The 55,529-nt window shown below is 49.4% G+C and carries 68 protein-coding genes (2 of these 68 cut by a window edge); 1 reads left to right on the plus strand and 67 read right to left on the minus strand.

Going from position 1 to position 55,529, the window contains the following annotated elements; translation table 11 throughout:
• The 5 genes in view from AC8GFK_RS05560 to AC8GFK_RS05580 are tightly spaced (at most 45 nt apart) and all read right to left on the minus strand, a layout consistent with a single transcriptional unit that may run on beyond the window.
• Positions 1 to 612, minus strand: the 5' portion of a protein-coding gene (locus AC8GFK_RS05560; RefSeq protein ID WP_506624986.1) for a peptidylprolyl isomerase. 72 nt of this gene lie to the left of the window's left edge; the window shows 612 of its 684 coding nt (coding positions 1–612); its start codon is at positions 610 to 612; the stop codon falls past the left edge of the window.
• Positions 613 to 622: 10 nt separating this feature from the next.
• Complete coding sequence (guaA, locus tag AC8GFK_RS05565; RefSeq protein WP_506624987.1) at positions 623 to 2,173, minus strand: glutamine-hydrolyzing GMP synthase; 1,551 nt, start codon at positions 2,171 to 2,173, stop codon at positions 623 to 625.
• On the minus strand, positions 2,163 to 3,275 hold the full coding sequence (locus AC8GFK_RS05570) for a GuaB3 family IMP dehydrogenase-related protein (protein WP_095673893.1): 1,113 nt from the start codon (positions 3,273 to 3,275) through the stop codon (positions 2,163 to 2,165). Before AC8GFK_RS05570 ends, guaA begins: the two co-directional genes overlap by 11 nt.
• 2 nt (positions 3,276 to 3,277) lie before the next feature.
• On the minus strand, positions 3,278 to 4,390 hold the full coding sequence (guaB, locus tag AC8GFK_RS05575) for an IMP dehydrogenase (RefSeq protein ID WP_506624988.1): 1,113 nt from the start codon (positions 4,388 to 4,390) through the stop codon (positions 3,278 to 3,280).
• A gap of 45 nt (positions 4,391 to 4,435) precedes the next feature.
• On the minus strand, positions 4,436 to 5,335 hold the full coding sequence (locus tag AC8GFK_RS05580; protein WP_506624989.1) for a MerR family transcriptional regulator: 900 nt from the start codon (positions 5,333 to 5,335) through the stop codon (positions 4,436 to 4,438).
• Positions 5,336 to 5,478: 143 nt separating this feature from the next.
• Between AC8GFK_RS05580 and AC8GFK_RS05585 the strand changes: the two genes are divergently transcribed.
• On the plus strand, positions 5,479 to 5,781 hold the full coding sequence (locus tag AC8GFK_RS05585) for a WhiB family transcriptional regulator (RefSeq protein WP_506624990.1): 303 nt from the start codon (positions 5,479 to 5,481) through the stop codon (positions 5,779 to 5,781).
• Positions 5,782 to 5,853: 72 nt separating this feature from the next.
• Here AC8GFK_RS05585 and groL read toward each other — a convergent pair whose 3' ends face one another.
• From groL to rplJ, 62 genes are all read right to left on the minus strand, one after another.
• Positions 5,854 to 7,488, minus strand: coding sequence for a chaperonin GroEL (gene groL, locus AC8GFK_RS05590; RefSeq protein WP_506624991.1), 1,635 nt, complete (start codon positions 7,486 to 7,488; stop codon positions 5,854 to 5,856).
• Positions 7,489 to 7,491: 3 nt separating this feature from the next.
• Positions 7,492 to 7,785: a co-chaperone GroES gene (groES, locus tag AC8GFK_RS05595; RefSeq protein ID WP_095673898.1), complete on the minus strand. Its 294-nt coding sequence runs from the start codon at positions 7,783 to 7,785 to the stop codon at positions 7,492 to 7,494.
• 131 nt (positions 7,786 to 7,916) lie between these two features.
• On the minus strand, positions 7,917 to 8,945 hold the full coding sequence (gene tsaD, locus AC8GFK_RS05600; RefSeq protein ID WP_506624992.1) for a tRNA (adenosine(37)-N6)-threonylcarbamoyltransferase complex transferase subunit TsaD: 1,029 nt from the start codon (positions 8,943 to 8,945) through the stop codon (positions 7,917 to 7,919).
• Positions 8,945 to 9,397, minus strand: coding sequence for a ribosomal protein S18-alanine N-acetyltransferase (rimI, locus tag AC8GFK_RS05605; RefSeq protein ID WP_223298423.1), 453 nt, complete (start codon positions 9,395 to 9,397; stop codon positions 8,945 to 8,947). The genes tsaD and rimI overlap by 1 nt, the downstream gene beginning before the upstream one ends.
• Entirely contained in the window at positions 9,394 to 9,927 is a 534-nt protein-coding gene (gene tsaB, locus AC8GFK_RS05610) for a tRNA (adenosine(37)-N6)-threonylcarbamoyltransferase complex dimerization subunit type 1 TsaB (protein WP_506624993.1), read from the minus strand. Before tsaB ends, rimI begins: the two co-directional genes overlap by 4 nt.
• Entirely contained in the window at positions 9,924 to 10,361 is a 438-nt protein-coding gene (gene tsaE / locus AC8GFK_RS05615) for a tRNA (adenosine(37)-N6)-threonylcarbamoyltransferase complex ATPase subunit type 1 TsaE (RefSeq protein WP_506624994.1), read from the minus strand. The genes tsaB and tsaE overlap by 4 nt, the downstream gene beginning before the upstream one ends.
• A 68-nt stretch (positions 10,362 to 10,429) precedes the next feature.
• Complete coding sequence (locus AC8GFK_RS05620; protein ID WP_506624995.1) at positions 10,430 to 12,082, minus strand: hypothetical protein; 1,653 nt, start codon at positions 12,080 to 12,082, stop codon at positions 10,430 to 10,432.
• Positions 12,082 to 13,371 carry an ABC transporter substrate-binding protein gene (locus AC8GFK_RS05625; protein ID WP_506624996.1) on the minus strand — a complete coding sequence of 430 codons (1,290 nt, stop codon included), beginning with the start codon at positions 13,369 to 13,371 and terminating at the stop codon, positions 12,082 to 12,084. The genes AC8GFK_RS05620 and AC8GFK_RS05625 overlap by 1 nt, the downstream gene beginning before the upstream one ends.
• Before the next feature lie 45 nt (positions 13,372 to 13,416).
• Positions 13,417 to 14,403, minus strand: coding sequence for a branched-chain amino acid ABC transporter permease (locus tag AC8GFK_RS05630; protein ID WP_506624997.1), 987 nt, complete (start codon positions 14,401 to 14,403; stop codon positions 13,417 to 13,419).
• The gene (locus tag AC8GFK_RS05635) at positions 14,396 to 15,304 is read right to left on the minus strand and encodes a branched-chain amino acid ABC transporter permease (RefSeq protein ID WP_506624998.1); all 909 of its coding nucleotides are present in this window, start codon (positions 15,302 to 15,304) and stop codon (positions 14,396 to 14,398) included. The genes AC8GFK_RS05630 and AC8GFK_RS05635 overlap by 8 nt, the downstream gene beginning before the upstream one ends.
• Positions 15,304 to 16,014: an ABC transporter ATP-binding protein gene (locus tag AC8GFK_RS05640; protein ID WP_506624999.1), complete on the minus strand. Its 711-nt coding sequence runs from the start codon at positions 16,012 to 16,014 to the stop codon at positions 15,304 to 15,306. Before AC8GFK_RS05640 ends, AC8GFK_RS05635 begins: the two co-directional genes overlap by 1 nt.
• Complete coding sequence (locus AC8GFK_RS05645) at positions 16,015 to 16,779, minus strand: ABC transporter ATP-binding protein (protein ID WP_095673907.1); 765 nt, start codon at positions 16,777 to 16,779, stop codon at positions 16,015 to 16,017.
• Positions 16,769 to 17,872 (minus strand): alanine racemase, encoded by a 1,104-nt coding sequence (gene alr, locus AC8GFK_RS05650; RefSeq protein ID WP_506625000.1) that lies wholly within the window; start codon positions 17,870 to 17,872, stop codon positions 16,769 to 16,771. The genes AC8GFK_RS05645 and alr overlap by 11 nt, the downstream gene beginning before the upstream one ends.
• Positions 17,869 to 18,210 carry a holo-ACP synthase gene (locus AC8GFK_RS05655; RefSeq protein ID WP_506625001.1) on the minus strand — a complete coding sequence of 114 codons (342 nt, stop codon included), beginning with the start codon at positions 18,208 to 18,210 and terminating at the stop codon, positions 17,869 to 17,871. The genes alr and AC8GFK_RS05655 overlap by 4 nt, the downstream gene beginning before the upstream one ends.
• Positions 18,211 to 18,230: 20 nt before the next feature.
• Entirely contained in the window at positions 18,231 to 18,899 is a 669-nt protein-coding gene (locus tag AC8GFK_RS05660; protein ID WP_506625002.1) for a phosphatase PAP2 family protein, read from the minus strand.
• Positions 18,900 to 18,902: 3 nt separating this feature from the next.
• Positions 18,903 to 20,741 carry a glutamine--fructose-6-phosphate transaminase (isomerizing) gene (glmS, locus tag AC8GFK_RS05665; protein ID WP_506625003.1) on the minus strand — a complete coding sequence of 613 codons (1,839 nt, stop codon included), beginning with the start codon at positions 20,739 to 20,741 and terminating at the stop codon, positions 18,903 to 18,905.
• A 3-nt stretch (positions 20,742 to 20,744) separates the two neighbouring features.
• Complete coding sequence (gene glmM, locus AC8GFK_RS05670; protein ID WP_506625004.1) at positions 20,745 to 22,091, minus strand: phosphoglucosamine mutase; 1,347 nt, start codon at positions 22,089 to 22,091, stop codon at positions 20,745 to 20,747.
• A gap of 49 nt (positions 22,092 to 22,140) precedes the next feature.
• The gene (rpsI, locus tag AC8GFK_RS05675) at positions 22,141 to 22,626 is read right to left on the minus strand and encodes a 30S ribosomal protein S9 (RefSeq protein ID WP_095531057.1); all 486 of its coding nucleotides are present in this window, start codon (positions 22,624 to 22,626) and stop codon (positions 22,141 to 22,143) included.
• 14 nt (positions 22,627 to 22,640) lie between these two features.
• Positions 22,641 to 23,093 (minus strand): 50S ribosomal protein L13, encoded by a 453-nt coding sequence (rplM, locus tag AC8GFK_RS05680; RefSeq protein ID WP_095673912.1) that lies wholly within the window; start codon positions 23,091 to 23,093, stop codon positions 22,641 to 22,643.
• Between the two features lie 140 nt (positions 23,094 to 23,233).
• Entirely contained in the window at positions 23,234 to 24,835 is a 1,602-nt protein-coding gene (locus AC8GFK_RS05685) for an ABC-F family ATP-binding cassette domain-containing protein (RefSeq protein WP_506625005.1), read from the minus strand.
• Positions 24,835 to 25,683: a tRNA pseudouridine(38-40) synthase TruA gene (truA, locus tag AC8GFK_RS05690; RefSeq protein WP_506625006.1), complete on the minus strand. Its 849-nt coding sequence runs from the start codon at positions 25,681 to 25,683 to the stop codon at positions 24,835 to 24,837. Before truA ends, AC8GFK_RS05685 begins: the two co-directional genes overlap by 1 nt.
• 18 nt (positions 25,684 to 25,701) lie before the next feature.
• A complete protein-coding gene (gene rplQ / locus AC8GFK_RS05695) occupies positions 25,702 to 26,061 on the minus strand; it encodes a 50S ribosomal protein L17 (RefSeq protein WP_095531053.1) in 360 nt (119 codons plus the stop codon).
• 11 nt (positions 26,062 to 26,072) lie between these two features.
• Positions 26,073 to 27,083: a DNA-directed RNA polymerase subunit alpha gene (locus AC8GFK_RS05700; RefSeq protein WP_017955271.1), complete on the minus strand. Its 1,011-nt coding sequence runs from the start codon at positions 27,081 to 27,083 to the stop codon at positions 26,073 to 26,075.
• Between the two features lie 64 nt (positions 27,084 to 27,147).
• The gene (gene rpsD / locus AC8GFK_RS05705; protein ID WP_095531052.1) at positions 27,148 to 27,774 is read right to left on the minus strand and encodes a 30S ribosomal protein S4; all 627 of its coding nucleotides are present in this window, start codon (positions 27,772 to 27,774) and stop codon (positions 27,148 to 27,150) included.
• A 16-nt stretch (positions 27,775 to 27,790) separates the two neighbouring features.
• The gene (rpsK, locus tag AC8GFK_RS05710; RefSeq protein ID WP_095673915.1) at positions 27,791 to 28,210 is read right to left on the minus strand and encodes a 30S ribosomal protein S11; all 420 of its coding nucleotides are present in this window, start codon (positions 28,208 to 28,210) and stop codon (positions 27,791 to 27,793) included.
• A complete protein-coding gene (rpsM, locus tag AC8GFK_RS05715) occupies positions 28,210 to 28,587 on the minus strand; it encodes a 30S ribosomal protein S13 (protein ID WP_029166716.1) in 378 nt (125 codons plus the stop codon). Before rpsM ends, rpsK begins: the two co-directional genes overlap by 1 nt.
• A 131-nt stretch (positions 28,588 to 28,718) precedes the next feature.
• The gene (gene rpmJ, locus AC8GFK_RS05720; protein WP_017955275.1) at positions 28,719 to 28,832 is read right to left on the minus strand and encodes a 50S ribosomal protein L36; all 114 of its coding nucleotides are present in this window, start codon (positions 28,830 to 28,832) and stop codon (positions 28,719 to 28,721) included.
• Between the two features lie 30 nt (positions 28,833 to 28,862).
• Positions 28,863 to 29,084, minus strand: a complete 222-nt coding sequence (infA, locus tag AC8GFK_RS05725) for a translation initiation factor IF-1 (protein ID WP_017955276.1) — start codon at positions 29,082 to 29,084, stop codon at positions 28,863 to 28,865.
• Between the two features lie 117 nt (positions 29,085 to 29,201).
• Positions 29,202 to 30,014, minus strand: coding sequence for a type I methionyl aminopeptidase (map, locus tag AC8GFK_RS05730; RefSeq protein WP_506625007.1), 813 nt, complete (start codon positions 30,012 to 30,014; stop codon positions 29,202 to 29,204).
• 8 nt (positions 30,015 to 30,022) lie between these two features.
• Positions 30,023 to 30,658: an adenylate kinase gene (locus tag AC8GFK_RS05735; RefSeq protein ID WP_506625008.1), complete on the minus strand. Its 636-nt coding sequence runs from the start codon at positions 30,656 to 30,658 to the stop codon at positions 30,023 to 30,025.
• Complete coding sequence (gene secY, locus AC8GFK_RS05740; protein ID WP_095673918.1) at positions 30,658 to 31,953, minus strand: preprotein translocase subunit SecY; 1,296 nt, start codon at positions 31,951 to 31,953, stop codon at positions 30,658 to 30,660. Before secY ends, AC8GFK_RS05735 begins: the two co-directional genes overlap by 1 nt.
• 37 nt (positions 31,954 to 31,990) lie before the next feature.
• A complete protein-coding gene (rplO, locus tag AC8GFK_RS05745) occupies positions 31,991 to 32,431 on the minus strand; it encodes a 50S ribosomal protein L15 (protein ID WP_506625009.1) in 441 nt (146 codons plus the stop codon).
• A 2-nt stretch (positions 32,432 to 32,433) separates the two neighbouring features.
• Positions 32,434 to 32,616: a 50S ribosomal protein L30 gene (gene rpmD, locus AC8GFK_RS05750; RefSeq protein ID WP_017955281.1), complete on the minus strand. Its 183-nt coding sequence runs from the start codon at positions 32,614 to 32,616 to the stop codon at positions 32,434 to 32,436.
• Complete coding sequence (rpsE, locus tag AC8GFK_RS05755; protein ID WP_095531042.1) at positions 32,616 to 33,239, minus strand: 30S ribosomal protein S5; 624 nt, start codon at positions 33,237 to 33,239, stop codon at positions 32,616 to 32,618. Before rpsE ends, rpmD begins: the two co-directional genes overlap by 1 nt.
• On the minus strand, positions 33,239 to 33,616 hold the full coding sequence (rplR, locus tag AC8GFK_RS05760) for a 50S ribosomal protein L18 (protein WP_095531041.1): 378 nt from the start codon (positions 33,614 to 33,616) through the stop codon (positions 33,239 to 33,241). The genes rpsE and rplR overlap by 1 nt, the downstream gene beginning before the upstream one ends.
• The gene (gene rplF / locus AC8GFK_RS05765; RefSeq protein ID WP_506625010.1) at positions 33,616 to 34,155 is read right to left on the minus strand and encodes a 50S ribosomal protein L6; all 540 of its coding nucleotides are present in this window, start codon (positions 34,153 to 34,155) and stop codon (positions 33,616 to 33,618) included. Before rplF ends, rplR begins: the two co-directional genes overlap by 1 nt.
• 7 nt (positions 34,156 to 34,162) lie before the next feature.
• Positions 34,163 to 34,567, minus strand: a complete 405-nt coding sequence (gene rpsH / locus AC8GFK_RS05770; RefSeq protein ID WP_506625011.1) for a 30S ribosomal protein S8 — start codon at positions 34,565 to 34,567, stop codon at positions 34,163 to 34,165.
• Between the two features lie 68 nt (positions 34,568 to 34,635).
• Positions 34,636 to 34,821, minus strand: a complete 186-nt coding sequence (locus AC8GFK_RS05775; protein ID WP_017955286.1) for a type Z 30S ribosomal protein S14 — start codon at positions 34,819 to 34,821, stop codon at positions 34,636 to 34,638.
• A gap of 2 nt (positions 34,822 to 34,823) precedes the next feature.
• On the minus strand, positions 34,824 to 35,381 hold the full coding sequence (gene rplE, locus AC8GFK_RS05780; protein ID WP_095673922.1) for a 50S ribosomal protein L5: 558 nt from the start codon (positions 35,379 to 35,381) through the stop codon (positions 34,824 to 34,826).
• Complete coding sequence (gene rplX / locus AC8GFK_RS05785; protein ID WP_095531037.1) at positions 35,381 to 35,692, minus strand: 50S ribosomal protein L24; 312 nt, start codon at positions 35,690 to 35,692, stop codon at positions 35,381 to 35,383. The genes rplE and rplX overlap by 1 nt, the downstream gene beginning before the upstream one ends.
• A gap of 2 nt (positions 35,693 to 35,694) precedes the next feature.
• Positions 35,695 to 36,063: a 50S ribosomal protein L14 gene (gene rplN, locus AC8GFK_RS05790; protein WP_017955289.1), complete on the minus strand. Its 369-nt coding sequence runs from the start codon at positions 36,061 to 36,063 to the stop codon at positions 35,695 to 35,697.
• Between the two features lie 14 nt (positions 36,064 to 36,077).
• Positions 36,078 to 36,347, minus strand: a complete 270-nt coding sequence (gene rpsQ / locus AC8GFK_RS05795) for a 30S ribosomal protein S17 (protein WP_017955290.1) — start codon at positions 36,345 to 36,347, stop codon at positions 36,078 to 36,080.
• Complete coding sequence (rpmC, locus tag AC8GFK_RS05800; RefSeq protein ID WP_095531036.1) at positions 36,347 to 36,559, minus strand: 50S ribosomal protein L29; 213 nt, start codon at positions 36,557 to 36,559, stop codon at positions 36,347 to 36,349. The genes rpsQ and rpmC overlap by 1 nt, the downstream gene beginning before the upstream one ends.
• A gap of 2 nt (positions 36,560 to 36,561) precedes the next feature.
• Positions 36,562 to 36,975: a 50S ribosomal protein L16 gene (rplP, locus tag AC8GFK_RS05805; RefSeq protein WP_095531035.1), complete on the minus strand. Its 414-nt coding sequence runs from the start codon at positions 36,973 to 36,975 to the stop codon at positions 36,562 to 36,564.
• Positions 36,975 to 37,763, minus strand: coding sequence for a 30S ribosomal protein S3 (gene rpsC / locus AC8GFK_RS05810; RefSeq protein ID WP_506625012.1), 789 nt, complete (start codon positions 37,761 to 37,763; stop codon positions 36,975 to 36,977). Before rpsC ends, rplP begins: the two co-directional genes overlap by 1 nt.
• Positions 37,763 to 38,233 (minus strand): 50S ribosomal protein L22, encoded by a 471-nt coding sequence (gene rplV / locus AC8GFK_RS05815; protein WP_506625013.1) that lies wholly within the window; start codon positions 38,231 to 38,233, stop codon positions 37,763 to 37,765. Before rplV ends, rpsC begins: the two co-directional genes overlap by 1 nt.
• Entirely contained in the window at positions 38,226 to 38,507 is a 282-nt protein-coding gene (rpsS, locus tag AC8GFK_RS05820; protein ID WP_095531032.1) for a 30S ribosomal protein S19, read from the minus strand. The genes rplV and rpsS overlap by 8 nt, the downstream gene beginning before the upstream one ends.
• A gap of 9 nt (positions 38,508 to 38,516) precedes the next feature.
• Positions 38,517 to 39,350 (minus strand): 50S ribosomal protein L2, encoded by an 834-nt coding sequence (rplB, locus tag AC8GFK_RS05825; protein WP_095673926.1) that lies wholly within the window; start codon positions 39,348 to 39,350, stop codon positions 38,517 to 38,519.
• A 31-nt stretch (positions 39,351 to 39,381) separates the two neighbouring features.
• Positions 39,382 to 39,675 carry a 50S ribosomal protein L23 gene (gene rplW, locus AC8GFK_RS05830; protein WP_095531030.1) on the minus strand — a complete coding sequence of 98 codons (294 nt, stop codon included), beginning with the start codon at positions 39,673 to 39,675 and terminating at the stop codon, positions 39,382 to 39,384.
• Complete coding sequence (rplD, locus tag AC8GFK_RS05835; protein ID WP_095531029.1) at positions 39,675 to 40,346, minus strand: 50S ribosomal protein L4; 672 nt, start codon at positions 40,344 to 40,346, stop codon at positions 39,675 to 39,677. Before rplD ends, rplW begins: the two co-directional genes overlap by 1 nt.
• 2 nt (positions 40,347 to 40,348) lie before the next feature.
• Positions 40,349 to 41,047: a 50S ribosomal protein L3 gene (gene rplC, locus AC8GFK_RS05840; protein WP_095673927.1), complete on the minus strand. Its 699-nt coding sequence runs from the start codon at positions 41,045 to 41,047 to the stop codon at positions 40,349 to 40,351.
• A 16-nt stretch (positions 41,048 to 41,063) separates the two neighbouring features.
• Entirely contained in the window at positions 41,064 to 41,372 is a 309-nt protein-coding gene (gene rpsJ, locus AC8GFK_RS05845; protein WP_017955300.1) for a 30S ribosomal protein S10, read from the minus strand.
• A gap of 115 nt (positions 41,373 to 41,487) precedes the next feature.
• A complete protein-coding gene (gene tuf, locus AC8GFK_RS05850) occupies positions 41,488 to 42,681 on the minus strand; it encodes an elongation factor Tu (RefSeq protein WP_095673928.1) in 1,194 nt (397 codons plus the stop codon).
• 64 nt (positions 42,682 to 42,745) lie between these two features.
• Positions 42,746 to 44,851 carry an elongation factor G gene (fusA, locus tag AC8GFK_RS05855; RefSeq protein WP_095673929.1) on the minus strand — a complete coding sequence of 702 codons (2,106 nt, stop codon included), beginning with the start codon at positions 44,849 to 44,851 and terminating at the stop codon, positions 42,746 to 42,748.
• Positions 44,852 to 44,954: 103 nt separating this feature from the next.
• Entirely contained in the window at positions 44,955 to 45,425 is a 471-nt protein-coding gene (gene rpsG / locus AC8GFK_RS05860) for a 30S ribosomal protein S7 (RefSeq protein ID WP_095531025.1), read from the minus strand.
• A complete protein-coding gene (gene rpsL, locus AC8GFK_RS05865) occupies positions 45,425 to 45,805 on the minus strand; it encodes a 30S ribosomal protein S12 (RefSeq protein ID WP_095526877.1) in 381 nt (126 codons plus the stop codon). Before rpsL ends, rpsG begins: the two co-directional genes overlap by 1 nt.
• A gap of 186 nt (positions 45,806 to 45,991) precedes the next feature.
• Positions 45,992 to 46,336 carry a hypothetical protein gene (locus tag AC8GFK_RS05870; RefSeq protein ID WP_506625014.1) on the minus strand — a complete coding sequence of 115 codons (345 nt, stop codon included), beginning with the start codon at positions 46,334 to 46,336 and terminating at the stop codon, positions 45,992 to 45,994.
• On the minus strand, positions 46,336 to 46,977 hold the full coding sequence (locus AC8GFK_RS05875; RefSeq protein ID WP_506625015.1) for a pyridoxamine 5'-phosphate oxidase family protein: 642 nt from the start codon (positions 46,975 to 46,977) through the stop codon (positions 46,336 to 46,338). Before AC8GFK_RS05875 ends, AC8GFK_RS05870 begins: the two co-directional genes overlap by 1 nt.
• A 60-nt stretch (positions 46,978 to 47,037) precedes the next feature.
• On the minus strand, positions 47,038 to 50,844 hold the full coding sequence (locus AC8GFK_RS05880; protein ID WP_506625016.1) for a DNA-directed RNA polymerase subunit beta': 3,807 nt from the start codon (positions 50,842 to 50,844) through the stop codon (positions 47,038 to 47,040).
• 14 nt (positions 50,845 to 50,858) lie between these two features.
• Positions 50,859 to 54,311 (minus strand): DNA-directed RNA polymerase subunit beta, encoded by a 3,453-nt coding sequence (gene rpoB, locus AC8GFK_RS05885; RefSeq protein WP_223298426.1) that lies wholly within the window; start codon positions 54,309 to 54,311, stop codon positions 50,859 to 50,861.
• A gap of 227 nt (positions 54,312 to 54,538) precedes the next feature.
• Positions 54,539 to 54,919 (minus strand): 50S ribosomal protein L7/L12, encoded by a 381-nt coding sequence (gene rplL, locus AC8GFK_RS05890; protein WP_095673934.1) that lies wholly within the window; start codon positions 54,917 to 54,919, stop codon positions 54,539 to 54,541.
• A 17-nt stretch (positions 54,920 to 54,936) separates the two neighbouring features.
• Positions 54,937 to 55,529, minus strand: the 3' portion of a protein-coding gene (gene rplJ, locus AC8GFK_RS05895; protein WP_095673935.1) for a 50S ribosomal protein L10. It continues 46 nt past the right edge of the window; 593 of the gene's 639 nt are visible here — the last part of the coding sequence; its start codon lies off the right edge, out of view; the stop codon is at positions 54,937 to 54,939.

A 55,529-nucleotide genomic window follows, 5' to 3' on the forward strand; every position in this document is an offset into this window, starting at 1 on the left:
TCCACTCATTTGATAGGCACCTACAGCGCCAATTTTCTGAACGAGATCTAAGCCTTTGGTGATCTTTCCCCAGATTGTGTAATCCGGCCCAAGCTGAGTGTCTTGGTAGACCAAGAAGAACTGTGAACCATTGGTCTTTGGCCCTGAATTCGCCATTGCCACTGTGCCTGCTGGGTAATTCTTTGCGCCAACTTTTGGAAGGTTCTCATCGATGTAACCCTTCCATCCTGTTGGTGAACCACTTCCGCTTGCAGTTGGGTCGCCACATTGCAGGACGAAGATTCCTTCAGTTGTAAGGCGATGGCAGAGTGATTTGTTGTAGTAACCCGCATTTGCAAGAGCAGCAATTGATGTCACTGTAATCGGAGCCTTAGAACCCAAGAGCGAGATCACAATCGGTCCGCAATTAGTCGTTAAGGTCAAAGTCTTAGCTGGGCTCTTTGCAGCAACAGTTGGTTGTTTCACCTTTGCAGGTACATGGCCCTTTGCAGTGCTCTTTGCGCATCCTGGAACTGAGACAGGGCGCTCTGCAGATTGTGCAGGTGCAGAAATAATTGATGTCGATACCACTAGCGCAAATGCAAGTGTTACTACCTTCGCGTTTTTTAACATTATCGAGTTCCTATTCCCATTCAATTGTGCCAGGTGGCTTACTTGTAACGTCGAGGACTACGCGATTAACTTCGCGGACCTCGTTGGTAATTCGTGTTGAAATCTTTTCAAGTACCTCGTATGGAACGCGCGACCAATCTGCAGTCATCGCATCTTCACTCGATACTGGGCGCAAGACAATTGGGTGACCGTAGGTACGACCATCGCCCTGAACGCCAACGCTACGAACATCGGCAAGCAAAACAACCGGGCATTGCCAGATATCGCGATCGAGGCCGGCAGCCTTGAGTTCGTTACGCGCAATCAAATCTGCTTCGCGCAAGATATCGAGACGTTCAGCTGTTACTTCACCGATGATACGAATGCCAAGACCAGGACCAGGAAATGGTTGGCGCCAAACTATTTCTTCAGGAAGCCCAAGTTCGATACCAACCTGACGAACTTCATCCTTAAAGAGAGTGCGCAGCGGTTCAACCAATTTAAACTTTAAATCATCAGGCAAGCCACCCACATTGTGGTGAGACTTGATATTGGCAGTTCCTGTTCCGCCACCGGATTCAACAACGTCTGGATACAGGGTGCCCTGAACTAAGAATTCAACATCTCCCCCAGCGGCAATATCGCGCGCTGCCATTTCGAAGGAGCGAATGAATTCGCGACCAATAATCTTGCGCTTCTCTTCTGGGTCTGTAACCCCCGCCAGTGCGTTAAGGAATTGATCAACAGCATCAACGACAACGAGTTCGACGCCAGTGGAAGCTACGAAGTCACGTTGCACTTGTTCTGATTCACCGCTGCGAAGCAGACCGTGGTCTACAAATACACATGTCAGCTGCTTACCTACTGCGCGCTGCACGATTGCTGCAGCTACTGCAGAATCAACGCCGCCCGAAAGACCGCAGATAACGCGCTTGTCTCCGATAACTGCCTTCGCCTTTGCAACTTCATCTTCAGCGATGTTCTGTGTTGTCCAAGAAGGTTTACATCCTGCAATGTTGAGAAGCCAATTCTTCAAGATTGCTTGGCCATGTTCTGAATGAAGAACTTCTGGGTGGAATTGAACTCCAGCTAACTTTCCTGAAGCATCTTCAAAAGCTGCAATCGGTGTATCTGAAGTAGACGCTGTGATGCTAAATCCACAAGGGACTTCAGAGACTGCGTCGCCATGCGACATCCAGACAGACTGCGATGCAGGAAGGCCTGCAAACATCTTTGATCCTGCTTTTACTTCTAGAGGTGTGCGACCGAATTCTGATTTACCGGTTTGTGCGACAACGCCGGCAAGGGCTGCGGCCATTGTCTGGAATCCGTAACAGATACCAAAGACAGGGATACCGAGAGCAAAGATTGCAGGATCTACTTTTGGTGCATGGTCTGCATAAACTGATGAAGGTCCACCAGACAAGATAATTGCTTCGGGGTTCTTTGCACTTACTTCAGCAGCAGTAATTGAGGATGGAACAATTTCCGAGAAGACATTGGCTTCGCGAACGCGACGTGCAATGAGCTGTGCATACTGTGCGCCGAAATCGACGACGAGAACGCCGTGCTTATCGGCCATGCTGCATAATGATTTCTACGCGCTGGAATGACTTCACATCTGAGTATCCGCAGGTAGCCATTGCACGACGTAGTGCGCCAAATAAGTTCATTGAGCCATCAGATGTATGTGATGGGCCGTTGAGAACTTCTTCAAGAGTGCCCACAGTTCCCACATTCACGCGCTGACCACGTGGAACATCTTGGTGATAGGCCTCTGAACCCCAGTGCCATCCGAGTCCTGGGGATTCAACTGCCTTTGCAAGAGCTGATCCCATCATGACAGCGTCGGCACCACATGCAATCGCCTTTGCGATATCGCCAGACTTTCCGATGGATCCATCTGCAATCACATGAACATAACGTCCACCAGATTCATCGAGGTATTCACGGCGAGCTGCTGCAACATCTGCAACTGCTGTTGCCATTGGCACCTGAATTCCAAGAACTGTCTGCGTTGTGTGCGCTGCTCCGCCACCGAATCCGACAAGAACGCCCGCAGCACCTGCGCGCATCAAGTGAAGTGCACCAGTTGTTGTAGCTACCCCACCAACGATGACAGGAACATCGAGTTCGTAGATAAATTTCTTTAGATTGAGAGCTTCATTTTCTGCTGCAACATGTTCAGCTGAAACAGTTGTTCCGCGAATAACGAAAATATCTACACCTGCATCAATAACAGCTTTGTGAAGCTGAGCGGTGCGCTGTGGTGAAAGTGATGCTGCAACTGTGACGCCAGAATCGCGAATCTGCTTGATGCGCTCTTTAATAAGTTCTGGACGAATTGGCGCTGCATAAATCTCTTGCATACGACGAGTTGCATGCTTATCTGGCATCGATGCGATTTCACCCAGCGGAATACGAGGATCGTCATAGCGAGTCCATAGACCTTCGAGGTTAAGTACTCCGAGTCCGCCGAGCTTTCCAATAGCGATTGCTGTTTCAGGAGAAACGACTGAGTCCATAGGAGCTGCTAGAAGCGGTAAATCAAACTTGTATGCATCGATCTGCCATGCGGTGCTTACATCTTCAGGTGTGCGAGTACGGCGGCTTGGGACGATAGCGATATCGTCGAATGAGTAAGCCTGGCGGGCGCGTTTTCCGGGAGCGATTTCGTAATCCATAGTTATTTCTTCTTGCTGTAGTTAGGGGCATCGGCCACATGCAGAACATCATGTGGGTGGCTCTCCTGTAAGCCAGCGGCAGTAATTTGAATTAAGCGACCTTCGTGGCGCAGAGTTTCGATATCAGGTGCTCCGGCATATCCCATTCCGCTGCGAAGTCCGCCAACCAGTTGGTGAACAACATCAGCAACAGGTCCGCGGTATGCAACCTTGCCTTCAATTCCTTCGGGAACAAGTTTGTCTTCAGAAAGAACGTCATCTTGCATGTAACGATCCTTGGAATATGACTTCTTCTCTCCGCGAGATTGCATCGCACCGAGTGAACCCATTCCGCGATATGCCTTGTACTTACGGCCATCGATTTCAACAAGTTCGCCAGGTGATTCTTCACAACCAGCAAGAAGTGAACCGAGCATTACTGAATGTGCACCAGCAACAATTGCTTTAACGATGTCGCCTGAATATTGAAGTCCACCATCTGCGATAAGTGGAATGCCTGCCTTGTTACATGCCTTAGCAGCTTCCATGATTGCCGTTACTTGTGGGACACCTACACCTGCAACAACACGAGTTGTGCAGATGGATCCTGGACCAACGCCAACCTTTACCGCGTCCGCTCCTGCGTTGATGAGCGCCTGTGCACCTGCGCGAGTTGCAACGTTTCCACCAATGATTTCGATGGTGGAAGAAAACTTCTTAATGCGCTCGATAGCTTCAAGAACTGCACGGTGATGTCCGTGGGCAGTATCTACGACAACAACATCGACGCCTGCTTCAATCAACTTCTGTGCGCGAGCAAAACCATCTTCGCCCACACCCACTGCTGCTCCTGCAAGGCCAACGTTCTTCACAAGCTTGACGTGAGTTACTTGCTCATCGACCGGCAAGTTGCGGTGGATGATTCCGATTCCGCCAGCCTTTGCCATAGCGATAGCCATCGTTGATTCAGTGACAGTATCCATTGCAGAAGAAACGACCGGAACGGCCAAAGTGATATTGCGTGTGAGGCGAGTAGATGTGTCGACCTCGGAAGGGACTACATCGGATGCATCAGGAAGAAGGAGGACATCGTCATATGTCAGGCCAAGGAGCGCGACCTTCTCAGAATCGATCATGGCGGCTCCCTTGTATAGCTACGAGAGCGCAGTCTACCTGCTCAATTAAGCGCCTAAAGCCTGCGCGATTTCCTCGCATGCATGCTCAAGGCCCTCGGCTTTAGTGACATCGTCGCAGTTAATGGAGTCCCAACCAGGTCCCCCAATGACAACACGTGGGGCAGGGCGGATTGCCGGTAACTCATTCCAATATTTTTGTTCAGCATTCTTTGGCAATTGTGCCCATAGGAAGATTGCAGGTGGCGCACATCGCGTGACCATCGCAGATAAAGCTTCAAGTGGTGTGCGAGCGCCAAGGACAGATGCCTGGATATTGCGTTCGCAGAGAGCTGCGGCAAGTGCGTATAAAGGGATTGAATGAAGCTCTTCGCCAACAGCTGCGATTAAAACTGGGCGCGGATTAATTGGCTTCTTTAGCTCAACAACTCGGTTATGCATTGTTCGTGTGAGAATTTCAGAGAAGAGATGTTCGACCTCGATGCCTTTTTGATTGTTCTCCCACTCTTCGCCAATCAAAAAGAGGGTTGGAACAATGACATCAGACCATGCGCCTTCAACGCCATACGTTTCAATCTCATGAACCAACGTGGTTTCAACAAAGGCGCGATCAAACCCCTGTAGGGCTTTATAGAGTGCATCGACTACTTCTTCACGGACTTCAAATTCTTTAACGATCTTCTTGAGCGGGACCGCTGTCTTGCAAGCCTTGGCTTGCTCTGCAGCATCGGCAGGAGTAACGCCGGCAACGATCAGTCGGCGCATCATGGTGAGTTTGGCTAAATCATTAGGGCAGTAACGGCGGTGTTCGCCTTCTTCATGTTCTGATGGTCCAAGGCCGTAGCGGCGATCCCAGGTGCGCAAAGTGGCAGGAGCTACGCCAATGCGGCGGGCAACAGCTGCCACCGTCAGTTTCTCTTCAGTGTCTCCTGAAGCGCTCTTTGCCATGTTCCTATCGTGGCGTGAAGTGGGGTAACTCACCACTCCAAAATCGGACATTTCGCCCATTGAACAACATGTGGCGCGATAGGTACTTGAACAACCTATGAAACGATTGTATTGTGCGGTTATCTAGAACAAAGGAGAACCACATGGCTGAACTATCACGTCTACCGCAACCCATTGCTGAGCAATGGGAATGGCAGTACGAAGGATCATGCCGCACGATGGATTCAGAGATGTTCTTCCACCCTGACGGAGAACGTGGTCCTCGTCGTCGCAATCGCGAGAACGCTGCGAAGGCTGTCTGCGCTTCATGCCCAGTCATTCAAGCTTGCCGCACACATGCACTTGCAGTTCAGGAGCCTTACGGCATCTGGGGAGGTCTTTCAGAAGATGACCGCGCAGTGATCTTAGAACGTCGCGGAATTCCACTTATTTCGCACGCATCATAATTTTTCCTCCTAAGGGAAATAAAAAATCCCCCGCACTCAGATGAGTACGGGGGATTTTTCTTTACTAATTACTTAGTGGCTATGTCCTCCAGGACCATGTGAATGTCCATGACCACTTGATGCTGGCTCTTCATTTGCTGGACGCTCGAATACAACAGCTTCTGTTGTAATGAACATTGCAGCAATTGATGCAGCGTTAGCAAGTGCTGAACGAGTCACCTTTACTGGGTCGATGACGCCATCTTTTGCAAGATCGCCATAGACATCAGTTGCAGCGTTGAAGCCTTCGTTGTGCTTCATCGCGCGGACCTTTGCAACTACTACGTAGCCTTCGAGTCCAGCGTTCTCTGCAATCCAGCGAAGTGGTTCATCACATGCCTTGCGGACAAGTGCAACACCGACAGCCTTATCGCCTGTGAAGCCAAGGTTGTCATTAAGTGCATCTGCAGCATGCACGAGTGCAGCGCCTCCGCCGATAACGATTCCTTCTTCAACAGCTGCGCGAGTTGCAGAGATAGCATCTTCTAGACGGTGCTTCTTCTCTTTCAACTCAACTTCAGTGTGTGCGCCGACCTTGATTACGCAAACTCCACCAGAGAGCTTTGCAACTCGCTCCTGAAGCTTTTCGCGATCCCAGTCTGAATCAGATTGTGAAATTTCTGCACGAAGTTCGCCAATGCGTCCTGATACTGCTGACTTGTCGCCAGCGCCATCTACGATTGTGGTTGTCTCTTTTGTGACCACGATGCGACGAGCGCGACCGAGATCTTCAAGAGTTGCAGCCTCGAGCTTCATACCAACTTCTTCTGAGATAACAGTTGCACCGGTAAGGATTGCAATGTCCTGCAAGATTGACTTGCGACGATCTCCGAATGCAGGTGCCTTAACAGCTACTGATGTAAATACTCCGCGCATGCGGTTTACAACGAGAGTTGAAAGCGCTTCGCCTTCAACGTCTTCAGCGATGATAAGAAGTGGCTTTCCTGCCTGAGAAACCTTCTCAAGAAGTGGAAGAAGTTCAGCTAGAGCTGAGACCTTGTTGCTGACGAGAAGGATGTAAGCATCTTCAAGTACAGATTCCATGCGATCTTGATCGGTGACGAAGTATGGAGAGATGTAGCCCTTATCGAACTGCATACCTTCTGTGAATTCGAGTTCGAGAGCTGTTGTTGATGCTTCTTCAACAGTGATGACGCCATCTTTACCGACCTTATCCATCGCCTCTGCGATGAGGTCTCCGATTGCACGATCCTGTGCTGAAATCGTTGCAACATCTGCGATCTGCGCCTTGTCTTTTACGACAGTTGCGTTCTCGCGAAGACGTGCTGAGATTGCCTCAACAGCTGCTTCGATTCCCTGCTTGAGATCCATTGGCTGTGCGCCGGCAGCAAGGTTACGAAGACCTTCCTTAACCATTGCCTGAGCAAGCACTGTTGCAGTTGTTGTTCCATCACCAGCGACATCGTTGGTCTTTGTAGCAACTTCCTTAACGAGCTGTGCGCCCATGTTTTCTACTGGATCTGAAAGTTCGATCTCCTTAGCAATTGTCACACCATCGTTTGTGATTGTTGGTGCGCCAAATGACTTAGCGATGACGACGTTACGGCCCTTAGGTCCGAGTGTTACCTTGACGGTATCCGCGAGTTGGTTAACTCCACGTTCCATTGCGCGACGAGCATGCTCGTCGAATTCCAACATTTTGCCCATGGATTACTTCTCGATTACTGCGAGGATGTCGCGAGCAGAAAGAACGAGGTATTCCTCGTTGTTGTAGCGAACTTCTGTTCCGCCGTACTTGCTGTAGAGAACGACATCGCCGACCTTTACATCCATCGGTACGCGAACGCCATCATCGAAGCGGCCTGGGCCGACTGCAACAACTGTGCCTTCCTGTGGCTTCTCTTTCGCTGTATCTGGGATAACGAGACCTGATGCAGTTGTTGTCTCAGCTTCAGTTGCCTTAACAACGATGCGATCTTCGAGCGGCTTAATGGCTACTGCCATGGTTGTACTCCTTTTTATCGAGGTTTAACTTCGAGATATTCACTATCTTCGGGGCTCACCTGCTTTAGCAGTGTCGACCCTAGAGTGCTAACGCCAAGCCTATGGGCGTGTATTCCCGCGAGCAAATCGGATTAGAGGCTGACTTGCTCGACCTTCAGGCTCGAATCAGCGTCAAAGGCGCCCTGGGTGGCCGGTCTGCCGGCGCTGACCATGAGGCTGCCCAGGGAAGCAACCATCGCCCCGTTATCTGTGCACAGGGCCGGGCTGGGAATACGGAGCTGGATGCCCGCCTTCTCGCAGCGTTCGGCAGCAACGGCGCGAAGACGTGAGTTGGCCGCGACTCCACCTGCGATCACCAGTGAATCAATCCCTGACGATTTACAGGCAGCCAGGGCTTTCAGAAGTAGAACGTCGACAACTGCTTCTTGGAATGAAGCTGCAACATCTGCGCGAACATAAGACGGCGTACTTTCAAGGTAACGAGCCACTGCTGTCTTAAGTCCTGAGAATGAGAAATCGTATGGACGAGTGGCCCAGTCATTAGTTGTCGTGAGTCCGCGCGGGAAATCAATGGCGCTCGCAGATCCGTTTACCGCTTCGCGATCGATTGCAGGTCCACCAGGAAAACCTAATTCGAGAATTCGAGCAATCTTGTCGAATGCTTCACCAGCTGCGTCATCCATTGTTGCGCCAAGTTTTGTAATCGAACCAGTGATGTCATCAACTTGGAGAAGAGAAGAGTGTCCACCACTAACAAGAAGTGCGATTGTCGGAGCAGTTGGTTGATCATGGGTTAAGTAATCAACAGATACGTGAGCAGCTAAGTGGTTGACCCCATAAAGCGGACGACCAAGTCCTTGTGCCAGCCCGCTAGCCGAAGCTACTCCCACAAGAAGTGCACCGACTAAACCAGGACCAGCAGTTACGGCAACTGCATCAATATCTGAAAGTGAAACTTGAGATTCTTTCAGTGCGCGTTCGATGCTTGGCAGCATTGCTTCCAAGTGCGCGCGCGATGCGATTTCAGGAACTACTCCCCCGAAGCGTGCATGTTCATCAACGCTTGAAGCAATGACATTGGCAAGCAAGGTGCGCCCGCGAACAATGCCGATGGCCGTTTCATCACACGAAGTTTCAATACCAAGGACTATGGGCTGCATTAGGCAAAGTCCTTTCGCATCACAAAAGCATCTTTACCTGGGCCGTAGTAATCCATGCGTACAGAGATCTTCATGTAACCCAGTGATTTGTAGAGCTCGATTGCGGATTCATTGGTCTGCTCTACCTCAAGCATCATGGCGCTTGCTCCGCGCTCCTTCGACCACTCTTCGATCTGGCGCATAAACTCTTTAGCGATGCCCTGCCTGCGATATTCAGGCAGCACAGCTACAGTCAGAATGTCTGCCTCAACGCCAGGGGCTGGAACAAATACTCCGCAATATCCAATAATTTTATTGTCAGCTTCTGCGACTGACATGTAACGGGTAGTTGGAATGCCCGCGAACTCTTCTTTAAATTGCGCTGTATTCCAAGGCGAGTAAGGGAAGAGCTGCTTCTCATAAGAAGCAAGAACTGGAATATCTAAAGCAATAGGTTGGCGATAGGTAATCATGGCCGCTCCGCCGTCGGAACTGCATCTGGTCGTCGCAAGTACATCGGTTCGGTCACGTTCTGTGAACTGCTCAGGGCAACGAGCTTCTTCATATCCGGATACTTATCGATGATGAATCCATCAACTTCGGCAGGCTTACTCACCGAAGGACCTTCGATGCGCACGCCATCTTTATAGCGAGCCCAGTAAATCTCTTTACGTCGCGCATCAATCGCAACCGTGTATTCACTTTCTTCAATTGCAATTGCATCTAATGAACAGACACCAATCACAGGAATATTGCGCGCCAAGCCAAAAGCATGAGCAAATGAAATTCCAACCCGCAAACCAGTGAACGGACCTGGACCCATTCCCACGACCACTTGCTTAGGCGGATGCGAGACCTTAAGAGCCTCTGCTACTAATTGAGAAAGGGCGCGACCATGGTCGGTTGCACCCTCATGAAATTTTTCAAAGAGAACATTGTCGCCATCAATGATTCCGACGATGGTTCGAGAAGTAGAAGTATCTATCGCGAGAGTTAGAGTCATACGCTAAACCCCTGCCAACGTGCACCAACAGGAGTCATGGTGACTTCACGAACTTCATCGGTGCGGTCGATAATAATTTCTAAACGCTCTTCGCTTAATCGAGCTGACTCTTGCCCGCCCCATTCGATAACAATGACAGCGCTCTCTCGAGGTGAATCCAAATCAAGATCATCTAGGTACAGCGCAGCATTTCCGCCTTCAAGCAATCGATAAGCATCGACATGGATCAATGGCAGCGGCGCTTTATGGATACGAGAGATGACAAAGGTTGGAGAAGTGACATCGCTGATTCCAAGTGCCTCACCAATTCCCTGAACCAGAACAGTCTTACCTGCACCAAGTGGGCCATTGAGAAGGATGAGATCGCCAGCTACGCATTGAGAACCGATGCGCTTACCAAGTTCATGCATCTCGGCGGCTGTAGCAATCTTCACTGGTTGAGGATAGTTGAGAAAAGAAGAAGGGCCCCAGGTTTCCCTGAGGCCCTTCCTTGCTTAATTACTTACTGCTCGTTGTAGTACTTGAGCAGTGGAGCGCGGAAGTTCTTATCCACGCTGAGGTTTCCTGACTTGCGGGCAGCTGTTGCAATTGCTCCGCCTGTAGGGAACTTGCCTGTTGTTCCAGCAGAAACCAGCATCTTCGCAACAGTGAGGTAGTTCGCTGTTGAGAAGTTACAGTGGTTTGTTCCTGGAGCAGAAGGAGTTGTTGTGATTGGGCTACCTGCAGAATCGAAGGTTGTGTATGCCTTTGGAGTCATGCTCCATAGAACTACAAGCTTCTTTGTAGGTGCCTTGTATTCACGTGACTTCTTTGCAGCTGCAATTGCTGCATCGCGCTCAGCAACGAGTTGAGCCGCATAAGCATCAACAACGCGCTGTGTAGCACCTGCAGGAGTAATTGGATCTGCAACGCCTGTCATCATGATCGTTGGAACGTTGATCTTTGCAGTTGTTGCAGCCATCTTGCTCATCTTTGCCATCGCATCTGGGTTGCCCTTTGCACGTGGTGCACCTGGGTTTGCAGGATTGAGAGCTCCGAGCATTGCACCAATTGCAGTGTTACCTGAAAGTGCTGCGTTATAGATAACCGCTGAATCTTCAACACGTGCTGAGTAGTCAGTCTTTGTGTTGTCATAGACAGCGCCACCAACCTGGAGTTCTACATCTTGTGTTGCAAGGATTGCAAGAACAGCAGCTGATGCTGCGTTCTCTAGAACAGCAAGTGCTGGGCTAACTGCCAATGGGAATGTCAGCTTCAAAGCTCCATCTGGACCTGAAATTGAATCGAAGTGATCAGATTGAGTTGGAAGTCCTGCCATCAAGCCAACAAGGAGAAGTGCTGAACGTGAAGGAACTCCTGCAGCTTGCAGTGCCTTACCTGTCGCACTTGAAGTTGCTGGCCATGCACCTGTTGACATTGAGTTCTTGAGGCTTCCGAGAACAGTAAGCACCTTGACGATATCGCCAATGGCTTCAGCATTTCCTGCTGCACCTGGAGAGTAATTGCCACCCTTGATTGTTGGATCAAAGAATGTCTTGATTCCCCAAAGAACATCGCCAGCAGCTGTGAGCTCTGGTCCGATGTTATCTGCCATACAGAGTGGCGCTACAGCGTCAACAAGTGTTGGGTACTTCTCAGCAAGAGTCTGAGTGATGATTCCACCGAGAGATGATCCCCATGCGAGAACCTTCTTTGTAGTTGGGAATGCAGTCTTAAATGCACCAACGAGTTCTACGTTAGTTGCAACAGCTGCATCGAGGTTCCATCCCTGACGAGAGAAACCTGAACCCATAATTGCCATTCCATTTCCGAGGAAATAGTTAGCGATAGTTGGGTTTCCACCAGGAATTGGTTCTGGAGTATTTGTGACCTTGTAGCCGGTAGGAACTGAAGGGAGCATTCCTGCTGGTAGATCAATGTTGTAACGGTATCCATGTGAGTACATAGCTACAGTTCCATTGAAGTTTGCTGGAACCATCATTACGTATGGAGCACCGTCTGAAGTCATTCCCTGACATGTTTGTACAGGAACCTTCTTGTCGCAGATAGGACCGACAGCTGCTGCGTTAGCAGGAGCTGCGATAACTACTGTAGCGACGAGTGATGCTGATGAAAGTAGCGCTAGAAAGCGTGACTTAGTTGATGAGATTCTCATTATTGTGGAAGTCCCTTCGCTGGCATTGCTGGACGCTTCCATGTTGATTTAACAACTGCGCCAGAACCTGAATCGGTTGTGTAGAGAACATACTTGCCATCTACAGGCTTGAGATCTCCTGATGGAGAGTACTTTCCGAACCAGTATCCGTTGTATCCAACGTGGCTGGTCTTTGAGTAATTAAGTGGCAAGAGTGCAGCTGATGCAAATGACGCACCCTTTGAATCGATTGCTGCCATGAGCGACTTGCGAGTTGGATTAGTTCCAGCTGCCTTAATCGCTTGAGCTGCTACGAATGCGGAGTTCATTCCGATAAGAACGTTGTTATCGAATGCTGAACCTGGGACTGCCTTTGAATAGATATCTGAGAAGAGCTTTACATATTCATCAGATGTATCTGTAGTCGCTGGAGCAAATGAAGCACCAACAGCGTTGTATAGAACGCCTGCTGGAACGCCTGCTGCCTTGATAGTTGTTGCATCTCCACCAACAGATCCGAGGATCCACTGTGGTGCGTACTTAAGCGCTGCCGCTGTACCGAGGCCAGCTGCTGTCGCACTTGATACGCCGAAGAGAATTACAACTTCAGCCTTTGCAGCTGAAAGCTTTGTGACCCAGCCAGCTGCTGTTGCAGCGCTCTGTGAACCTGATGCGTAAGGAACCTTGACTGCGAAGTTGATGCCTGCAGAAGTGAATCCCTTAAGCGCATCTGTTCCGAAGTCGTCATCCTGATAGACGAGGCCAAGAGTCTTGCCTGCAAAGTTATCCTTGATGTACTCAGCCATGATCTTTGCTTCCATTACATATGAAGGCAAGATTGTGTAAGTAGTTGGATATTTCTTTGTATCTGCAAATCCACTAAATCCTGTATTTACGAATAGCACTGGCACGCCGCGTCGTGCAGGGTTAACTGCAGCTGCAACAGCCTTGTTGTTCGCTGTTCCGAGTGGAGAGATAAGAGCCATGACCTTGTCCTGCAAAATCAATTTGTTTGTCTTGGCAACTGCCTGTGTTGGAACATACTGATCATCTTCAACCTTCAGTGTGATCTTGCGACCATTGATTCCACCATTTGAGTTGACGTAATCGAAGTAAGCCTTCATTGCACCTGGAATCTTGTTGTAGCCAGGTGATGCAGAGCCTGTCATTGGGAGAGTAATGCCGAGTTTGATTTCGGTGCTAGTTACTCCTACTTCTGCTGCTTGCGCTGGAACTGTTGCTGCTGTGAGAGCTGCGACTGCAAGCACCGCGCTAGCTGAGATCAGCGTGCGACGATTCATTCGAGTCATGTCTTTCCTTCCATCGAGGGTTCTTACGCAGTTGTGCGTAAGAAATTATTTATTCACCCGATGTTCCCGACGTGCACGTAACTGTTCGACAGGTCCGTTTGGAACAAACAACACTGTCAAAATCAGCAACGTGCTCACCAGTAGACCAGGCAAGTTATTGGTTACTGCCTCTGAAGAGCCGAAGCGGCTTGCGACCGCCCCTGCTATGTCAGGGATAGCAACCAATGTCACTGCCCCAATCATTACCCCTCCGAGGGTAGTAACGCCAGAGAGAACCGCGCCTGTCAGCAAAGAAAATGAGAGGGTTAATGGGAAGGCAGAAGGTGAAACCGTGCCGATTGTCATTGCCAAAAGGGCCCCTGAAAGTCCCGCTAAACCTGCGCTGAGGGTAAATGCGAGGGTTTTATTGCGGGTGAGATTGATTCCAGCCAATTCGGCGGCGACATCGTTGCCACGGACTGCTTTCCAGCTTCGCCCATATCGAGATCTCATAACATTTTGTAACCAAAAAATTGCAATCAATGTGGCAAGAGAAGCAATCCAAAAGAACCATTTATATTGAGTGAAATCTTCGCCAAAACTTAGCGGTGGGAATCCCACATCAAAGAGCAAGCCTTGCTCGCCACCTAAGAATCCAAATTGATTTGCGATTGATGGAAGTCCGACTGCAAGAGCGAGTGTTGTTCCAGCTAAATACGGTCCGCTTAATCTCGCAGCAGCTAAACCGAGAAGTGCACCTGCAAAGGCCGCAGTAAGAATTGCTACCGAGAAACATAACCAAATCGGTGCGTTAAATTCAATGCGCAAGAGTGCGGCTGCGTAACCACCAACTCCAAGTAGCGCGCCTTGGCCAAGTGAGACTTGACCGGAATATCCAGTGAGCAAAATGATTGATGCGATGCCTACGACATATACGGCAACTGTTGCACCTTGATAAACACGAAGCTCATCTACTGCTCCGCTGAGGAAGTAAATGCCAATGCCGAGAAGTATGAATATAAAGAGGCGCTTTTTATTAGAGAGTTTATGCACGACGCCCCGCCTTTACACCAATGATTCCTTGTGGTCGGATGACCAGAACCAAGAGCAAGATAACGAATGGCGCGATAAAGAAGAGCGATCCACTTATATACATCAGAACAAAAGATGTCACTAGGCCCAAGAAAATTCCGCCAACGACAGCGCCAACCAGACTATCTAGGCCACCAATCACTGCAGCGATAAAGCCCGAGATTAAAAGTAGAGAGAACTCGAGGGACTCTGGAGAAAATGAACCATTTCCATTTGAAGTAAGTAAGAGCCCAGCAACAGCCCCGGATGCACCGGAGAGCGCCCAACCGAGTGTGCGAACCAGGTCCACCTTCACGCCCGCTAGGCGTGCAATTTCAGGTGCATAGGCCGATGCACGAAGAGCTAGTCCAATATTTGTCTTTTGGAAGATAAGTGAGAAGAGGATTACAAGCACTGCAACCGAAGCGATAATTGCTAGTTTCATGGGCGAGAAGACCAAAGTTTCAGAGCCGATTGAGAAGCCAACATTTGAAAGCGGTGGCGTCACAAGAACATCTTGGCCGCCCCAATACATTGTGATGAGCGCTTTCACGATCCCAAGTAATCCTAGAGTTGCAATGATCGGCGCAACGCTTGCGATAGGACCAGAGCTTGTATGTTTGAGCAGCACTCGCATAAATGCAATCTCGATAAATGCGCTAAGGGCGGCTCCTGCCAACATCGCGCAGATGAGCGCAATCCAGTAATTATTAAATACTTGGACTGCCTCGTATCCAATATAAGTAGAAGCAAGAGCAAGACCAGCTTGTGCGAAGTTAATAACGCGAGTCGAGCGCCATACAAGAACTATCGCCATCGCCATTAGTGCATAAATTGCACCTGAAGTTAGGCCGATAAGTGTTGTATTAAGTAGCTGAATCATTAGTACCCCAAGTAAGCAGCGCGCACTGCTGGGTCGACGATGAGATCTGCTGCGCTTCCTGAAATTGCAACGCGGCCAAGGTTGAGAACTACTGCAGTATCAGCAATCTTGAGAGCGCCCATTGCATTCTGTTCTACGAGAACAACAGTTAGATTCATTGTGTCAACGATTCCGCGAATGGTTTGGAAAATCTGTTCAATGATGAGCGGGGCAAGACCCAATGATGGCTCGTCAAGCAGAAGTAACTTTGGCTTAGACATCAGCGCGCGACCAATAGCGAGCATCTGGCGTTCTCCACCAGACAAAGTATCTGCGCGTTGTTCAAGACGTTCACCTAATCGAGGGAAGAGATCAATTACCTGCTGCTTGGTTTCAGCTGCTTCCTTCTTATTGCGGCGCCAGAGCGCACCTAAATCTAAATTCTCTTCAACGGTAAGTTCGGCGACAACTGACTTTCCTTCAGAGACATGTGAAACACCTTGGCGAACATGGGATTCAGGCTTGCCATGCAAGAGGTTGTGATCGCCCCAATGTGCAGTTCCTTCTGTTGCCTTATTAAGTCCCGAAAGAGTGCGGAGAAGCGTTGATTTACCAGCGCCATTTGCACCAATAACGGCTGAGAGCTTTCCGGTTTCAACGGTAAATGAAACCCCGCTGATGGCACGGATAGCACCGTGATCGACGACCAGATCTTTTACTACGAGGCTCATTTATGCCCCCGTTCCGAGATAGGCAGCAATCACTGCAGGATCGCGACGAACGACTTCGGCTGAGCCACTAGAAATAACTTCACCGAAGTTAAGAACATAGAGACGATCGCATACAGACATCACAACATCCATGTGGTGTTCAACAATGAGCACAGACATATGCGCTGTGAGGTTACGGATAAGGCCGTTCATCCACTCAATATCTTGCGGTCCAAGTCCACCGGCTGGTTCATCGAGCATCAAGACTTTAGGTTCGCTGACCAGTGCGCGAGCAATAGCCACGCGCTTCGTATCAGGGTAAGCAAGAGTGCTGGCACGGCGATCTGCGAGAGCACCTGCATAGACCCGCTCGAGCGCTGCCATTGAACGCTCTGCGAGCTCTGCTTCGTCACGAGTGTTCTTGCCAAAACTTGCTGAGATCAATCCAGTCTTTGCAAACTTCTGCGCACCAATCATTACATTTTCCAGAACTGTGAGATCCGGAAATAAACCAACGCCTTGAAGAGTGCGCGCGATTCCGAGGTCTGCTAATTGATCTGTTCGTGGCCAAGAACGTTCTTCGCCTTCGAAAGAGAATGTTCCTGAATCAGGAGTTACTAATCCGCAGATTGCGTTAAAGAGAGTTGTCTTACCAGCGCCATTGGGCCCGATGACTCCGACGACCTCATTCTTATGAAGATCAAGATAGACATCATGGAGAGCGCGTAGCCCACCAAAGGAGACAGAGACGCCTTTGGCTTGCAGGAGAGGTGAATTAGTAGACATGGGCTGCGTAGATTCTAGGCACACGAGGACCGATTCGTGTAACTATCTCGTAGTTAATTGTCTGTGAAGCTGCGCCCCAATCATCAGCTGTGAACTCACCATGCGAGCCATTGCCAAAAATCACAACCCAATCACCTGATTGCGCCTTTGATTGCGCACCTAAATCAACAACAAATTGATCCATAGAAACACGGCCAATGCTGAACGCTTTCTTACCTGCTGACCAGACCCCTGCCCCATGAGCGATACGAGGAATTCCATCTGCATAACCCATAGCAATCACACCGAGCTTGGTATCAGCTGCTGTGCTCTCGGATGCGCCGTAACCCACTGGAGTATTCGCAGGGACATCTTTAACAAGATACATCGCAGCGCGAAGTTGCATCGCTGGCCTTAAAGCAAGGCTCTGAGAATTTCCGAGTGTCTTCACATCGGGAGAAAGTCCGTACATCGCAATTCCGGTACGGACCATGTCAAAGGCAGCCGCGTGATTCTTTATTGTTGCAGCCGAGTTAGAGAGATGGCGAATAACGTTGGTGAATCCAAATGAGTGAACTCGTTCCACCATCGCTTTAAATCGAGTGAGTTGTTCATCGTTCTGCGCTTCGCCGGGTTCGTCGGCGCGAGCAAAGTGAGAGAAGATCCCGACAACTTCTACGTTCTTTAAATTTTCAGCAGTGAGGTGGTCCCATTCGGAAAGGAATCCCCCACGAGTCATACCGGTATCTACTTCAAGATGGACACGAGCCTTCTTGCTTTCGGATGCATCTGAAATCTCTTGAAGCGCTTTCAGTGAAGCTGCTGCAACATCAATATCGAGTTCGATCGCTTTCTTGAAATCTGAACCAGGTTGAACCAGCCACGCCAGAATCGGCGCTTCAACGCCAGCCTCGCGTAGTGCAATTGCTTCTTCAAGAAGAGCAACACCTAGATAATCAGCGCCACCAGAAATAGCAGCCTTCGCAACAGGAACAAGTCCATGTCCATAAGCATCAGCCTTTACAACAGCGAGAAGCTTTGTTCCGGCAGTCTTCTTCAATAGCTCAACATTGTGCTTAATAGCGCTGAGATCAACGATTGCTTCTGCTCTCATCGCTCAACCACCACCATGGCAGATGCAATTCCGCCATCATGTGAAAGAGAAAGGTGTACTTGCGCACCATCTACGAGATCGGCGATTTCGCCACGGAATAAGAACTCAGGCTTTCCGTTGGGAGCACTGATGACTTCTGCTTCATGCCATTGCAGGCCATGGCTTGGGCTTAACGCCTTATAGAGAGCTTCCTTTGCCGCAAAGCGAGCAGCAAGTGATTGAGAATTTAGCTTGCGCTCTGATTCGGTAAATAACTTTTCACGCAGGCTTGGGGTGCGCTCAAGGGATTCGAGGAATCGGGCTATATCCACGACATCGATGCCGATTCCATCAATCATGGGAGCGAGTGTATTAGGCGCTAGTGAAGTTGGCTATCAGATGGAAAGAAGCGATCTATAGCGATGATGAGGACCAAGAGCGCTCCACCTAGAAGTAATCCGCCGAATAAATCAAGGAACCAATGCGTATTTCGAAGAAGAGAGACGACGCAGACTGTCAGTGAAAGCAAGCCCACACCTGCACTTGCTAGCCGACCGTTGTAGCGATCGACATGTGCGTAGCGATAGATGAGATATGCGACAACGCCCCAGATAAAGATTGCATTGGAGGCATGGCCACTTGGATATGACATTCCACCTGCGTGCAAAATATCGAGACCATCACGCGGCTTTGTGCGACCTAATCCATATTTAAATGCACCCACAACAACATTAAGAGAGATGAATGACAAGAGACCGAGGTTGATTGGTCTCCAGGTTTTAAAGCGCTTTGAAATATAGAGAGCGACAATCAGTAAGGAAATTCCAGAGACGCTGCGAAGACCTAAATCATCGAGTCGGCGAACGACGAATCCGACTGTGCCGGTAAAGCGTGGGTGTTCAAGATTATTGAGTTCGCGGTCGATGCGAATGAGAAAGCCATTAGTAAGTACTTGGTAGGTGATGTAGAGATATCCAGCAAATAAGCCTGCTGACCACTTCAGTGCGCGACGCATCTGTCGCTGGCGCTGATCTAGAACAGTTGGCATTTCTTACTCGACTGTTACAGATTTAGCTAAGTTTCGTGGCTGATCGACATCTGTTCCGCGAGCAACCGCAATCTCATATGCAAATACCTGCAGTGGAACTGTTGCGAGAACTGGCTGGAAGAGAGGAGAAGCAACCGGGATACGAATGATGTGCTCGGCGCCAATTACTTCAGCACCTTCTGGAGCAATAACCACTACACGAGCTCCACGGGCTTTTACCTCTTGAATATTGCTAAGCATCTTCTCATCGAGTGCGTGCTCATCCTTGGTTGGAAGAATTGCAATCACTGCAGTGCCTTCTTCAATCAGAGCGATAGGGCCATGCTTGAGTTCGCCACCTGCAAAACCTTCGGCATGAATGTAAGCAAGCTCTTTGAGCTTGAGCGCACCTTCAAGGGCTACGGGATACTCGATGCCGCGACCTAAGAAGAGAACGGTGTTGTTCTTAACAAATTTACGAGTAAGTTCGCGAAGCGGTTCGATGGTTTCAAGAATTTGCTCAACTTGTCCAGGAAGTTCAAGCATCTCGTTATAGAGACTCTTTACCTGCGCATCGGTAAGTGTTCCGCGCACTTGTCCAAGCTTGAGACCAATCAGGTAGACAGCAACAATCTGAGTAAGAAATGCCTTAGTTGATGCAACAGCAATTTCAGGTCCTGCATGTGTGTAGAGCACTGCATCTGATTCGCGAGGAATAGTTGAAGAGTTTGTATTGCAGACTGCGAGCACTCGAGCGCCTGCTGCCTTCGCATGGCGCACAGCCATGAGTAGATCCATGGTTTCGCCAGATTGTGAGATAGCAATAACAAGTGAATCTTTATCAACGATTGGATCGCGGTAACGGTACTCAGATGCAATTTCTACATCGACTGGAACTTTTGCCCACTTTTCGATTGCATATTTGGCGACCATTCCTGCGTGATAAGCGGTTCCGCAAGCAATGACTGAGATGCGCTTAATCTTCTTGATTTCATCATCGCTCATATGAAGTTCATCGAGCAGTACTTGGTTGTTATCGCTCAAGCGACCAATCAAAGTGTCAGCGATTGCCTTGGGTTGATCGAAGATTTCTTTGAGCATGAAGTGCGCAAAGCCACCTTTTTGCGCAGCTGCTGCATCCCACGTGATTTCGTACTCTTTCAGCGGAAGCGATTTGCCATCAAGGTCGCAGATAGCAATACCTTCAGGGCTAATGGTGACAACTTCATCTTGGCCAAGTTCGACAGCACGCTTGGTGTAATCGATAAAGGCTGCAACATCGGATGCGAGGAAGTTCTCGCCATTGCCAAGACCTGCCACAAGTGGTGAGTTACGACGAACGCCCACGATTGTTTGTGGTGCATCAGCATGGATTGCAAGAAGGGTAAATGACCCACGAAGGCGACGAACTGCTGCGCGCATGGCTGCGGTGAGATCTCCACCATGTTCTTTGCGAAGTTCAGATAGAAGGTGAGCTACGGATTCAGTATCTGTTTCAGATTCAAATGTGTGGCCGCGCTTTTCAAGTTCTGCTTTGAGTTCTGAGTAATTTTCGATGATGCCGTTGTGAATAACAGCGAGCTTGCCCTCGTTATCTAAGTGCGGATGCGCATTGCGATCAGTTGGCCCGCCGTGGGTAGCCCAGCGAGTGTGGCCGATTCCTGAATGAACAGTTGGAAGATTGGCAGGAAGTGCACCTTCAAGGTTGGCGAGCTTTCCTGCTCGCTTTTCTACAAAGAGAGATGTTCCGGTTCCGAGTGCGATACCTGCTGAGTCATACCCGCGGTATTCGAGGCGACGCAGACCCTCAACGATGGGAGTGAATGCAGATTGTGGTCCTGTGTAACCCACGATTCCGCACACGAATTAATTCCCCAGTTCTGCCTTAACCACTGCAGCAAGTGATGCTGCGATTTCTTGTGCAAGGTTATCACTCGCGGCTTCGACCATGACTCTAATGAGTGGTTCGGTACCTGAGGCACGAAGTAATACTCGACCGTCATCGCCTAGTGTGGATTCAGCCTTAGCAACGGCATCTGCAATTGCCTGTGAAGTGCTGAGCTTCTCTTTAGCAACATTAGGAACGTTGATCAAAACCTGTGGGAATCGCTTCATCGTTGCCGCAAGTTCTGCAAGTGATTTCTTGGTGCGAACAACTTCTTGAGCTAATTGAAGAGCAGTAAGGATTCCATCTCCGGTATTTGCGAATTCGCGCATGATGAGGTGGCCTGATTGTTCGCCGCCCAATGAGAAATCGCCTTCCAGCATCTTCTCGAGAACGTAACGATCACCCACCGCTGTCGTAACAACGTCGATTCCTGATTCCTTCATCGCGTGCATAAATCCAAGGTTGCTCATCACTGTTCCAACGATTGTGTTGGACTTAAGTGCGCCACGTTCTTTAAATCCGCGACCCAGAATTGTCATGATGGCATCGCCATCAATGACGTTGCCCTGTGCATCTACTGCAAGACAGCGATCGGCATCGCCATCGTGTGCGATTCCAAAGTCAGCACCTTCGGCAACAACGCGAGCCTGTAAATCTTCGAGGTGAGTCGATCCGCAATTCTCGTTGATATTCCAACCATCTGGCGCGTGATGAATTGCAACAACGGTTGCTCCAGCTTTTTCGTAGGCTTGAGGTCCGACAACAGATGAGGCGCCATTTGCGCAATCAACGACAATCTTTAAACCCTTAAGTGGAGTTGAAACGGATGCAAGCAAGTGGCTGAGGTAGCGATCACTCGCTGTCTCATCAAAATTAATGCGACCAACGCCACGACCAGTGGGACGTGTCCATGGCTCGCCCATACGCTTTTCAATCGCTGCTTCAATAGCGTCATCGAGCTTTCCGCCACCACGTGAGAACAACTTAATTCCGTTATCGGGCATTGGGTTGTGAGATGCAGAGATCATGACACCAAGGTCGGCACCGGATTCTCCGACGAGATAAGCAATTGCTGGAGTCGGTAGAACGCCTACGCGATAGACGTCAATACCTGCGCTAGCAAGACCTGCAGCAACGGCTGCTTCTAGGAATTCACCTGATGCGCGTGAATCTTGACCCACGATTGCGCGAGGACGCTTGCCCTTATTCGATGAAGATTCAACCAAGATATGAGCTGCCGCTACTGCGACATCGAGAGCGACTTCAGCTGTGAGGGTTTCGCTATTTGCTAAAGCACGAATCCCGTCTGTTCCAAAGAGAGCCATAACAACTCCTTTACTGCAGGAACAAACGGGATATCGAGATAAAAAAGAATTAACGCTTTGAGTACTGTGAACGCTTACGCGCCTTCTTAAGGCCGTACTTCTTACGTTCGATAACGCGTGCATCGCGCTTGAGGAAGCCAGCCTTCTTAAGTGCTGGACGGTTTGCCTCTGTATCGATCTCGTTCAATGAACGAGCAACACCGAGACGAAGTGCGCCAGCCTGACCTGAAACTCCACCACCGTTGATGCGTGCAAATACATCGTATGTATTTTCAGCGCCTACTGTGCGGAATGGTTCAGAGACGAGCTGCTGGTGAACCTTGTTTGGGAAATAGGCTTCAAGTGTCTTGCCGTTAACAACCCAACGACCTGTACCTGGTACGAGACGAACGCGAGCAACTGCTTCCTTACGGCGACCTGTACCAGCACCTGGTGCTGTGATTGCCTTGCGGTTAGTTGCAGCTGCAGGAGTTGAAGAAGAGTAAGAAGTTGGTGTCTCTGTCTCGTCTAGCTCGTTGAAAGTTGTATCTGACATATCTTCTTTATCCCTTACTTAGCGATCTGTGAAACTTGAGTGAATACATATGGTGTTGGTGCCTGTGCAGCATGTGGATGCTCTGGACCTGCGTAAACCTTGAGCTTTGATGCAACCTGTGCGCCAAGACGATTCTTAGGAAGCATTCCCTTGATTGCCTTTTCTACTGCGCGTGTTGGGTGCTTCTCGATGAGTTCGCCGTAAACAGTCGATGTAAGACCGCCTGGGAAACCTGAGTGGTGGTGTGCAAACTTTGTAAGCGCCTTGTTTCCAGAGAGTGCGATCTTCTCTGCGTTGATGATGATGACGAAGTCACCCATATCCATGTGTGGCGCGAATGTTGCCTTGTGCTTACCGCGAAGAAGAACTGCAGCATGAGTTGCAAGACGACCGAGCACAACATCTTGTGCATCGATGACGTGCCACTTACGGACGACGTCTCCTGCCTTAGGGCTATATGTACGCATGCTTTATTACCTTCTTCTTTTAAGTTGAGCTTAGGACTTACGTGTAGCGCCTCGCTGGCGCAGGAGGGGAACTTTACCTTTCATGCGGGGGGTGGGTCAAAATGGCCCAAAAGCCCGCGTGAACCTGGGCTCAGAAATCCTTAGAAATCGAAGACTGGCTCAGGGCTCTCGTAGACCTGGCCATCGGCCCCAAAGACCAAGAATCGGTTAAATCCACGGGTGAACCAGCGGTCGTGGGTCACCGATAAAACGGTGCCTTCATATTGATCGAGTGCATGCTCTAGAGATTCGGCGCTCGCTAAATCTAAGTTATCTGTTGGCTCATCGAGAAGTAGCAGAGTTGAACCTGAAAGTTCGAGTAGCAAGATCTGGAAGCGCGCTTGCTGTCCCCCAGAAAGAGATGAGAACTTCTGTTCTGCCTGCTTATCAATTTCATATTTACGAAGCACGCTCTTTGCTGGCCCAAGTTGCAACGAATATGTCTCCCACAGAATTTCAAGGAGTGTTTTGCCTTCAAACTCAGGGTGCGAATGTGTTTGTGCGAAGTAACCAATATCAACACGTGCACCAACTTTAAAATTGCCTGCGTACTTCACCGTTTCATCACCAGAGATCATGCGGAAGAAGTGCGACTTACCTGTGCCGTTCTTGCCGAGAACTGCAATGCGATCTCCAAAAAAGACTTCAAAGTTAAATGGTTCGGTTAGGTTTGCAATTGCAACATTTTCAAAGGTGAGCGCACGTAAACCCGTGCGACCTCCTCGTAAACCGACCTTTACATCTTGCTCGACAGGTGGCGCTTCAGGTGCGCCAGCTTCTTCAAATTTACGAAGACGAGTCTGCATCGCATGATATTTATTTGCCATATCCGGAGAGCTGGCAGCTTGAACCTGAAGGGTGCGAACCAAATCAATCAGACGCTGATGTTCTTGCTCCCAACGAAGTAGTAATTCGGCAAAACGTTCGTTGCGAGCCTTGCGTGCTTCATGCCAAGTATCAAACTTTGCCCCATGAACCCATGCAGTATTTCCGTTGACGCCTTGTTCGAGCGCCACAATACGTGTTGCTGTGTTCTGCAAAAGTTCACGATCGTGACTTACGAAGAGAACAGATTTCTTTGTCTCAGATACAACTTTTTCAAGCCAACGCTTTGATGGAACATCGAGGTAGTTATCTGGCTCATCGAGAAGCAGCACTTCTTCAGGGCCTTCAAGCAATGCGCGCAGAACCAACTTCTTCTGCTCTCCCCCAGACAAGGTATTTACCTTGCGCTCGGCCACATCATCAAATGATTTACCAAGCATCTCGGTACAACATTTATCCCAGATAACTTCGAAGTCATAGCCACCGCAATCGCCCCAATCGATAATTGCTTGGGCATAGGCCATCTGGCTCTTCTCAGAACCATCTTCATTCATAACCTTTTCGGTCTCAATAATCTTTGCCGCAGCATCGCGAATACGAGCCGGGGCCACAGAGATAAGAATTTCGCGCACCGTTGTTTCATCGCGCACAGAACCGATGAACTGACGCATAACTCCGAGGCCGCCTGTAATTGCAACGCTTCCTTGATCTGGCGAAATATCTCCGCAGATCATGCGAATAAGTGTTGTCTTTCCTGATCCGTTAGGACCAATGAGCGCAACCTTTGCGCCATCGCCTACGCGGAATGAGACATCGTTCAGTAAGACGCGGCCATCGGATAGCGAATATTCAACAGCTGAAACATCAATATGTCCCACTAGTCGCTGCCATCTCTCTTGCCGATAGTCACTTTTGCACGTTCAATAAGTTGATCATTGGTTGGGTAATCCACGCGATAGAGGCTTAAGCCGCGCGCAGGAAAGACAAGTGAGTCCGAGACGCGCTCTTTATTTGCCAGTAGTTCTGCCATCCAACTTGGATCTTTGCGACCATCGGCAACACAGACAACTGCGCCCACAAGGTTTCGAACCATGGAATAACAGAAGGCATCGGCGACAACATCTGCAACGAGCAAGCCATCTTCAGTGCGCTTCCACTCATACTTTTCGAGAGAGCGAATAGTTGTTCCACCCTGGCGGAATTTACAGAAGGCCGCAAAGTCATGATGGCCGATAACGAGCTTGCTCGCTTCATTCATTCGATCAACGTCGAGTGGGCGATACCAAGAAGCCACGTCATAACGCGAAAGTGGCGGAATCACATCATTGTTGTCGATGATCTTGTAAACGTAGTATCTGCGTAGGGCAGAAAAACGAGCATGGAATCCTTCAGGGGCATCGGTGATATTCATGATGCGAACATCTTCATCGAGGATGCGATTGAGTTTGTATCTGAAATCTATGTAGTTGAGATCTCCGGCAAACATCGCGTCCGGCAGATCAACGTGGATTACCTGCCCAGTTGCGTGAACGCCTGCATCGGTTCGTCCGGCCACAATCGAGTTGGTATCTGTTCGCGAAATACGCGAGATTGCTTCTTCAACAAGATCTTGGATTGTGCGACGGTCAGGTTGTGCGCCCCAGCCAAAGAAGTTGGTGCCGTCGTAGGCGATATCGATCCTTAAACGACGAAACCCACTCTCAGGAAAGAGAGTGGGCTGCGCCATCGTAAGAGTTACTTAGTTTTACTTATCTGTTACGAGTTCGATCACTGCCATAGGAGCGTTGTCGCCCTTACGTGGACCGATCTTTGTAATACGTGTGTATCCACCTTCGCGGTTAGCGAATGTAGGTGCAATCACTGTGAAGAGCTGGTGTACAACGCTCTTGTTAGCGATACGCGCCATTACTTCACGACGAGCAGGTAGGTCGCCCTTCTTACCGAAGGTGATCAACTTTTCAGCAAGTGGACGAAGACGCTTCGCCTTTGCTTCTGTAGTTGTGATCTTTCCGTGCTCGAACAATTGCTCAGCAAGAGTACGAAGAATCAAGCGCTCGTGTGATGGGCCTGAACCCAAACGTGGGCCTTTAGTTGGCTTTGGCATTGTCTTCTCCCTTATGCCTGATCTGCGTCAGCGAAGTCTTCATCTGACACGTTGTAGTTCTGGTGTTGTGATGGATCGAAGCCTGCTGGGCTGTCCTTGAGAGACATTCCCATTGATACAAGCTTCGCCTTGATCTCGTCGATTGACTTTGATCCAAAGTTACGGATGTCGAGTAGGTCAGCCTCTGAACGGTTGACGAGCTCTCCAACTGTGTGAATGCCTTCGCGCTTCAAGCAGTTGTATGAACGAACTGTGAGATCGAGATCTTCGATTGGAAGAGCAAGATCAGCAGCAAGAGCAGCATCCATAACAGATGGCCCCATCTCGATACCTTCAGCATCAAGATTGAGTTCGCGTGCAAGACCGAAGAGTTCAACAAGTGTCTTACCAGCTGATGCAACAGCATCGCGTGGCTTCATTGATGGCTTTGTTTCGACATCAACAACAAGACGATCGAAGTCTGTGCGCTGTTCAACGCGAGTTGCTTCTACCTTGTATGTAACCTTCAAAACTGGTGAATAGATTGAGTCAACAGGAATGCGACCAATCTCTGCTCCAGCTTGCTTGTTCTGTACGGCTGTGACGTAGCCACGACCGCGCTCGACAGTAAGTTCGATTTCGAGGTTTGCCTTGCCGTTAAGTGTTGCGATGTGGAGTTCAGGGTTGTGAACTTCTACGCCACTTGGAACAGCAATGTCAGCACCTGTAACAGCGCCTGCACCTGACTTGCGGATGTAGATAACTGAAGGCTCATCGTTATCGCTTGAAAGAACAAGGTTCTTAATGTTCAAGACGATATCTGTGAGGTCTTCCTTTACACCTTCAAGTGTTGTGAACTCGTGGAGAGCTCCGGCGACACGAATGCTTGTAACTGCTGCACCTGGAATAGATGAAAGCAATGTACGGCGCATTGAGTTGCCGAGTGTGTAGCCGAAACCTGGCTCAAGCGGTTCAATGATGAAACGTGAGCGGTTCTCGGAAATTACTTCTTCGCTAAGCGTTGGGCGTTGTGCAATTAGCACTGTTGCTCCTCTTTCTTCTCGCGGAAATCCACTATTTGATTTCCTCTAGGGGGTAAGAAAACGATTACTTGCTGTAGAGCTCAACAATGAGCTGTTCTTGAACCTGTGTATCGATCACTGATCGAGCAGGTACGCCGTGAATGATGATGCGCATCTGTGATGCAACAACTTCCATCCACGCTGGAACAGACTTCTCACCGAACTCTGCGCTTGCGACGATAAATGGTGTGAGGTCGTGTGACTTTGGAAGAACATCGATGATGTCCATTGGAGAGACACGGAATGAAGGAATGTTTACCTTCTTACCATTTACAACGAAGTGACCGTGGCGAACCAACTGGCGTGCCATGTCACGTGACTTTGCAAAGCCTGCGCGGAATACGACGTTGTCGAGACGTGTCTCAAGGATGACGAGAAGGTTTTCACCAGTCTTGCCCTGCTTGCGGTTTGCCTCTTCGTAGTAACCACGGAACTGCTTCTCGAGAACACCGTAGATACGTGCGCACTTCTGCTTTTCACGCATCTGCAATAGGTATTCAGATTCTTTTGAACGGCCACGGCCGTGCTGTCCTGGTGGATAAGGACGTGATTCGATCGGACACTTTGGTCCATCGCACTTTGAGCCCTTGAGGAAGAGCTTTACTTTTTCGCGACGGCAACGCTTGCAGTCTGCTCCGGTATAACGAGCCATTTATTCTCTTCCTTCCTTAAACTCGACGAGGTTTCGGTGGGCGGCAGCCATTGTGTGGAGCTGGAGTTGTATCTGAGATAGCTCCAACTTCTAGGCCTGCTGCTTGCAATGAACGGATTGCAGTTTCGCGTCCGGAACCAGGTCCCTTTACGAATACATCTACTTTCTTAAGGCCGTGCTCCTGTGCGCGACGAGCTGCTGCTTCTGCTGCAAGCTGTGCTGCGAATGGAGTCGACTTACGTGAGCCCTTGAAACCTACCTGGCCAGATGATGCCCAAGAGATAACAGCGCCAGTTGGATCTGTAATAGAGATGATTGTGTTGTTGAAGGTTGACTTGATGAAAGCCTTACCAACTGCAACGTTCTTCTTCTCTTTCTTACGAAGCTTTACCTTGCCCTTTGTTGCGGCAGCGGACTTTGATTTAGGAGCGGCCATTACTTAGTCACCTTCTTCTTACCGGCAATTGCCTTACGTGGACCCTTACGAGTACGAGCGTTTGTATGTGTGCGCTGACCACGTACAGGAAGTCCCTTGCGGTGACGAATACCTTGGTAGCTCTGGATTTCGACTTTACGACGGATATCGCCTGCGATTTCACGGCGGAGATCACCTTCGATTTTGTAGTTAGCTTCGATGTATTCACGAAGCTGAGCAAGTTCTGATTCTTGCAAATCTTTAACGCGGGTATCTGGAGAAATCCCAGTTGCCTTGAGCGTTTCGTGGGAACGGGTTAGACCCATTCCGAAAATATAGGTGAGTGCAATCTCTACACGCTTTTCGCGTGGAAGATCGACACCGACTAGACGTGCCATTTATTCAACCATTCTGTATCCGGAGGTCCTCCGCAATGCTCCTCGACATATTTATCGAGCCCTGGCCTACCGGTCCGGGGGTCTTAACTATTTCTAGTTAAGTCGCATCACGCGTACTTATTGTCTGGGTATTAGCCCTGACGCTGCTTGTGACGAAGATTTTCGCAGATCACCATTACGCGACCTTTGCGACGAATGACTTTGCACTTGTCGCAAATCTTCTTCACGCTTGGATTAACCTTCACGCGAATTTCCTTTTGTTAGTGGCGAATTAATTACTTGTAACGGTAAATAATTCGACCCTTTGTAAGGTCGTATGGACTCAGCTCTACGATCACACGGTCAGCAGGCAAAATACGAATGTAGTTCTTTCGCATCTTTCCGCTGATGTGTGCCAAGACCTTGTGTCCATTTGTTAGTTCAACACGAAACATTGCGTTAGGTAACGCCTCAGCAACAGTGCCTTCGATTTCGATCGCACCATCTTTACTTGCCAAGGATCAATACCTTCTTCTCTTTTTTGAATTGAACGAAGGGCGATTCTATGGGAGGCCCCCCTTATAAGGGAAATCGGCTAAATCTCCCCCATTGAACCCCCCAAACACGCAGGAGATTTAGGCCAAAAGGTCAGATATTTCGACCCCGAAGCGAGCTAGTTCAGCCCGGCCCCCATCGAGGGCTGTGAGGACAAATGGCTTTCCATCAGGGCAGATGACATAAGTGTGTTCAAAGTGAGCCCCGCGAGATTTATCGTTAGAGATAACTGTCCAATCATCACCGAGCACCTTGGTCTTATGAGTTCCACGAGTAATCATCGGTTCGATGGCGAGTGCCATTCCAGGAATGATTTCTGGACCGTTGCCGGCCTTACCAAAGTTAAGAACGTGTGGCTCTTGATGCATCTCGGTTCCGATGCCATGTCCGCCGTACTCTTGCAAGATTCCGTACTTACCTTGCGAATTGATGTACTGCTCGATGGCATAACCAATATCTGAAAGCTTTGCACCGTTCTTGCCAGCTGCAATTCCAACCCACATTGATTCTTCGCAGGTATCCATCAGCTTCTGATCTTCAGGATCAACTTTTCCGATACCCACTGAGAACGCTGCATCTCCATGCCAGCCATCGACGATTGCGCCGCAATCGATTGAGACGACATCGCCTTCGTTCATAATCTTTGGCCCTGGAATTCCATGAACAATTTCATCGTTAATAGATACACAGATTGTTGCTGGGAAGCCATGGTAATTAAAGAAATTTGATGTTGCACCGCTGCGCTTAATGTGAGCTGCAGAAATTGCATCGAGTGCGCTAGTGGTCATTCCTGGCTTAATTGCTTCGCGGATGAGCTGGTGAATCTCTGCGACAACTAAACCAGCGCGGCGCATAACCTTGATTTGATCAAGGTCCTTTATCTGAATTGCCATAGTAAAAGTTAGCCGTGAACGCGGCTTAGCGCTGTAATTGCACGATCTGTAATTTCAGAAACTTCACCGTCAGCAGAGATTGTGATGAGCAAACCTTCAGTGCGGTAGAAGTGCACGATTGGCGCAGTCTGTTCTTCATAGACAGCAAGGCGCTTTGCGATGACTTCTTCCTTGTCATCTTCGCGCTGGTAGAGCTCGCCACCACAAGATTGGCAGGCAGTTGCTTCAGGTGAAGCAGGTGCACCGCAGTTCTTGCAGGTAAGTCGTGATGAAAGACGCTTGATGATGATCTCGTTCTCGATTGCGAGTTCAAGAACTGCATCAAGTGGTGTGCGCTTTTCTGCTAGAAATGCGCGAAGAACTTCTGCTTGAACAGTGTTACGTGGGAAACCATCGAGGAGAAAACCATTTGCTGTGTCATCGTGAGTCAGGCGATCTTTAACCATCTCATTGGTGACTTCGTCAGGAACTAACTGGCCTGCATCCATATAACCCTTTGCCTGCAGACCAAGAGGAGTGCTTGCTTTGAGGTTGGCGCGGAAGATATCGCCTGTAGAGATATGTGGAATTGAATAGTGCGCGGCTAGAAACTGAGCTTGTGTTCCCTTACCAGCACCTGGTGGACCTACCAGGACTAAACGCATTACTTCAAGAAACCTTCATATGAACGCTGCTGCAACTGGCTTTCGATCTGCTTTGCAGTATCGAGACCAACACCGACAACGATGAGGATCGCAGTTCCACCGAATGGGAAGTTCTGTGATGCACCGAAGACGATAAGAGCAAGGATCGGAATAATCGCAACAAGTGCGAGGTAGAGAGAACCAGGCGCTGTAATGCGTGAGAGTACATACTGAAGGTATTCAGATGTTGGTCGTCCCGCACGGATACCTGGAATAAATCCGCCGTACTTCTTCATATTGTCTGCAACTTCATCTGGGTTAAATGTAATTGCAACGTAAAAATATGTGAAGAAAATAATGAGGGTTGCATAAGCAGCCATATAAATTGGGTGATCACCGCTCACCAAGTTACGTGAGATCCAAACAGCCCAACCAGCTTGGCTATTGGTGAAGTTCACGAGAAGAGAAGGGATATACAAAAGTGATGATGCGAAGATAACCGGGATAACACCAGCCTGGTTTACCTTGATTGGAATATATGTAGAAGTTCCGCCGTATGCCTGGCGCCCAACCATACGCTTTGCATACTGCACAGGAATTCGACGCTGTGCCTGCTCAACGAATACAACTGCTGCAACAACCAAAACTCCGACTGCGCAGACAAAGAGGAATGCGAACAAGCCCTTTTGAAGCTTGATTGACCAGAGCTGGCTTGGGAAACCTGCTGCGATAGATGTGAAGATCAAGATCGACATACCGTTACCGACGCCGCGATCTGTAATGAGCTCACCGAGCCACATGATTACAGATGTTCCAGCAGTCATTACAACGATCATTGTAAGAATTCGCTGCCATGAAGCATCAGGAATGATTGGAAGTGAACAACCTGAGATCAAACGACCTGGTGTACGTGCAACTGCAACCAAACCTGTTGACTGCAAGATTGCAAGACCGATTGTTAAGTAACGTGTGTACTGAGTAAGTGTTGCGGTACCTGACTGGCCTTCTTGCTTCAAAGCTTCAAAACGTGGGATTACAACGGTAAGAAGCTGAATAATGATTGAAGCGGTGATGTAAGGCATGATGCCAAGTGCGAAAACTGAGAGCTGAAGAAGTGCTCCACCTGAGAAGAGATTGATCAGACCAAAGAGTCCCCCGGTCTGCGCCTGATCGATACATTGCTTAACGTTTGTATATGAAACGCCAGGTGTAGGTACGACAGAGCCGAAACGGAAGAGAGCCATGATTGAGAGAGTGAAGAAGATTTTCTTACGAAGTTCAGGCGTCTTAAAGGCCATTCCAAATGCTGAAAGCATCAATCTTCTCCCTCTAACAAATCACGACTAGTAGTTATTACAGTGTTGCTGTTGATCCGCCAGCTGCAGCAATCTTTTCGACTGCTGATGCTGAGAATGCATGTGCTGTAACTGAAACCTTGACTGCAATATCGCCATTTCCAAGAACCTTTACAGGCAATGAATCGCGAACTGCACCCTTTGCAATGAGATCAGCAACAGTTACATCGCCACCCTTTGGGAAGAGTGCGTTGATTGTTGAGACATTCACTGCCTGGTATTCAATGCGAGCTGGGTTCTTAAAACCACGAAGCTTTGGCAGACGCATTACGAGTGGAAGCTGACCACCTTCGAAACCTGGACGAACCGTGTTACGAGCGTGAGTACCTTTGCCACCGCGACCTGCGGTCTTACCCTTTGATGCTTCACCGCGACCCTTACGAGTCTTAGCTTTCTTAGCACCTGGAGCTGGACGAAGATGATGAAGTTTTAGAGTCATCTTTATTCGACCTCCTCTACCTTGATCAAGTGGCGAGCAGCTACTGCCATGCCACGAATTTCTGGACGGTCTTCTTTAACGACAACATCGTTGATTCGCTTGAGTCCGAGTGAACGAACAGTGTTACGAATCTCTGGCTTGTTGCCAACGGTTGACTTAACCTGAGTGATTTTCAAACGTGGCATTAGGCACCAACTGTCATCTGTGAAGCGCGGATAATTGCTGCAGGAGCTACATCTTCGAGCGGACGACCGCGACGAGTTGCAATCTGTGCAGGTGACTCGAGCATCTTCAGTGCAGCAACGGTTGCGTGAACCATGTTGATTGCATTTGAAGAACCGAGAGACTTAGTAAGAACATCCTTAACACCAGCGCACTCAAGTACGGCACGAACAGGACCGCCAGCGATAACTCCGGTACCTGGACTTGCTGGGCGAAGAAGAACTACGCCCGCTGCTGTTTCACCCTGAACTGGGTGAGGAATAGTTCCCTGAACGCGTGGGACTGTGAAGAATGACTTCTTAGCTTCTTCGACAGCCTTAGCAATTGCTTGTGGAACTTCCTTGGACTTTCCGTAACCAATTCCTACTGTGCCGTTTTCATCGCCCACAACAACGAGTGCTGTGAATGAGAAGCGACGTCCACCCTTAACAACCTTAGACACACGGTTAATGAAAACCACGCGCTCGGTGTATGGAGACTTCTCCTTCTCGCGATCATCACGACGTTCGCGGCGTTCGCCACGACCCTTGTTTGCAGGTGCACCAGTTGTTGCTGGCGCTGCATCGTTAGTTGGATTAACAGCCATTAGAACTCCAATCCGTTCTCTCGTGCAGAATCTGCAACTGCTGCGATACGACCGTGGTACTTGTTACCTGCGCGGTCAAAGACAACTGTAGAAATTCCAGCTTTCTTAGCGCGTTCAGCAATGAGTGCTCCGACCTGCTTCGACTTATCTGTCTTATCGCCAGATGCCTTGCGAAGATCTGCTTCCATTGTTGATGCGTAAGCAATGGTCTTGCTCTGTGTGTCATCAATGACCTGAACGAACAGGTGGCGTGATGAACGTGAAACGACGAGGCGTGGACGTGATGGTGTGCCTGAGATCTTCTTACGAAGACGGAAAGCACGACGAGCACGCGCGTTCTGCGCTGAGCCCTTGCGGACCTTAACTCCGATTGCCATTACTTCTTACCTGCCTTTCCTGCCTTGCGACGAATAACTTCGCCTTCAAGACGCAAGCCCTTGCCCTTGTATGGATCTGCCTTGCGAAGCTTCTTTACCTTCGCTGCGGTTTCTCCAACGAGCTGCTTATCGATTCCGCTGATAATCAACTTTGTTGGTGATTCAACCTTGTAGGTGATTCCTTCTGGAGCTGGGAATGTAATTGGGTGGCTGTAGCCGAGCTGGAATTCAAGATCCTTGCCCTTTTCAGCAACACGGTAACCAACACCAACGATGTTGATTGTGAGTGAGTAACCGTTAGTTACACCTTCGACCATGTTCGCAACGAGTGTGCGAGATAGGCCGTGAAGTGAACGTGTTACGCGCTCTTCATTTGGACGAGCAACGGTGATAACACCATCTGCTTGTGAAACCTGGATAGGTGCTGGAACTGCAAGTGCGAGTGAACCCTTAGGTCCCTTCACTGCAATGTTCTGACCTGTGATTGAAATTTCTACACCGCTTGGAACGGCGATAGGCATACGACCGATACGTGACATTAGATGGTTACCATACGTAAGCGAGAACTTCTCCGCCTACACCCTTCTTATTTGCCTGCTTATCAGTCAAGAGGCCTGATGAAGTTGAAATGATTGCAACTCCGAGTCCGCCGAGAACCTTAGGAAGCGCAGTTGACTTTGCGTAAACGCGAAGTCCTGGCTTGCTCACGCGGCGAAGGCCTGCGATTGAGCGCTCACGGTTTGCACCGAACTTAAGATCAAGAACGAGATTCTTTCCCACTCCTGTTGCTGCTGCTTCAACGCGGTGATCTGCAATGAAACCCTCTTGCTTGAGGATCTCTGCAATTCGTACCTTGACCGATGATGACGGCATTGAAACCGAATCATGGTAGGCAGAGTTCGCATTGCGCAGACGTGAAAGCATGTCTGCGATTGGATCTGTCATTGTCATACGTGGCCTGTGGCCTTTCTCAAATTAGTTTCCTGACAATTTGTCAGGACTTTATTCGTTTGTAGTTATTACCAAGATGCCTTGCTGATGCCAGGAAGTTCGCCGCGGTGCGCCATTTCACGGAAGCAGATGCGACAAATTCCAAACTTTTGGTAGACAGAGTGCGGACGACCGCAACGCTGGCAACGTGTGTAACCGCGAACCTTGAACTTTGGCTTGCGAGCAGCTTTAACCTTGAGTGATGTTTTAGCCATTCTTATGCCTCCTTGAAAGGAAAGCCGAGCGCCTTAAGTAGTGCGCGACCTTCAGCGTCGTTCTTAGCTGTAGTTACGATCGTGATATCCATACCGCGTGTGCGGTCGATCTTGTCTTGTTCGATTTCTGGGAATACAACCTGCTCGGTAAGACCGAAGGTGTAGTTGCCCTTTCCATCAAATTGCTTTGGTGACAAGCCGCGGAAGTCACGGATACGTGGAAGAGAGATTGAGAGAAGACGATCTGCGAATTCCCACATACGATCTCCGCGAAGCGTTACGTGTGCACCAATTGGCATGCCTTCGCGAAGCTTGAACTGCGCGATTGACTTGCGTGACTTGGTGACCTGTGGCTTCTGACCGGTGATGATTGCGAGGTCCTTGATTGCACCTTCGATCAACTTTGAATCACGAGCAGCTTCGCCAACACCCATATTGACAACAATCTTTACGAGTGTAGGAATCTGCATTGGATTTGAATATCCGAATTCGCTCTTAAGCGCAGATTGGATTTCGCTCTTGTAGCGAGCCTTGAGACGAACATCTGTAGTTGTGCTCATTAGATGTCCTTTCCTGTGCGACGTGAGATACGAACATTTGAACCGTCTTCAGTTGTGCGAACGCCAAGACGTGTTGCCTTGCCATCTCCATCAACGATCATGACGTTTGAAATATGGATTGATGCTTCCTGTGTGATGATTCCGCCGACCTTGACGCCACGTTCGGTTGTTGATTCCTTTGTGTGGCGCTGAATGCGGTTTACGCCTTCAACAGTTACGCGGTCTCCATCTACATGAAGAACCTTGCCGGTTACGCCCTTGTTCTTGCCAGCGATAACCAAGACTTCGTCATCTTTCTTAATCTTCGCCATGGTTAGAGCACCTCCGGAGCGAGTGAAATGATCTTCATGAACTTCTTGTCGCGGAGTTCGCGAGCAACTGGTCCGAAGATACGAGTTCCGCGTGGTTCGCCGTCAGCCTTGAGGATGACAGCTGCGTTCTCGTCAAACTTGATGTAAGAACCGTCTGGACGACGACGTTCTTTAACTGTACGAACGATGACAGCCTTTACGACTTCACCCTTCTTAACCTGTCCACCAGGAATTGCATCCTTGACTGAACAGACGATGATGTCACCGATGCCTGCGTAACGGCGCTTTGATCCTCCGAGTACACGGATACAGAGAAGCTCTTTAGCTCCTGTGTTATCCGCAACGCGTAGGCGGGATTCTTGTTGAATCATTCTTTATTCGCCCCTTACTTAGCTTTCTCGATGATTTGAACTAAACGCCAGCGCTTTGATGCTGAGATTGGTCGTGTTTCCATGATCAATACGCGGTCACCAGTGCCTGCTGAGTTTGTCTCATCATGTGCTTTGAGCTTGTGTGTGCGGCTCATGACCTTTGAGTACATACCGTGTGCAACACGATTTGATACCTCAACGGTGATGGTCTTATCCATCTTGTCTGAGACAACAATGCCTTCACGAGTCTTACGAGATCCGCGATCTTCGGTATTAGTAGCCATTACGCAGCGCCTCCAATTCCTAATTCGCGTTCACGAATAATTGTGTAAATACGAGCAATCTCTTTGCGAACTGCACCGAGACGACCATGTGATTCGAGCTGACCTGTTGCAGCCTGGAAGCGAAGGTTGAAGAGTTCTTCCTTACCTTCACGAAGCTTTGCAGTTAACTCTTCAGCAGTTAGCTGACGAAGTTCTTCATTAGTAATCGCCATGGTTATGCCTCCTCACGCTTTACAACGCGGCACTTCATTGGGAGCTTGTGAATCGCAAGGCGCATAGCTTCAGTAGCTACTGCCTCTGTTACGCCTGAAATTTCAAACATAATGCGACCTGGCTTCACGTTTGCGATCCACCATTCTGGAGAACCCTTACCGGAACCCATACGAGTTTCAGCTGGCTTCTTTGTAAGTGGACGATCTGGATAGATGTTGATCCAAACCTTTCCACCACGCTTGATGTAACGAGTCATCGCGATACGCGCTGCTTCGATCTGACGGTTAGTGACATATGCAGGAGCAAGTGCCTGGATACCGAAGTCTCCAAATGCAACCTGTGTTCCACCCTTTGATGCGCCTGAGCGTGATGGGTGGTGCTGCTTACGGTGCTTAACCTTGCGAGGGATCAACATTATTCAGCGCCTCCTTCTGTAGCTGGTGCTGCTGCTTCAGTTGGAGCTGCTGCCTGAGAAGTTGTCACCTCTGCGCGTGGAGCACGTGGTGTACGTGGTCCGCGGCGTTCTGGCTTTGGTGCGCGTGCTTCAGCAAGTGCCTTTTCAGCACGCTCTGCACGTGAACCAATAACTTCACCCTTGTAGATCCAAACCTTTACACCCAAGCGACCGAATGTTGTTGCAGCTTCGTAGAAACCGTAATCAATATCAGCGCGAAGTGTGTGTAGTGGAACGCGTCCTTCACGGTAGAACTCAGAACGTGACATTTCTGCACCACCGAGACGACCACCGCACTGAACACGAATGCCCTGCGCTCCTGCCTTCATCGCTGACTGCATTGACTTCTTCATTGCGCGACGGAATGAAACACGTGCAGCAAGCTGCTCGGCGATTCCTTGTGCAACAAGCTGTGCATCAATTTCTGGATTCTTAACTTCGAGAATGTTGAGCTGAACCTGCTTGCCGGTGAGCTTCTCAAGCTTCTGACGAAGAACGTCAGCTTCTTGTCCGCGACGACCGATAACGATTCCTGGACGAGCAGTGTGAAGGTCGATACGTACACGATCACGTGTGCGCTCGATTTCGATGCGTGAAACGCCTGCGCGCTCCATGCCCTTCTGCATAAGTCGGCGGATTTCGACATCTTCCTTGACGTAATCCTTGTACAACTTATCTGCATACCAACGTGACTTAAATTCAGTTGTGATGCCGAGGCGGAAGCCGTGTGGGTTTACTTTTTGACCCATTAGTTGGACGCTCCCTTCGCTGCTTGTGTATTGAGTGGTGACTTTTCAGAACGCTTTGGATTGCGTGTCTGCGCACGGTTTGATGTGCGAGAGATTGACTTCGAAGTCGCCTTTGTATCGCTGACAGCTACTGAGATGTGGCTTGAGCGCTTGAGGATACGGAAACCGCGACCCTGTGCACGTGGGCGGAAACGCTTCATTGTGCGTCCCTCGTCAACGAGTGCTTCTACAACCCAGAGCTCTGAAGCATCACGGATTGCTGGGTTCTGCTGCTTCGCATTTGCGATTGCAGAGTTAAGAAGTGTGTACACATCTGAACCTGCAGCCTGTGGTGCAAACTTGAGAACGTTAAGTGCTTCATCCGCACGCATTCCACGAACCAAGTCGACAACGCGACGAGCCTTCTGTGGTGTGTGGCGAATGTCGCGCAATACTGCGCGAGCTACGAGTGCGTCTTGTGTATTAGCCACGTGATGCTCTCCGATCATCTTTAACGTGTCCGCGGAATGTACGTGTTGGTGCGAACTCACCAAGCTTGTGACCGATCATTGCGTCGGTAATAAATACTGGGACATGCTTGCGACCGTCGTGTACCGCAATTGTGTGTCCAATCATTGAAGGCGAGATCATCGAGCGTCGAGACCATGTCTTAATGACATTCTTTGTATTGGCTTCATTTTGCGCATCCACCTTTTTGGTGAGATGCCCATCAATGAATGGGCCCTTCTTGAGACTACGTGGCATGAGGGCTCCTTAGCGCTTCTTGTTCGACTTACGACGACGGACGATCATTGAATCTGAAGCCTTCTTCTTACGAGTACGTGCTTCAGGCTTACCCCAAGGTGTCACTGGGTGACGTCCACCAGAGGTCTTACCTTCACCACCACCGTGAGGGTGGTCGACAGGGTTCATAACAACACCACGAACAGATGGACGAACGCCTAACCAGCGCTTACGTCCAGCCTTTCCGTAGTTAATGTTGATTTGTTCTGCGTTTCCAACTTCACCAACAGTTGCGCGGCAACGAACATCTACGTTACGGATTTCTCCAGATGGCATACGAAGTTGTGCGTATGGACCATCTTTAGCAACGAGCTGAACTGATGCGCCAGCTGAACGAGCGATCTTCGCTCCGCCACCTGGGCGAAGTTCGATTGCGTGAACAGTTGTACCTACTGGGATGTTGCGAAGTGGCAAGTTGTTACCTGGCTTGATATCGGCCTTTGGACCGTTTTCAATAGTTGCACCTTGCTCAAGCTTATTTGGAGCGATGATGTAACGCTTTTCTCCATCTGCATAGTGAAGAAGTGCGATACGCGCTGTGCGGTTTGGATCGTATTCAATGTGCGCAACCTTTGCTGGAATACCATCCTTATCATTTCGTGTGAAATCGATAAGACGGTAAGCACGCTTGTGACCGCCACCTTGGTGACGAACAGTGATGCGACCCTGATTGTTACGACCACCCTTTGAGTGGATCGGACGGATAAGTGACTTTTCAGGTGTTGAGCGAGTGATTTCTGCGAAATCTGGAACAGTTGCTCCACGCTGACCTGGTGTAGTCGGCTTAAGTTTGCGAAGTGCCATGAGGTTTCCTCTCTTTAAGGTCCTATCTCAATTACGAGACAGGGCCTCCGAAGATGTCGATACGGTCGCCAGCGGCCACATGAACGATTGCTCGCTTAGTGTCTTTGCGCTTTCCATCACCAAAACGTGTGCGCTTATTCTTTCCTTGGCGGTTCATTGTGTTGACGCTAATGACCTTTACGCCGAATACCTTTTCAACAGCGATCTTGATCTCTGTCTTATTAGCATCTGGTGCAACCAGGAATGTGTACTTGTTTTCATCTAGCAACCCGTAGCTCTTTTCAGAGACAACTGGTGCTAGCAAAACGTCGCGATGATCCTTCATTATGCAGATACCTCACTCTCGCGTGCTACTGACTTAACAGACTTGCCAGTTGCCTTGAACTTCAAGAAATCCTTGATTGCTGCTTCTGAGAAGACAACATCATCTGACTTCAAGATGTCATATGCATTGAGCTGATCTGGTACTAGAAGGTGGAGATCATCAGCGTTACGAAGTGAACGCCATGCAGCGTCCTCGTTACGTGAGACAACAACCAAAAGGTTCTTGCGTGTTGAGAACTGACGAACTGCTGCGAGAGCTGCCTTTGTTGAAGGAGCTGCTGTTACAGAGTCAAGAACGTGAATACGCTCGTTGCGCTGACGGTCAGAGAGAACGCCGCGAAGTGCTGCTGCGATCATCTTCTTTGGTGTGCGCTGGAAATATGAACGTGGACGAACTGCGTGTGCAGCACCGCCGCCGCGCTGAAGAGGAGCACGGACAGAACCCTGACGAGCACGACCTGTTCCCTTCTGCTTGAAAGGCTTCTTACCTGAACCTGAAGTTTCTCCACGGTTCTTTGCCTTCTGTGTACCTTGACGTGCAGCTGCAAGTTGAGCTGTTACGACTTGGTGAATTAAAGGAATGTTTGTCTGCGCATCAAAGATTTCTGCTGGCAAATCAACTGAGCCAACTTTCTTTCCTTCTGCGTTCTTAACTTCGAGTGTAAGCGCCATGGTTACATACCAGCCTTTACAGTTTCAACAATTGCCTTCTTGGCAGCTGAGCGGATAAAGACGAGACCACCATCGGTACCTGGAACAGCACCCTTGATAAGAAGTAGGTTGCGCTCGAGATCAACACCCTGAACTGTGAGGTTCTGTGTAGTGACCTTCTCGTTACCCATACGACCCATCATGCGCATTCCCTTGAAAACGCGACCTGGTGTTGAACATGCGCCGATTGAACCTGGCATACGGTGCTTACGATCTACACCGTGTGAAGAACCAAGACCACCGAAGCCGTGGCGCTTCATAACGCCAGCAGTTCCCTTACCGGTTGATGTTCCGGTTGCATCGACGATATCGCCGACAGCAAATGTTGATGCGCCAATCTCTTGTCCAACTGTGTAATCAGCAGCTGACAATGTGCGGAGTTCTGCAATTGAGCGACGAGGAGTGACGCCTGACTTTGCATACTGACCAGCGAGTGGCTTTGAAATCTTCTTTGGATCGATTGCGCCGAAGCCGAGCTGAACAGCTGAGTAGCCATCCTTCTCAGGTGTGCGAATCGATGTAACAACGCATGAATCAACTGAAACTACTGTTACAGGAATCATCTTGTTATTTGAGTCGAATACTTGGGTCATGCCAAGCTTCTTACCGAGAACGCCCTTGATGGACGAACCGTAAGACTGAGTTACAACTGTATATGCCATGGTTTTCGTCCTTTCCTTAGAGCTTAATCTCGATGTCGACGCCAGCTGGCAAGTCGAGACGCATCAATGAATCAACAGTCTTAGGTGTTGGGTCGATGATGTCGATGAGGCGCTTATGTGTGCGCATCTCGAAGTGCTCGCGGCTGTCCTTATATTTGTGAGGAGAGCGAATCACGCAATAGGTGTTCTTCTCTGTTGGTAGCGGCACTGGACCCGCGACGGTTGCACCAGTGCGCTCGACTGTCTCAACGATCTTCTTCGCTGATGAGTCAATTACCTCGTGGTCATACGCCTTGAGTCGAATGCGGATCTTTTGTCCCGCCATGTCGTTCTCCTCTTTACTTTCGTTAGTTCAATCTTCTGTTTTTAATTTTCAAGCTTTACTGCAAAAATTTTGTTGAGTGGCGGTGGTTTTAAGGCCACCGCCACTCTTACAAGATTTACTTCTTGATCTTTGTAACGCGACCTGCACCTACTGTGCGGCCACCTTCGCGGATTGCGAAGCGGAGTCCTTCTTCCATCGCGATTGGCTGGATGAGAGTTACTGCCATCTCAGTGTTATCGCCAGGCATAACCATTTCGGTGCCTTCTGGAAGAGTTACAACGCCAGTCACGTCAGTTGTACGGAAGTAGAACTGTGGACGGTAGTTGTTGAAGAATGGAGTGTGACGACCGCCTTCATCCTTTGAAAGGATGTATGCAGATGCATCGAACTCTGTGTGAGGTGTGATTGAGCCAGGCTTGCAAACAACCTGACCACGCTCTACATCTTCACGCTTAAGTCCACGAAGAAGAAGTCCGACGTTCTCGCCAGCCTGACCTTCGTCGAGCAACTTACGGAACATTTCGACGCCTGTAACAGTTGTCTTCTGAGCCTCTGTGCGAATACCAACGATTTCAACTTCTTCGTTGACCTTTACGACGCCGCGCTCGATACGACCGGTGATAACTGTTCCACGACCTGTGATTGTGAAAACGTCTTCAACTGGCATAAGGAATGGCTTGTCGATTTCGCGAGCTGGCTGTGGGATGAATGCATCTACTGCATCCATGAGCTCCATCAACTTATCTGCCCACTTCTGGTCACCCTCAAGTGCCTTAAGTGCTGAGATACGAACGATTGGAGTGTCATCGCCTGGGAACTCGTACTTAGAAAGAAGTTCACGAACTTCCATTTCAACGAGTTCAAGAATTTCTTCGTCATCAACCATGTCTGACTTGTTAAGTGCAACAACGATTGATGGAACGCCTACCTGACGAGCAAGGAGAACGTGCTCCTTAGTCTGTGGCATTGGGCCGTCAGTAGCTGCAACAACGAGGATTGCTCCGTCCATCTGTGCAGCACCAGTGATCATGTTCTTGATGTAGTCAGCGTGGCCTGGGCAGTCAACGTGTGCGTAGTGACGCTTTTCAGTCTGGTATTCGATGTGTGCGATAGAGATTGTGATACCGCGCTGGCGCTCTTCTGGCGCCTTATCGATCTGATCAAAAGGTGTGAATGGGTTTACATCAGGGTACTTGTCGTGCAAGACCTTTGAGATCGCAGCAGTAAGTGTTGTCTTACCGTGGTCAATGTGGCCGATGGTTCCGATGTTAACGTGCGGCTTTGTGCGCTCGAACTTGGCTTTTGCCATTTTGGTTCCTCTTTCGTTTATCTAGTGCTTAGTTATTAGGGATTGTGTTTTGTGCTTATTAGGGTTATTCGCCGCGAACTTTCGCAATGATTTCCTTTGCGACGTTGCCTGGAACTTCGGCATAGCTGTCGAACTCCATGCTGTAGCTCGCGCGACCTTGTGTTCTGGAGCGGAGATCGCCGACATAGCCGAACATCTCTGACAACGGAACTAGCGCCCTAACAACGCGGGCACCTGACCGCTCGTCCATGGCCTGAATTTGGCCACGACGACTGTTGAGATCGCCGATGACATCACCCATGAAGTCTTCAGGGGTAACAACTTCGACTTTCATCACTGGTTCGAGAATTGCAGGATCAGCAAGCTTTGCTGCTTCCTTAAACGCTGCGATACCAGCCACCTTGAATGCGAGTTCCGATGAGTCAACATCGTGATACGCGCCGTCAAGAAGAGTTACTCGTACATCTGTAAGTGGATATCCAGCAAGTGGTCCTGCTGTCATCGCTTCCTTACAACCTGCATCAACTGATGGGATGTACTCGCGTGGAACGCGACCACCAGTGATCTTGTTTACGAATTCGTATCCGCCTTCAACTTCACCTGTTGGAAGTGGCTCGATAGCGATCTGAATCTTTGCGAACTGACCAGAACCACCTGTCTGCTTCTTGTGTGTGTAGTCGTGGCGTGCAACTGGCTTACGAAGTGTTTCGCGGTATGCAACCTGTGGCTTACCGACGTTAGCTTCAACCTTAAATTCGCGACGCATACGGTCGACAAGGATTTCGAGGTGAAGTTCACCCATACCAGCGATGATTGTCTGACCTGTTTCTTCATCAGTTTCAACGTGGAATGTTGGATCTTCTTCAGATAGACGCTGAATTGCAACGCCGAGCTTTTCCTGGTCGCCCTTTGTCTTTGGCTCGATAGCAACAGAGATAACTGGTGCTGGGAAGTCCATTGACTCGAGAATTACTGGCTTTGCAGGATCGCAAAGTGTTTCGCCTGTTGTTGTGTCCTTAAGACCCATAACAGCAACGATCATGCCCGCACCAACATTGTCGCGTTCTTCGCGCTTGTTAGCGTGCATCTGGTAAATCTTTCCGATGCGCTCTTTGCGGTTCTTTGTTGAGTTAAGGATTGTTGATCCTGTCTCAAGAACGCCTGAGTAAACACGGATAAATGTGAGCTTTCCAAGGTGTGGATCAGTCATGATCTTGAACGCGAGTGCTGAGAATGGCTCTTCGTTCTTTGGAAGACGCTTCATTTCAACTTCTGAATCGTTCATATCTGTACCGACGATTGCATCGATATCGAGTGGTGATGGAAGGTAACGGTTTACAGCATCAAGCATTGGCTGAACACCCTTGTTCTTAAAGGCAGAACCTGTAAGAACTGGTGAAAGCTTTGCAGAGATTGTTGCGCGACGGATACCAGCAATGATTTCGTCCTCTGAAAGTTCTGCACCTTCGAGGAACTTCTCCATGATTGCATCATCGTTCTCAGCAAGAGTTTCGAGCATTGCTGCACGAGCTTCCTTGCACTTGTCAGCCATGTCAGCTGGAATCTCTTCGACTACGTAGTCTTCGCCCTTTTTAGTTTCGCCACGCCATACAAGCGCCTTCATTGCGATGAGGTCAACTACACCGATGAAATCTGATTCGTTTCCGATTGGAAGCTGAAGAACGAGAGCAACTGCGTTAAGGCGATCCTTGATCATGCCTACGCACTTGTCGAATGATGCACCTGTACGGTCAAGCTTGTTAACGAAACAGATACGTGGAACTGAGTAACGATCTGCTTGGCGCCAAACTGTTTCTGATTGCGGTTCAACACCAGCAACACCGTCGAATACAGCAACTGCGCCGTCGAGAACACGGAGTGAACGTTCTACTTCAACTGTGAAGTCAACGTGGCCCGGTGTATCGATGATGTTGATCAGGTTGCCCTTCCACATACATGTGGTTGCAGCAGAGGTGATAGTGATACCGCGCTCTTGTTCCTGCTCCATCCAGTCCATCGTTGCTGCACCTTCGTGCACTTCACCGATCTTGTATGAGATACCTGTGTAGAAAAGGATGCGCTCAGTAGTCGTGGTTTTGCCCGCGTCGATGTGAGCCATGATTCCGATATTGCGAACCGTAGCTAGATCGATCTTCTCTACTGTTGACACTTATATTCCTCTTCTTCTGTTAGGTAAAACTTTTGTCGTATCTGTCGTTCTCTTTGCCTTAAGACGCTTAGCGTTTTCTATTCGCTAACCGCCGATGGGCGAGTTACCAGCGGTAGTGAGCAAATGCCTTATTTGCTTCAGCCATCTTGTGGGTATCTTCGCGGCGCTTTACAGCTGCTCCGAGACCGTTTGCTGCATCGATCAATTCATTCTGAAGACGCTCTGACATTGACTTCTCACGACGATCGCGTGAGTAATCAACGAGCCAGCGAAGAGCAAGTGTTGAAGAGCGTGATGCTTTAACTTCAACTGGAACCTGGTAAGTAGCTCCACCAACACGACGTGAACGAACTTCAACAGCAGGCTTGATGTTGTCGAGTGCGCGCTTCAATGTAATGAGTGGATCAACGTCAGTCTTCTTACGTGTGCCTTCGAGAGCACCGTAAACAATTGCTTCTGCTGTTGAGCGCTTACCGTGAAGGAGTACGCGGTTGATTAGCGCTGTAACGATTGGTGAGCTGTAAACAGGATCAGCAACTACAGGAGTCTTTACTACAGGACCTTTACGTGGCATTAGCTAGCCTTCTTCTCTCTCTTAGCACCGTAACGTGAACGTGATTGCTTACGGTTCTTAACACCTTGTGTATCAAGTGATCCACGAATAATTTTGTAACGAACACCAGGAAGATCCTTTACGCGGCCTCCGCGTACAAGAACGATTGAGTGCTCTTGAAGGTTGTGACCTTCACCTGGAATGTATGCAGTAACTTCCATGCCGCTAGTAAGACGAACACGTGCAACTTTACGAAGCGCAGAGTTTGGCTTCTTAGGTGTTGTTGTGTACACACGTGTGCAAACACCGCGACGCTGTGGTGAACCCTTTAGCGCAGGTGTATTTGTCTTCGTAGTCTTTTCTGCACGACCACGACGCACTAACTGTTGAATAGTTGGCACTACATTCTCCTTTTTGTATCCGTACTTTTACGCTCACTGTCCGACCCACGCGGTCGGGTGTGTTGCTTGTAAAAGCGCAGAGGAGAAAGGTATCTGCAGGCACTACTAAAGGTCAAAACGGCCCTTTTACTCCTGAGACCCCCGCCACATTGGTATTTTGGCGGTTTTTTCAATCTCGGGCGTGTCTTAAATCAGGGCGGAAATCTCCGATTTTGGCTGCTTCAGGGTGAAGATCCAGCGGGCAAAAGGGCCACTCTTGAGCGTCAAAACCACGCCTTCTCCCCTGCCTTTCATGGCTACGAAGTCTCTGTACTTCAGGCCCCTCAAAGTCCCCAAAAGGACCACATATGGGAGGGCGGTTCCGGGAGCCCGGACCCCTCGCAGGGTATCTGAGCCCCAGAGCTCATCGAAGAACTCGATCTTTTCGACTGAATCAGCTGGAATCCGAGGGCTGGAATGCAGGGCGCCCATCTTCTCCCAGAATGAGAGCTCAAGGACGAGCTCATCCCCCACCTTTACGACCTTAGCCATCAGTTGCCACGCTTCAGGACGTGAGCAGGAACCGGAATATCGCTTGCGTAGTCGGCAGCGATCGGAGTTCCGAATGTTCGCTCGACCGGAATGATGCCCGCCCATAGGGGCAACTTCATATCTTCATCTTCGTCATGCGAATTACCTGTTCGCTGTTTCGCTGAAAACTTTTCAAGTGAAAGTGCAACGATCATTGTTGCCGCAGCTTCCTTCGAAGTGATGGGACGTGTGTAATCCCATGATCCTGGAATCAAACCATTAGAAATTATTTCAAGCGCTTTCATCTTCTCTTCATCTTTAAGAACTGTTGCTGTTCCAAAGATCATGACAGACTGATAATTAATTGATGAGTTAAAAGTAGAACGAGCAGCAATAAGCCCATTTACTTGTGTAATCGTTACACAAATCTGTGCACCAGCAGCAATCTGCATCATCATGCGCGAACCTGTTGAACCATGCAGAAGAATGCGATCGCCATCGCGTGCATATCCCATTGGGATCACAAACGGTTCTTGTGTAGAGCTTTCGACAAAACCAACGTGAGCAAGAAATTCATTATCAAGAAATTCATTGATTGCGTCTCGTTCGGAGAATTCACGATCGCTTAAACGTTGTACGTGGTAATGCTTTTCGTTGCTCATATTTGTAGTGTAAATGAAAAACCCCGCCACATTAAGTGACGGGGTAATTCATTTAATGACTTAGCGAGGAATCTCGACTTCATCCAAGCGAACTGCTTCGCCTGAACCACCCTGATCGAATGGCGTGAAGTCGTACTCGTCATAAGCTGCGTAAACCGCTGCCTTTGCCTCTTCTGTTGGCTCAACTCGGATGTTGCGGTAACGGGCAAGGCCTGTACCAGCTGGGATCAACTTACCGATGATGACGTTCTCCTTAAGACCCAAGAGTGGATCTGACTTCTCAGAGAGCGCAGCGTCTGTAAGTACGCGAGTTGTTTCCTGGAATGAAGCCGCTGACAACCATGACTCAGTTGCAAGTGATGCCTTGGTGATACCCATAAGTTCTGGGCGACCAGATGCAGCCTTGCCACCGGTTGTAACAACGCGACGGTTTTCAGCTTCAAAGCGACCACGTTCAACGAGTTCACCTGGAAGCATTTCAGTATCGCCAGCTTCAAGAACTGTGATGCGCTTGAGCATCTGGCGAACGATTACTTCGATGTGCTTATCGTGAATGCCTACGCCCTGTGAGCGGTAAACAGATTGGATTTCGTTAACCAAGTGAACCTGAGTTGCACGTGGTCCGAGAATACGAAGTACCTGCTTTGGATCAATTGCGCCGACGACCATCTTCTGGCCAACTTCAACGCGTGAACCTTCTTCTACAAGTAGCTTCTGACGGCGTGTGATTGGGTAAGCAACTTCTTCGCCACCATCATCAGGTGTAACGATGATCTTCTTACCCTTTGCATCTTCACGGAATGAAACGACGCCTGCTGCTTCTGCGATTGGCGCGACACCCTTAGGTGTACGTGCTTCGAAGAGCTCGACGATACGTGGAAGACCGTGAGTGATGTCATCACCTGCAACGCCACCAGTGTGGAAGGTACGCATTGTGAGCTGTGTACCTGGTTCACCGATTGACTGAGCAGCGATAATCCCGACTGCTTCACCAACTGCAACGAGTTGACCTGCAGCAAGTGAGCGACCGTAGCAAGCTGCGCACTGTCCGACCTTGCTATCGCAAGTTAGAACTGAGCGGATCTTTACTTCGTCGACACCAGCAGCAACAAGTGCATCGATGACGCGGTCACCAAGATCTGAGCCAGCCTTAGCAAGAACTTCGCCGTTAACTTCGATGTCTTCAGCCAATGTGCGACCGTAGACAGAAGTTTCGACGTGATCGTGCTTTACAAGGTTGCCAGCTTGCTGACGGATAGCGATTGGAAGTGCGAGACCACGATCGGTTCCGCAATCTTCTTCGCGAATGATGACGTCCTGTGCAACGTCGCAGAGACGACGTGTGAGGTATCCAGAGTCAGCGGTACGAAGCGCTGTATCTGCAAGACCCTTACGTGCACCGTGCGTAGAGATGAAGTACTCGAGAACTGACAAGCCTTCACGGAAGTTCGACTTAATTGGGCGAGGAATAATTTCACCCTTTGGGTTCGCTACAAGTCCGCGCATACCTGCAATCTGACGAATCTGCATCATATTTCCACGAGCACCTGAGAAGACCATCATCCAAACTGGGTTCAGACGTGGGAAGTTATCTTCCATCGCCTTTCCAACTTCAGCTGTTGCCTTGGTCCAGATCTCAATGAGTTCCTGGCGACGCTCGTCATCTGTGATGAGTCCCTTTTCGTACTGTGATTGAACCTTGTCAGCTTGTGTTTCATAGCCGTCGAGGATTTCACGCTTACGAGGAGGTGTTACAACATCTTCGATTCCGATTGTTACGCCAGCACGTGTTGCCCAGTGGAATCCGAGCGACTTAAGCGCATCGAGAGTCTGTGCAACTGTGACCTTTGGATAGAACTCAGCAAGCTTGTCGACGATTGCGCCGAGAGCCTTCTTAGTTACATCGTGATCAACGAATGGGAAGTCAGCTGGTAGCGCTTCATTGAAGAGTGCGCGGCCGATTGTTGTCTCGAGAGTTTCTCCCTTAACGCGAATCTTGACCTTCGCCTGCAATGAGACTGAGTGCTGATCGTGAGCCATGATCGCTTCAGATACAGATCCGAATGCGCGACCTTCGCCAATTTCGCCTTCACGTTCCATGGTCATGTAATAAAGACCAAGAACCATGTCCTGTGTAGGTGATGTGATTGGACGACCGTTAGCTGGTGACAAGATGTTGTTTGAAGACAACATCAAGATGCGTGCTTCAGCCTGAGCTTCTGCAGACAATGGAAGGTGAACAGCCATCTGGTCACCGTCGAAGTCAGCGTTAAACGCTGTACATACGAGTGGGTGAATCTGGATTGCCTTACCTTCGACCAGTTGTGGTTCGAATGCTTGGATACCTAAACGGTGAAGTGTAGGAGCGCGGTTCAGGAGCACTGGATGTTCTGCAATTACTTCTTCAAGAACATCCCATACAACTGGACGAGCACGTTCAACCATGCGCTTTGCAGATTTAATGTTCTGCGCGTGGTTAAGGTCTACAAGACGCTTCATTACGAATGGCTTGAAGAGCTCGAGAGCCATCTGCTTTGGCAGACCGCACTGGTGCAACTTCAACTGTGGACCAACAACGATTACTGAACGACCTGAGTAGTCAACGCGCTTTCCAAGCAAGTTCTGACGGAAACGTCCCTGCTTACCCTTGAGCATGTCTGAAAGTGACTTCAGTGCACGGTTTCCTGGGCCAGTTACTGGACGACCACGACGACCGTTGTCGAACAACGCATCTACAGCTTCCTGCAACATACGCTTTTCGTTGTTAACGATAATTTCTGGAGCACCGAGATCAGCAAGACGCTTCAAACGATTGTTACGGTTGATAACGCGGCGATAGAGATCGTTGAGATCTGAAGTCGCAAAGCGTCCACCATCGAGCTGAACCATTGGGCGCAGATCAGGTGGGATAACCGGTACGCAATCGAGAACCATTGATGCTGGGTGGTTGCTTGTTGTCATGAATGCGTTGACGACCTTTAGGCGCTTGATAGCACGAGTCTTCTTTGCACCCTTTCCGTTTTCAGAAAGATCGGTGAGCATTGCATGTTCTGTTTCGAGATCGAAAGTTTCGAGGCGACGCTTGATTGCAGCAGCACCCATATCTCCCTTGAAGTACATGCCGTAACGGTCACGCATTTCGCGGTAGAGGTTTTCATCGCCTTCGAGATCTTGAACCTTGAGGTTCTTAAAGCGTGACCAGACATCTTCAAGACGTGTGATTTCACGCTCTGAACGCTCGCGGATTGCCTTGAGCTCGCGCTCTGCAGATTCGCGGACCTTGCGCTTTACATCTGACTTAGCGTCTTCAGATTCGAGTTCAGCAATATCTGCCTCGAGCTTCTTTGTACGTGTGTCGAGATCTACATCGCGCTTTGTCTCGATCTTCTTACGATCGTTAGCAAGCTTCTTCTCGAGCTGTGGCATATCTTCTTCGCGAGCTTCAGCATCAACTTCTGTGATCATGTAAGCAGCGAAATAGATAACTTTTTCGAGGTCCTTTGGAGCAAGGTCAAGAAGGTAACCAAGGCGTGATGGAACACCCTTGAAGTACCAGATGTGAGTTACAGGAGCTGCCAGCTCGATGTGACCCATGCGTTCGCGACGAACCTTTGCGCGTGTTACTTCAACACCGCAACGCTCGCAGATGATTCCCTTGAATCGAACGCGCTTGTACTTACCGCAATAACATTCCCAGTCACGAGTTGGTCCGAAGATCTTCTCGTCGAAGAGTCCGTCCTTCTCAGGCTTGAGTGTGCGGTAGTTGATTGTCTCTGGCTTCTTTACTTCGCCGAAAGACCAATCACGAATATTTTGAGCCGATGCAAGACCGATTCGTAGTTCATCAAAGAAGTTGACATCTAACATGTTTGATTCGCTCCTTAAATTTCTTCTACTGAGCTTGGCTCAACTCGTGACAAGTTGATACCTAGTTCTTCGGCGGCACGGAAAATTTCTTCATCGTTATCGCGCATTTCAATTGCGACACCTTCAGAAGAGAGAACTTCGACATTGAGACAGAGTGACTGCATCTCCTTGATAAGTACCTTGAATGATTCAGGGATACCTGGCTCTGGGATGTTTTCGCCCTTAACAATGGCTTCATAAACCTTGACGCGTCCGAGAACATCGTCAGATTTAATTGTGAGCAACTCTTGGAGTGTGTATGCAGCACCATAAGCTTCAAGTGCCCACACTTCCATCTCACCAAATCGCTGACCACCGAATTGAGCCTTACCACCGAGTGGTTGCTGCGTGATCATTGAGTATGGACCAGTTGAACGTGCGTGAATCTTGTCGTCTACCAAGTGGTGGAGCTTCAAGATGTACATGTATCCAACTGAGATTGGAGTTGGGTATGGCTCGCCAGAACGACCGTCGAATAGACGAGCCTTTCCTGAGCGACCAATAAGTTGGTTACCATCGCGGTTAGCGAGTGTTGCTGAGAGAAGACCAGAAACTTCATCTTCAAGTGCACCATCGAAGACCGGAGTTGCAAGGTTGGTTCCTGGTGCGCCCTTTTCTGCGCCGATCTCCTTAAGGTGGTTTGCCCACGCTTCAGAGACACCAGATACATCCCAACCTGTCTTTGCAACCCAACCGAGGTGCATTTCAAGAACCTGTCCGACGTTCATACGTCCTGGAACACCAAGTGGGTTCAAGACAACATCGACTGGAGTTCCATCTTCAAGGAATGGCATATCTTCAACTGGAAGAATCTTTGAGATAACACCCTTGTTACCGTGGCGACCAGCAAGCTTGTCACCATCTTGAATCTTGCGCTTCTGTGCAACATAAACGCGAACCAACTGGTTAACGCCTGCTGGAAGTTCGAAGCCTTCTTCAGATTCGAAGATCTTTACGCCGATAACCTTTCCTGATTCACCGTGTGGAACCTTGAGAGATGTATCGCGAACTTCGCGAGCCTTCTCACCAAAGATTGCACGGAGCAAACGCTCTTCTGGTGTGAGTTCAGTTTCTCCCTTAGGAGTTACCTTTCCAACCAAGATGTCGCCTGGCACAACATCGGCGCCAACGCGGATGATTCCGCGCTCGTCGAGGTCTGCAAGAACTTCTTCAGAGACGTTAGGGATATCGCGAGTGATTTCTTCGGCACCAAGCTTGGTGTCGCGTGCATCAACTTCGTACTCTTCGATGTGGATAGATGTAAGAACATCGTCCTGTACGAGGCGCTGCGAAAGGATGATCGCATCTTCGTAGTTGTGGCCTTCCCATGACATAAATGCCACGAGGAGGTTCTTACCAAGAGCCATTTCACCGTTTTGTGTACATGGACCATCAGCGATTACTGAGCCAACTTCTAGCTTCTGGCCTTCAGTAACAACAACCTTCTGGTTGTACGAAGTTCCCTGGTTTGAACGAGTGAACTTAGCGAGTGAATATGTTTGGTAAGTACCGTCATCGCCCATGACCTTAACTTCGTCAGCAGCGACTTCAGTAACTACGCCAGCCTTTGTTGCTGTGACAACGTCACCAGCATCAACGGCTGCGCGGAATTCCATACCAGTACCGATAAATGGTGCTTCTGCACGCATCAAAGGAACTGACTGACGCATCATGTTAGAACCCATGAGTGCGCGGTTTGCATCATCGTGCTCGAGGAACGGAATCATTGCTGTTGCAACAGAAACCATCTGACGTGGTGAAACGTCCATGTAATCCACTTCATCAGCGATGATGTATTCAACTTCGCCACCGCGACGACGTACGAGTACGCGTGCTTCTGCGAAGTGGTTATCTGCTGTAAGTGGAGCATTTGCCTGAGCAATGATGTGCTCGTCTTCTTCATCAGCTGTTAGGTAATCAACCTGATCGGTGACCTTGCCCTTAACAACCTTGCGATAAGGAGTTTCGATAAATCCGAATGCAGTTACTCGTGCATATGTTGCAAGCGAACCGATAAGACCAATGTTTGGACCTTCAGGAGTTTCGATTGGACACATACGACCGTAGTGAGATGGGTGAACGTCACGAACTTCGAAGCCCGCACGGTCACGTGAGAGACCACCAGGTCCGAGCGCTGAAAGACGACGCTTGTGTGTAAGACCTGAAAGTGGGTTTGTCTGATCCATGAACTGTGACAACTGAGATGTTCCGAAGAACTCCTTGATTGATGCAACAACCGGACGGATGTTGATCAATGTCTGTGGAGTAATTGCTTCGACATCTTGTGTAGTCATACGTTCGCGAACAACACGTTCCATACGTGAGAGTCCGATACGAACCTGGTTCTGAATAAGTTCACCAACGGTACGGAGGCGACGGTTACCGAAGTGATCGATATCGTCCTTTTCAACGCGAACTTCGCGGCCGTAATCCATTGTGAGATCTCCGCGGTGCAACGCTACGAGGTAGCGAAGTGTTGCGACGATATCTGAAATTGTGAGCATGCTCTGTGAGAGCTCAAGATCAAGACCTAGCTTCTTATTTACCTTGAAGCGACCGACCTTGGCCAAGTCATAACGCTTAGGGTTGAAGTAAAGGTTTTCAATGAGGTTCTGTGCAGCTTCCTTAGTTGGAGGCTCACCAGGACGCATCTTGCGATAGATATCGAGAAGCGCTTCATCCTGTGTCTTAACAGTGTCCTTATCAAGTGTTGCCATCATTGAAGCGAAGTCACCAAATTCTTCACGAATCTGTTCGTCGGTCCAACCGAGAGCCTTGAGGAATACTGTTACAGATTGCTTACGTTTGCGGTCGATACGAACGCCAACGAGATCCTTCTTATCAACTTCGAATTCAAGCCAAGCACCGCGGCTTGGGATGATCTTTGAAGTGAATACATCTTTATCTGAAGTCTTTTCAATCTGACGTTCGAAGTACACGCCAGGTGAACGAACGATCTGTGAAACAACAACGCGCTCTGTTCCGTTAATTACGAAAGTTCCGCGTGGTGTCATTACAGGGAAGTCACCCATGAAGACAGTCTGCGACTTAATTTCGCCAGTCTCGTTGTTTGTGAATTCAGCTGTAACGAAGAGTGGCTGCGCATATGTCATGTCGCGTTCTTTGCACTCTTCGATTGAATACTTAGGTGGCTCGAAGCGGTGGTCGCGGAATGAAAGCGACATCGTTCCTTGGAAATCTTCGATTGGTGAAATCTCTTCAAAGATTTCTTCCAAACCGGACTTCGCGGGAAGTTCTCCTCGATTTGTGTTGGTTGATTCAGCAAGACGTGAACGCCATAGATCGTTACCAAGTAGCCAGTCAACGCTTTCAACTTGCAGCGCGAGCAGGTTTGGAACTTCTAGTGGTTCACGGATCTTTGCGAACGAAATACGACGTGGGGCAGTTGAACTCTTTTTCGCGGCCAAGAGATGTCCTTCCAGACAAAATTCACTTTTATGTGGACACGCACATCTAGAAGGTCGCCGCCGCTATATGCAAAGACCCTCATGAAAAATATGCGAAGGGAAAGGGTATCGCTCACCCCCCTTCAGGGGCAAACCGGCCTCTTATACCCCCAACTCCCCCCGCTTGTCTGCCAAATGGGGATAAAAAAACCCGGCCCCACGCGGGGACCGGGTTCTTTTGCTCAAATTTACTTGAGTGTGACCTTTGCGCCAGCTGCTTCGAGAGCTGCCTTTGCCTTGTCTGCTGTCTCCTTGTTTGCCTTCTCGAGGAGAACTGCTGGAGTCGCGTCAACGAGATCCTTAGCTTCCTTAAGTCCGAGAGCGCCATTGAGGTTACGTACTTCCTTGATGACTGCAATCTTCTGTGAGCCTGCATCTTCGAGGATAACTGTGAACTCATCCTGAGCATCTGCTGCGCCGCCAGCTGCTGCTGCGCCACCTGCTGCTGCTACTGGAGCTGCTGCTGTTACATCGAATTCTTCTTCAAATGCCTTTACGAACTCTGAGAGCTCAACGAGTGTGAGTTCCTTGAACTGAGCCAAAAGGTCTGCTTGTGAGAGCTTTGCCATTTTTTATTTTCCTTTTCTTATTCCGCTGGAGTTTCTGTTGCTTCCGCAACTGGTGCATCTGTTGCTTCAGCAGCAACTTCAGCGACTGCTTCTGCAGCTGGTGCTGCTTCTTCAGTTACAACTGTTTCTTCTACTACAGGTGCAGCTGCGACAGGTGCTGCTGGAGCGCCCTCTTCAGCTTCACGCTTGATGCGAAGTGCATCGAGGGTACGCGCTGCCTTAGCAAGCGATCCCTTCATTGCACCAGCAAGCTTTGCAAGAAGTACTTCGCGTGACTCGAGGTCTGCGAGCTTCATGAACTCTGCTGTTGTAATGAACTTTCCTTCGTAGATTCCACCCTTGATAACAAGAAGTGGGTTCTCCTTCTGGAAGTTCTTGAGATTACGAGCAGCATCGATTGCATCGCCCTTAACGAAAGCAACTGCTGAAGGACCAGCAAGAAGATCATCTGAGAGATCTACGCCAGCGTTCTTTGCTGCAATCTTTGTAAGAGTGTTCTTTACGACGCTGTACTTGGTTTCTGCACCAAGGCTGCGGCGTAGCTGCTTCATCGATGTCACGGTTAGACCGCGATACTCGGTGAGGTAAGTAGCAGTAGCTGACTTGAAGT

The organism is Planktophila turicensis (SeqCode), from assembly GCF_965234405.1.
Classification (GTDB): domain Bacteria; phylum Actinomycetota; class Actinomycetes; order Nanopelagicales; family Nanopelagicaceae; genus Planktophila; species Planktophila turicensis.

Coding starts and splice junctions, on each gene's coding strand:
- guaA (WP_506624987.1), bottom strand. CDS start 2,173: ATGGCCGATAAGCACGGCGTTCTCGTCGTCGATTTCGGCGCACAGTAT.
- AC8GFK_RS05570 (WP_095673893.1), bottom strand. CDS start 3,275: ATGGATTACGAAATCGCTCCCGGAAAACGCGCCCGCCAGGCTTACTCA.
- guaB (WP_506624988.1), bottom strand. CDS start 4,390: ATGATCGATTCTGAGAAGGTCGCGCTCCTTGGCCTGACATATGACGAT.
- AC8GFK_RS05580 (WP_506624989.1), bottom strand. CDS start 5,335: ATGGCAAAGAGCGCTTCAGGAGACACTGAAGAGAAACTGACGGTGGCA.
- AC8GFK_RS05585 (WP_506624990.1), top strand. CDS start 5,479: ATGGCTGAACTATCACGTCTACCGCAACCCATTGCTGAGCAATGGGAA.
- groL (WP_506624991.1), bottom strand. CDS start 7,488: ATGGGCAAAATGTTGGAATTCGACGAGCATGCTCGTCGCGCAATGGAA.
- groES (WP_095673898.1), bottom strand. CDS start 7,785: ATGGCAGTAGCCATTAAGCCGCTCGAAGATCGCATCGTTGTTAAGGCA.
- tsaD (WP_506624992.1), bottom strand. CDS start 8,945: ATGCAGCCCATAGTCCTTGGTATTGAAACTTCGTGTGATGAAACGGCC.
- rimI (WP_223298423.1), bottom strand. CDS start 9,397: ATGATTACCTATCGCCAACCTATTGCTTTAGATATTCCAGTTCTTGCT.
- tsaB (WP_506624993.1), bottom strand. CDS start 9,927: ATGACTCTAACTCTCGCGATAGATACTTCTACTTCTCGAACCATCGTC.
- AC8GFK_RS05620 (WP_506624995.1), bottom strand. CDS start 12,082: ATGAGAATCTCATCAACTAAGTCACGCTTTCTAGCGCTACTTTCATCA.
- AC8GFK_RS05625 (WP_506624996.1), bottom strand. CDS start 13,371: ATGACTCGAATGAATCGTCGCACGCTGATCTCAGCTAGCGCGGTGCTT.
- AC8GFK_RS05635 (WP_506624998.1), bottom strand. CDS start 15,304: ATGATTCAGCTACTTAATACAACACTTATCGGCCTAACTTCAGGTGCA.
- AC8GFK_RS05640 (WP_506624999.1), bottom strand. CDS start 16,014: ATGAGCCTCGTAGTAAAAGATCTGGTCGTCGATCACGGTGCTATCCGT.
- AC8GFK_RS05645 (WP_095673907.1), bottom strand. CDS start 16,779: ATGTCTACTAATTCACCTCTCCTGCAAGCCAAAGGCGTCTCTGTCTCC.
- alr (WP_506625000.1), bottom strand. CDS start 17,872: ATGAGAGCAGAAGCAATCGTTGATCTCAGCGCTATTAAGCACAATGTT.
- AC8GFK_RS05655 (WP_506625001.1), bottom strand. CDS start 18,210: ATGATTGATGGAATCGGCATCGATGTCGTGGATATAGCCCGATTCCTC.
- AC8GFK_RS05660 (WP_506625002.1), bottom strand. CDS start 18,899: ATGCCAACTGTTCTAGATCAGCGCCAGCGACAGATGCGTCGCGCACTG.
- glmM (WP_506625004.1), bottom strand. CDS start 22,091: ATGGCTCTCTTTGGAACAGACGGGATTCGTGCTTTAGCAAATAGCGAA.
- rpsI (WP_095531057.1), bottom strand. CDS start 22,626: ATGTCAGATACAACTTTCAACGAGCTAGACGAGACAGAGACACCAACT.
- rplM (WP_095673912.1), bottom strand. CDS start 23,093: ATGCGTACATATAGCCCTAAGGCAGGAGACGTCGTCCGTAAGTGGCAC.
- truA (WP_506625006.1), bottom strand. CDS start 25,683: ATGGCGCAGCCCACTCTCTTTCCTGAGAGTGGGTTTCGTCGTTTAAGG.
- rplQ (WP_095531053.1), bottom strand. CDS start 26,061: ATGCCAAAGCCAACTAAAGGCCCACGTTTGGGTTCAGGCCCATCACAC.
- rpsD (WP_095531052.1), bottom strand. CDS start 27,774: ATGGCTCGTTATACCGGAGCAGACTGCAAGCGTTGCCGTCGCGAAAAA.
- rpsK (WP_095673915.1), bottom strand. CDS start 28,210: ATGGCCGCTCCTAAATCAAAGTCCGCTGCCGCAACAAAGGGCAAGGTA.
- rpsM (WP_029166716.1), bottom strand. CDS start 28,587: ATGGCACGTCTAGTCGGTGTCGATCTTCCACGCGAAAAGCGTGTAGAG.
- map (WP_506625007.1), bottom strand. CDS start 30,014: ATGGCAATTCAGATAAAGGACCTTGATCAAATCAAGGTTATGCGCCGC.
- AC8GFK_RS05735 (WP_506625008.1), bottom strand. CDS start 30,658: ATGCGTTTAGTCCTGGTAGGTCCACCAGGTGCTGGTAAGGGAACACAA.
- secY (WP_095673918.1), bottom strand. CDS start 31,953: ATGCTTTCAGCATTTGGAATGGCCTTTAAGACGCCTGAACTTCGTAAG.
- rplO (WP_506625009.1), bottom strand. CDS start 32,431: ATGACTCTAAAACTTCATCATCTTCGTCCAGCTCCAGGTGCTAAGAAA.
- rpmD (WP_017955281.1), bottom strand. CDS start 32,616: ATGCCACGTTTGAAAATCACTCAGGTTAAGTCAACCGTTGGCAACAAG.
- rpsE (WP_095531042.1), bottom strand. CDS start 33,239: ATGGCTGTTAATCCAACTAACGATGCAGCGCCAGCAACAACTGGTGCA.
- rplR (WP_095531041.1), bottom strand. CDS start 33,616: ATGGCAATCGGAGTTAAGGTCCGCAAGGGCTCAGCGCAGAACGCGCGT.
- rplF (WP_506625010.1), bottom strand. CDS start 34,155: ATGTCACGTATCGGTCGTATGCCTATCGCCGTTCCAAGCGGTGTAGAA.
- rpsH (WP_506625011.1), bottom strand. CDS start 34,567: ATGACAATGACAGATCCAATCGCAGACATGCTTTCACGTCTGCGCAAT.
- AC8GFK_RS05775 (WP_017955286.1), bottom strand. CDS start 34,821: ATGGCTAAAACATCACTCAAGGTTAAAGCTGCTCGCAAGCCAAAGTTC.
- rplE (WP_095673922.1), bottom strand. CDS start 35,381: ATGAGCACAACTACAGATGTTCGTCTCAAGGCTCGCTACAAGAGCGAA.
- rplX (WP_095531037.1), bottom strand. CDS start 35,692: ATGGCGAAGATTAAGAAAGATGACGAAGTCTTGGTTATCGCTGGCAAG.
- rplN (WP_017955289.1), bottom strand. CDS start 36,063: ATGATTCAACAAGAATCCCGCCTACGCGTTGCGGATAACACAGGAGCT.
- rpsQ (WP_017955290.1), bottom strand. CDS start 36,347: ATGGCTACTAATACCGAAGATCGCGGATCTCGTAAGACTCGTGAAGGC.
- rpmC (WP_095531036.1), bottom strand. CDS start 36,559: ATGGCGATTACTAATGAAGAACTTCGTCAGCTAACTGCTGAAGAGTTA.
- rplP (WP_095531035.1), bottom strand. CDS start 36,975: ATGTTGATCCCTCGCAAGGTTAAGCACCGTAAGCAGCACCACCCATCA.
- rpsC (WP_506625012.1), bottom strand. CDS start 37,763: ATGGGTCAAAAAGTAAACCCACACGGCTTCCGCCTCGGCATCACAACT.
- rpsS (WP_095531032.1), bottom strand. CDS start 38,507: ATGCCACGTAGTCTCAAGAAGGGCCCATTCATTGATGGGCATCTCACC.
- rplB (WP_095673926.1), bottom strand. CDS start 39,350: ATGGCACTTCGCAAACTTAAGCCGACTACACCAGGTCAGCGTGGAGCA.
- rplW (WP_095531030.1), bottom strand. CDS start 39,675: ATGAAGGATCATCGCGACGTTTTGCTAGCACCAGTTGTCTCTGAAAAG.
- rplD (WP_095531029.1), bottom strand. CDS start 40,346: ATGGCGCTTACACTCGAAGTTAAGAACGCAGAAGGAAAGAAAGTTGGC.
- rplC (WP_095673927.1), bottom strand. CDS start 41,047: ATGGCATATACAGTTGTAACTCAGTCTTACGGTTCGTCCATCAAGGGC.
- rpsJ (WP_017955300.1), bottom strand. CDS start 41,372: ATGGCGGGACAAAAGATCCGCATTCGACTCAAGGCGTATGACCACGAG.
- tuf (WP_095673928.1), bottom strand. CDS start 42,681: ATGGCAAAAGCCAAGTTCGAGCGCACAAAGCCGCACGTTAACATCGGA.
- rpsG (WP_095531025.1), bottom strand. CDS start 45,425: ATGCCACGTAAAGGTCCTGTAGTAAAGACTCCTGTAGTTGCTGATCCT.
- AC8GFK_RS05870 (WP_506625014.1), bottom strand. CDS start 46,336: ATGGCTAAGGTCGTAAAGGTGGGGGATGAGCTCGTCCTTGAGCTCTCA.
- AC8GFK_RS05875 (WP_506625015.1), bottom strand. CDS start 46,977: ATGAGCAACGAAAAGCATTACCACGTACAACGTTTAAGCGATCGTGAA.
- AC8GFK_RS05880 (WP_506625016.1), bottom strand. CDS start 50,844: ATGTTAGATGTCAACTTCTTTGATGAACTACGAATCGGTCTTGCATCG.
- rplL (WP_095673934.1), bottom strand. CDS start 54,919: ATGGCAAAGCTCTCACAAGCAGACCTTTTGGCTCAGTTCAAGGAACTC.